57 protein-coding genes and 1 pseudogene (1 of these 58 only partly in view) are annotated in these 55,890 nt (G+C 63.3%); 26 read left to right on the top strand and 32 right to left on the bottom strand.

Annotation, left to right across the window (positions count from 1 at the left end; all coding sequences use genetic code 11):
* Together NKJ26_RS12110 and NKJ26_RS12105 are read left to right on the top strand one after the other, a co-directional pair.
* Positions 1-582 carry the end of a membrane-bound PQQ-dependent dehydrogenase, glucose/quinate/shikimate family gene (locus NKJ26_RS12110; protein WP_352695410.1) on the top strand. Its footprint begins 1,881 nt before the window's first position, so 582 of the gene's 2,463 nt are visible here — the last part of the coding sequence; its start codon lies beyond the left edge, outside the window; the stop codon is at positions 580-582.
* Between the two features lie 232 nt (positions 583-814).
* Positions 815-1,786, top strand: a complete 972-nt coding sequence (locus tag NKJ26_RS12105) for an SDR family oxidoreductase (RefSeq protein ID WP_352601082.1) — start codon at positions 815-817, stop codon at positions 1,784-1,786.
* 68 nt (positions 1,787-1,854) lie between these two features.
* Here NKJ26_RS12105 and NKJ26_RS12100 read toward each other — a convergent pair whose 3' ends face one another.
* Positions 1,855-2,361, bottom strand: a complete 507-nt coding sequence (locus tag NKJ26_RS12100; protein ID WP_352601084.1) for a YciE/YciF ferroxidase family protein — start codon at positions 2,359-2,361, stop codon at positions 1,855-1,857.
* Positions 2,362-2,610: 249 nt separating this feature from the next.
* On the opposite strand from NKJ26_RS12100, the gene NKJ26_RS12095 reads away from it, so the two are divergent.
* Positions 2,611-4,320, top strand: a complete 1,710-nt coding sequence (locus NKJ26_RS12095; RefSeq protein ID WP_352695409.1) for an HAD family hydrolase — start codon at positions 2,611-2,613, stop codon at positions 4,318-4,320.
* 40 nt (positions 4,321-4,360) lie between these two features.
* On the opposite strand, the gene NKJ26_RS12090 is transcribed toward NKJ26_RS12095, so the two are convergent.
* The 4 genes from NKJ26_RS12090 to NKJ26_RS12075 are packed head-to-tail and all read right to left on the bottom strand — an operon-like array spanning position 4,361 to position 8,773.
* The gene (locus NKJ26_RS12090; protein ID WP_352695408.1) at positions 4,361-4,822 is read right to left on the bottom strand and encodes a RidA family protein; all 462 of its coding nucleotides are present in this window, start codon (positions 4,820-4,822) and stop codon (positions 4,361-4,363) included.
* A gap of 27 nt (positions 4,823-4,849) precedes the next feature.
* Entirely contained in the window at positions 4,850-7,129 is a 2,280-nt protein-coding gene (locus tag NKJ26_RS12085; protein ID WP_352695407.1) for a xanthine dehydrogenase family protein molybdopterin-binding subunit, read from the bottom strand.
* A gap of 2 nt (positions 7,130-7,131) precedes the next feature.
* Complete coding sequence (locus tag NKJ26_RS12080; protein ID WP_352695406.1) at positions 7,132-8,154, bottom strand: FAD binding domain-containing protein; 1,023 nt, start codon at positions 8,152-8,154, stop codon at positions 7,132-7,134.
* 1 nt (position 8,155) lies between these two features.
* Positions 8,156-8,773 (bottom strand): (2Fe-2S)-binding protein, encoded by a 618-nt coding sequence (locus tag NKJ26_RS12075; protein ID WP_352695405.1) that lies wholly within the window; start codon positions 8,771-8,773, stop codon positions 8,156-8,158.
* Positions 8,774-8,940: 167 nt separating this feature from the next.
* Here NKJ26_RS12075 and NKJ26_RS12070 point away from each other — a divergent pair, with 167 nt between their 5' ends.
* The 4 genes from NKJ26_RS12070 to NKJ26_RS12055 all read left to right on the top strand — a co-directional run bounded on the left by NKJ26_RS12070 (position 8,941) and on the right by NKJ26_RS12055 (position 12,519).
* Entirely contained in the window at positions 8,941-9,108 is a 168-nt protein-coding gene (locus NKJ26_RS12070) for a hypothetical protein (protein ID WP_352695404.1), read from the top strand.
* A gap of 138 nt (positions 9,109-9,246) precedes the next feature.
* Positions 9,247-10,473: an HlyD family secretion protein gene (locus tag NKJ26_RS12065; protein ID WP_352695403.1), complete on the top strand. Its 1,227-nt coding sequence runs from the start codon at positions 9,247-9,249 to the stop codon at positions 10,471-10,473.
* 8 nt (positions 10,474-10,481) lie between these two features.
* The gene (locus NKJ26_RS12060) at positions 10,482-12,098 is read left to right on the top strand and encodes a DHA2 family efflux MFS transporter permease subunit (RefSeq protein WP_352695402.1); all 1,617 of its coding nucleotides are present in this window, start codon (positions 10,482-10,484) and stop codon (positions 12,096-12,098) included.
* Positions 12,076-12,519, top strand: coding sequence for a PPC domain-containing DNA-binding protein (locus NKJ26_RS12055; protein ID WP_352695401.1), 444 nt, complete (start codon positions 12,076-12,078; stop codon positions 12,517-12,519). The genes NKJ26_RS12060 and NKJ26_RS12055 overlap by 23 nt, the downstream gene beginning before the upstream one ends.
* A gap of 42 nt (positions 12,520-12,561) precedes the next feature.
* On the opposite strand, the gene NKJ26_RS12050 is transcribed toward NKJ26_RS12055, so the two are convergent.
* Entirely contained in the window at positions 12,562-13,827 is a 1,266-nt protein-coding gene (locus tag NKJ26_RS12050; protein ID WP_352695500.1) for a DUF763 domain-containing protein, read from the bottom strand.
* Between the two features lie 96 nt (positions 13,828-13,923).
* Positions 13,924-14,532: a cysteine hydrolase family protein gene (locus tag NKJ26_RS12045; protein ID WP_352601103.1), complete on the bottom strand. Its 609-nt coding sequence runs from the start codon at positions 14,530-14,532 to the stop codon at positions 13,924-13,926.
* Between the two features lie 178 nt (positions 14,533-14,710).
* Here NKJ26_RS12045 and NKJ26_RS12040 point away from each other — a divergent pair, with 178 nt between their 5' ends.
* Entirely contained in the window at positions 14,711-15,127 is a 417-nt protein-coding gene (locus tag NKJ26_RS12040; RefSeq protein ID WP_352601105.1) for an HD domain-containing protein, read from the top strand.
* A gap of 56 nt (positions 15,128-15,183) precedes the next feature.
* Here NKJ26_RS12040 and NKJ26_RS12035 read toward each other — a convergent pair whose 3' ends face one another.
* From NKJ26_RS12035 to NKJ26_RS12020, 4 genes are all read right to left on the bottom strand, one after another.
* Positions 15,184-15,594 carry a DUF427 domain-containing protein gene (locus NKJ26_RS12035; protein ID WP_352695400.1) on the bottom strand — a complete coding sequence of 137 codons (411 nt, stop codon included), beginning with the start codon at positions 15,592-15,594 and terminating at the stop codon, positions 15,184-15,186.
* A gap of 134 nt (positions 15,595-15,728) precedes the next feature.
* Positions 15,729-16,625 carry an alpha/beta fold hydrolase gene (locus tag NKJ26_RS12030; RefSeq protein WP_352601108.1) on the bottom strand — a complete coding sequence of 299 codons (897 nt, stop codon included), beginning with the start codon at positions 16,623-16,625 and terminating at the stop codon, positions 15,729-15,731.
* Positions 16,622-16,807 (bottom strand): hypothetical protein, encoded by a 186-nt coding sequence (locus tag NKJ26_RS12025; protein ID WP_352601110.1) that lies wholly within the window; start codon positions 16,805-16,807, stop codon positions 16,622-16,624. Before NKJ26_RS12025 ends, NKJ26_RS12030 begins: the two co-directional genes overlap by 4 nt.
* Before the next feature lie 91 nt (positions 16,808-16,898).
* Positions 16,899-17,093 (bottom strand): DUF2934 domain-containing protein, encoded by a 195-nt coding sequence (locus NKJ26_RS12020; RefSeq protein WP_027024310.1) that lies wholly within the window; start codon positions 17,091-17,093, stop codon positions 16,899-16,901.
* A 212-nt stretch (positions 17,094-17,305) separates the two neighbouring features.
* Between NKJ26_RS12020 and NKJ26_RS12015 the strand changes: the two genes are divergently transcribed.
* The gene (locus tag NKJ26_RS12015) at positions 17,306-17,659 is read left to right on the top strand and encodes a hypothetical protein (RefSeq protein WP_352695399.1); all 354 of its coding nucleotides are present in this window, start codon (positions 17,306-17,308) and stop codon (positions 17,657-17,659) included.
* 41 nt (positions 17,660-17,700) lie between these two features.
* Here the strand turns inward: NKJ26_RS12015 and NKJ26_RS12010 are convergent, their stop codons facing one another.
* The 5 genes from NKJ26_RS12010 to NKJ26_RS11990 all read right to left on the bottom strand — a co-directional run bounded on the left by NKJ26_RS12010 (position 17,701) and on the right by NKJ26_RS11990 (position 21,179).
* Complete coding sequence (locus NKJ26_RS12010; RefSeq protein ID WP_050577950.1) at positions 17,701-17,922, bottom strand: hypothetical protein; 222 nt, start codon at positions 17,920-17,922, stop codon at positions 17,701-17,703.
* 144 nt (positions 17,923-18,066) lie between these two features.
* Entirely contained in the window at positions 18,067-18,519 is a 453-nt protein-coding gene (locus tag NKJ26_RS12005) for a hypothetical protein (RefSeq protein ID WP_352695398.1), read from the bottom strand.
* A 112-nt stretch (positions 18,520-18,631) separates the two neighbouring features.
* Positions 18,632-19,975: a PQQ-dependent sugar dehydrogenase gene (locus tag NKJ26_RS12000; protein ID WP_502903105.1), complete on the bottom strand. Its 1,344-nt coding sequence runs from the start codon at positions 19,973-19,975 to the stop codon at positions 18,632-18,634.
* 2 nt (positions 19,976-19,977) lie between these two features.
* Positions 19,978-20,418, bottom strand: a complete 441-nt coding sequence (locus tag NKJ26_RS11995; RefSeq protein ID WP_352695396.1) for a DUF2231 domain-containing protein — start codon at positions 20,416-20,418, stop codon at positions 19,978-19,980.
* Positions 20,419-20,564: 146 nt separating this feature from the next.
* Positions 20,565-21,179, bottom strand: a complete 615-nt coding sequence (locus NKJ26_RS11990) for an alpha-ketoglutarate-dependent dioxygenase AlkB (protein ID WP_352601122.1) — start codon at positions 21,177-21,179, stop codon at positions 20,565-20,567.
* A gap of 168 nt (positions 21,180-21,347) precedes the next feature.
* On the opposite strand from NKJ26_RS11990, the gene NKJ26_RS11985 reads away from it, so the two are divergent.
* Together NKJ26_RS11985 and NKJ26_RS11980 are read left to right on the top strand one after the other, a co-directional pair.
* Positions 21,348-21,785: a GFA family protein gene (locus tag NKJ26_RS11985; RefSeq protein WP_352601124.1), complete on the top strand. Its 438-nt coding sequence runs from the start codon at positions 21,348-21,350 to the stop codon at positions 21,783-21,785.
* A gap of 116 nt (positions 21,786-21,901) precedes the next feature.
* Complete coding sequence (locus tag NKJ26_RS11980) at positions 21,902-22,123, top strand: KTSC domain-containing protein (protein ID WP_352695395.1); 222 nt, start codon at positions 21,902-21,904, stop codon at positions 22,121-22,123.
* A gap of 18 nt (positions 22,124-22,141) precedes the next feature.
* Here NKJ26_RS11980 and NKJ26_RS11975 read toward each other — a convergent pair whose 3' ends face one another.
* Entirely contained in the window at positions 22,142-23,050 is a 909-nt protein-coding gene (locus NKJ26_RS11975; RefSeq protein WP_352601128.1) for an isocitrate lyase/PEP mutase family protein, read from the bottom strand.
* A 280-nt stretch (positions 23,051-23,330) separates the two neighbouring features.
* Between NKJ26_RS11975 and NKJ26_RS11970 the strand changes: the two genes are divergently transcribed.
* A complete protein-coding gene (locus NKJ26_RS11970) occupies positions 23,331-23,504 on the top strand; it encodes a hypothetical protein (protein ID WP_352601130.1) in 174 nt (57 codons plus the stop codon).
* 43 nt (positions 23,505-23,547) lie between these two features.
* On the opposite strand, the gene NKJ26_RS11965 is transcribed toward NKJ26_RS11970, so the two are convergent.
* The 6 genes from NKJ26_RS11965 to NKJ26_RS11940 all read right to left on the bottom strand — a co-directional run bounded on the left by NKJ26_RS11965 (position 23,548) and on the right by NKJ26_RS11940 (position 30,973).
* Positions 23,548-24,723: an acetate/propionate family kinase gene (locus tag NKJ26_RS11965; protein ID WP_352695498.1), complete on the bottom strand. Its 1,176-nt coding sequence runs from the start codon at positions 24,721-24,723 to the stop codon at positions 23,548-23,550.
* Complete coding sequence (locus NKJ26_RS11960; RefSeq protein ID WP_352695394.1) at positions 24,723-27,131, bottom strand: phosphoketolase family protein; 2,409 nt, start codon at positions 27,129-27,131, stop codon at positions 24,723-24,725. Before NKJ26_RS11960 ends, NKJ26_RS11965 begins: the two co-directional genes overlap by 1 nt.
* A 185-nt stretch (positions 27,132-27,316) precedes the next feature.
* On the bottom strand, positions 27,317-27,781 hold the full coding sequence (locus NKJ26_RS11955; RefSeq protein ID WP_352601134.1) for a DUF2231 domain-containing protein: 465 nt from the start codon (positions 27,779-27,781) through the stop codon (positions 27,317-27,319).
* A gap of 179 nt (positions 27,782-27,960) precedes the next feature.
* Positions 27,961-29,196 carry an NAD(P)/FAD-dependent oxidoreductase gene (locus tag NKJ26_RS11950; protein WP_352695393.1) on the bottom strand — a complete coding sequence of 412 codons (1,236 nt, stop codon included), beginning with the start codon at positions 29,194-29,196 and terminating at the stop codon, positions 27,961-27,963.
* Positions 29,193-29,909, bottom strand: a complete 717-nt coding sequence (locus tag NKJ26_RS11945) for a class I SAM-dependent methyltransferase (RefSeq protein ID WP_352695392.1) — start codon at positions 29,907-29,909, stop codon at positions 29,193-29,195. The genes NKJ26_RS11950 and NKJ26_RS11945 overlap by 4 nt, the downstream gene beginning before the upstream one ends.
* On the bottom strand, positions 29,906-30,973 hold the full coding sequence (locus NKJ26_RS11940) for a type III polyketide synthase (RefSeq protein ID WP_352695391.1): 1,068 nt from the start codon (positions 30,971-30,973) through the stop codon (positions 29,906-29,908). Before NKJ26_RS11940 ends, NKJ26_RS11945 begins: the two co-directional genes overlap by 4 nt.
* 318 nt (positions 30,974-31,291) lie before the next feature.
* Here NKJ26_RS11940 and NKJ26_RS11935 point away from each other — a divergent pair, with 318 nt between their 5' ends.
* Entirely contained in the window at positions 31,292-33,280 is a 1,989-nt protein-coding gene (locus NKJ26_RS11935; protein ID WP_352695390.1) for a protein-L-isoaspartate(D-aspartate) O-methyltransferase, read from the top strand.
* 73 nt (positions 33,281-33,353) lie between these two features.
* Here NKJ26_RS11935 and NKJ26_RS11930 read toward each other — a convergent pair whose 3' ends face one another.
* From NKJ26_RS11930 to NKJ26_RS11890, 9 genes are all read right to left on the bottom strand, one after another.
* Complete coding sequence (locus NKJ26_RS11930) at positions 33,354-33,824, bottom strand: VOC family protein (RefSeq protein ID WP_352601142.1); 471 nt, start codon at positions 33,822-33,824, stop codon at positions 33,354-33,356.
* 316 nt (positions 33,825-34,140) lie between these two features.
* On the bottom strand, positions 34,141-34,632 hold the full coding sequence (locus NKJ26_RS11925; protein WP_352695389.1) for an invasion associated locus B family protein: 492 nt from the start codon (positions 34,630-34,632) through the stop codon (positions 34,141-34,143).
* Between the two features lie 149 nt (positions 34,633-34,781).
* A complete protein-coding gene (locus tag NKJ26_RS11920) occupies positions 34,782-35,249 on the bottom strand; it encodes a DUF4189 domain-containing protein (RefSeq protein ID WP_027024289.1) in 468 nt (155 codons plus the stop codon).
* 49 nt (positions 35,250-35,298) lie between these two features.
* On the bottom strand, positions 35,299-35,985 hold the full coding sequence (locus tag NKJ26_RS11915) for a hypothetical protein (protein WP_352695388.1): 687 nt from the start codon (positions 35,983-35,985) through the stop codon (positions 35,299-35,301).
* A gap of 13 nt (positions 35,986-35,998) precedes the next feature.
* Entirely contained in the window at positions 35,999-36,583 is a 585-nt protein-coding gene (locus NKJ26_RS11910; RefSeq protein ID WP_352695387.1) for an invasion associated locus B family protein, read from the bottom strand.
* A 7-nt stretch (positions 36,584-36,590) separates the two neighbouring features.
* The gene (locus NKJ26_RS11905; RefSeq protein WP_352695386.1) at positions 36,591-40,700 is read right to left on the bottom strand and encodes a YadA-like family protein; all 4,110 of its coding nucleotides are present in this window, start codon (positions 40,698-40,700) and stop codon (positions 36,591-36,593) included.
* A gap of 215 nt (positions 40,701-40,915) precedes the next feature.
* Positions 40,916-41,332, bottom strand: coding sequence for a helix-turn-helix transcriptional regulator (locus NKJ26_RS11900; protein WP_352695385.1), 417 nt, complete (start codon positions 41,330-41,332; stop codon positions 40,916-40,918).
* A gap of 722 nt (positions 41,333-42,054) precedes the next feature.
* A complete protein-coding gene (locus tag NKJ26_RS11895) occupies positions 42,055-42,255 on the bottom strand; it encodes a hypothetical protein (RefSeq protein WP_352695384.1) in 201 nt (66 codons plus the stop codon).
* A gap of 188 nt (positions 42,256-42,443) precedes the next feature.
* On the bottom strand, positions 42,444-42,659 hold the full coding sequence (locus tag NKJ26_RS11890; RefSeq protein WP_352695383.1) for a hypothetical protein: 216 nt from the start codon (positions 42,657-42,659) through the stop codon (positions 42,444-42,446).
* Between NKJ26_RS11890 and NKJ26_RS11885 the strand changes: the two genes are divergently transcribed.
* From NKJ26_RS11885 to NKJ26_RS33550, 13 genes and pseudogenes are all read left to right on the top strand, one after another.
* The gene (locus NKJ26_RS11885) at positions 42,658-44,121 is read left to right on the top strand and encodes a phospholipase D-like domain-containing protein (protein WP_352695382.1); all 1,464 of its coding nucleotides are present in this window, start codon (positions 42,658-42,660) and stop codon (positions 44,119-44,121) included. The genes NKJ26_RS11890 and NKJ26_RS11885 overlap by 2 nt on opposite strands.
* Before the next feature lie 97 nt (positions 44,122-44,218).
* The gene (locus NKJ26_RS11880; protein WP_352695381.1) at positions 44,219-45,019 is read left to right on the top strand and encodes an endonuclease/exonuclease/phosphatase family protein; all 801 of its coding nucleotides are present in this window, start codon (positions 44,219-44,221) and stop codon (positions 45,017-45,019) included.
* A gap of 102 nt (positions 45,020-45,121) precedes the next feature.
* On the top strand, positions 45,122-45,466 hold the full coding sequence (locus NKJ26_RS11875; protein WP_352695380.1) for a hypothetical protein: 345 nt from the start codon (positions 45,122-45,124) through the stop codon (positions 45,464-45,466).
* A 171-nt stretch (positions 45,467-45,637) separates the two neighbouring features.
* The gene (locus NKJ26_RS11870) at positions 45,638-46,240 is read left to right on the top strand and encodes an ANTAR domain-containing response regulator (protein WP_027024280.1); all 603 of its coding nucleotides are present in this window, start codon (positions 45,638-45,640) and stop codon (positions 46,238-46,240) included.
* Positions 46,237-47,475, top strand: a complete 1,239-nt coding sequence (locus tag NKJ26_RS11865; RefSeq protein ID WP_352695379.1) for a CmpA/NrtA family ABC transporter substrate-binding protein — start codon at positions 46,237-46,239, stop codon at positions 47,473-47,475. Before NKJ26_RS11870 ends, NKJ26_RS11865 begins: the two co-directional genes overlap by 4 nt.
* A 358-nt stretch (positions 47,476-47,833) precedes the next feature.
* Positions 47,834-49,150, top strand: coding sequence for a CmpA/NrtA family ABC transporter substrate-binding protein (locus tag NKJ26_RS11860; protein WP_352695378.1), 1,317 nt, complete (start codon positions 47,834-47,836; stop codon positions 49,148-49,150).
* A 69-nt stretch (positions 49,151-49,219) separates the two neighbouring features.
* On the top strand, positions 49,220-50,110 hold the full coding sequence (ntrB, locus tag NKJ26_RS11855; protein WP_352695377.1) for a nitrate ABC transporter permease: 891 nt from the start codon (positions 49,220-49,222) through the stop codon (positions 50,108-50,110).
* Between the two features lie 10 nt (positions 50,111-50,120).
* A complete protein-coding gene (locus NKJ26_RS11850; protein ID WP_352695376.1) occupies positions 50,121-50,918 on the top strand; it encodes an ABC transporter ATP-binding protein in 798 nt (265 codons plus the stop codon).
* Positions 50,919-51,320: 402 nt separating this feature from the next.
* Positions 51,321-51,518, top strand: a complete 198-nt coding sequence (locus tag NKJ26_RS11845) for a twin-arginine translocation signal domain-containing protein (RefSeq protein ID WP_352695375.1) — start codon at positions 51,321-51,323, stop codon at positions 51,516-51,518.
* 58 nt (positions 51,519-51,576) lie between these two features.
* A complete protein-coding gene (locus NKJ26_RS11840) occupies positions 51,577-52,878 on the top strand; it encodes an MFS transporter (RefSeq protein WP_352695374.1) in 1,302 nt (433 codons plus the stop codon).
* A gap of 20 nt (positions 52,879-52,898) precedes the next feature.
* Positions 52,899-55,349: a nitrite reductase large subunit NirB gene (nirB, locus tag NKJ26_RS11835; RefSeq protein ID WP_352695373.1), complete on the top strand. Its 2,451-nt coding sequence runs from the start codon at positions 52,899-52,901 to the stop codon at positions 55,347-55,349.
* 5 nt (positions 55,350-55,354) lie between these two features.
* Positions 55,355-55,684 (top strand): nitrite reductase small subunit NirD, encoded by a 330-nt coding sequence (gene nirD, locus NKJ26_RS11830; protein WP_352601189.1) that lies wholly within the window; start codon positions 55,355-55,357, stop codon positions 55,682-55,684.
* A gap of 4 nt (positions 55,685-55,688) precedes the next feature.
* A pseudogene (locus tag NKJ26_RS33550) lies at positions 55,689-55,805 on the top strand (hypothetical protein); the annotation flags it as partial.
* Positions 55,806-55,890: the final 85 nt, after the last annotated feature.

Genomic DNA, 55,890 nt, shown 5'->3' with positions numbered 1-55,890 from the left:
GCCAACTACAACGACATGCCCAACTACGACCAGCTCATCCCGCGCGACGAGGCAGACCACATGGGCTTCAGGTCGATCGATGAAGGAGGCGGTTCCAAGGATGCCAGGGACAAGGGTGACCCCCAGAAAGGCTCGCCTTATGCGATCGGCGTCAATGCCGGCTGGCGGCTGTCGACCGGCCTGCTGTGTTCGCAGCCACCCTACGGCCACATCCGCGCTATCGACCTCAAGTCCGGCAAGACGCTGTGGGACAAGCCGCTTGGCAGCGCGGTGAAGAACGGGCCTTTCGGCATCCCGTCATTGCTGCCGATCGACATCGGCACACCGAATAATGGCGGGCCGCTGGTGACCGCGGGCGGGCTGATTTTTATCGCGGCCGCCACGGACGATAAATTCCGCGCGATCGACATCAAGACCGGCAAGGTGGTTTGGGAAACGGACCTGCCGGCCGGCGGCCAGACCAACCCCATGACCTATGAAGCAGGCGGGCGACAATATGTCGTGATCGCGCCCGGCGGCCATCATTTCATGGAAACGAAGATCGGCGACGACATCATCGCTTACGCGCTGCCGAAAAGCTGATGTCGCGATGGCGCGCCAGGCCTCCATCCTGATCTTCGGCGCGGTCCGATCGGCGTAACGGCGGCGCTTGAACTGCGCGGGTGGCATCCCGCATCCTTTCGGGTGATCGGCCATCCGCCAATGCTTCAAGGCCATTTCTCGAGCGTGTCGCCCGATTGAAGGAATGACGCTGGCGGCCATAAACTTTTTGGCCGGATATGCGTTGTTCGTGCTCCACGTCGAGGAGACAGACATGCAGATGAAATCGGAAACAGCCGCCGAGGCCGCGAAGCAACGTCATATCCAGCGCAAGGTCGACGCCAAGGACAAATCGAAGCCCGATGGCGGAAACGGCGGCGCCATGCAGGCCGGAGCCCGCCAATATCCCGAGCCGCCTTTCCCGGAACAGCATCAGCCGAAGCCGGGGCACGAATGGGCGCTCGAACCGGCTCCACTCTACGAGGCGCCGTTCTATCTCGGCTCCAAGAAACTCGACGGCAAGGTCGCGGTAATCACGGGCGGCGATTCCGGTATCGGTCGCGCCGTGGCTATCCTGTTCGCGCGGGAGGGCGCCGATATCGCGATTGTTTATCTCGCCGAGACCAAGGATGCGCAGGAGACGAAGGCCATGGTCGAAGCCGAGGGACGGCGCTGCATCCTGATAAAAGCCGATGTCAGTGAACGCGACCATTGCCGCAAGGCGGTGGCGGAGACGATGGCCAAGTTCGGACAGATCGACGTGCTGGTCAACAATGCCGCCTTTCAGATCCATTCCAGCGACTTCAGCGATCTGACCGAGGAGCATTTCGACACGACGCTGAAGACCAACCTCTATGGCTATTTCCACATGGCGCAGGAAGCCGTGCCGCATATGAAGCCGGGCTCGGCAATCATCAACACCGGTTCCGTGACCGGTATAGACGGCTCAAAGCAGTTGGTGGACTATTCGATGACCAAGGGCGGCATTCATGCGTTCACGCGGGCTCTTTCGGGCAATCTGATCAGCAGGGGCATTCGGGTCAACGCTGTTGCGCCCGGTCCGGTGTGGACACCGCTCAACCCGTCGGACAAGGAAGCCGGCGCCGTCTCGAAATTCGGCGCGGACACGCCGATGAAGCGACCGGCGCAACCGGAAGAACTCGCGCCGGCCTATGTGTTCCTCGCCTCGCCGCAATGCTCGAGCTATATCACCGGCGAGATCCTGCCGGTGATCGGCGGTTACTGATGTAAAAATTGCCGGCGCAGCGTCGGTGGCCAGCCGCCGCGCTGGCCAGCCGACTGGAGGGAGCGGCCTTATTCGGCGGCTTGCAGGTTGACCTTGCTTTCCGCGATCTCAGTGAGCTTGCGGTCGGTCGCCTGCTCTTCCTTTAGATTCTTGACCAGCACGTTGGCGCAGTCGCTGCGGCCAAGCTGCTTGGCCCAGGCGATGAGCGTGCCGTAGCGGGTTATCTCGTAATGCTCGACGGCCTGCGCCGAGGCGATCAGCGCCGCATCGAGAACTTCCTTGTCGTCGACGTCGCCGCTCACCTCGTCGGCCTCCTCGAGAATGCCGTCGATTGCCGGGCAGTTGACCTCCTTGGCCTTGACGCCGTGCAACTCGAACACCTGCTCGACACGTTCGACATGGCCCCTGGTCTGGTCGAGATGTTTTTCGAAGCCGGCTTTCAATTGCGGATCGGTTGCTTTGTCGATCATCTTCGGCAGCGATTTCTCGATCTGCTTTTCGGCGTAGTAGATGTCGCGCAGCGTGTGCACGAAGAGATCGTCGAGTGTCTTGATGTCCTTCGAAAAGAAGCCCATGGCGTTACCTTTCCTGTGCTCATGGTGAATTTTGGCGGCGGCTGGCCGCCGCGGGCATGCGCCGGTAGCTGATCCCGGCTCACCTGCTCAACGTTCCCGGTACCGGAGGAGTTCCTGATTTGGGGAGCAAAACCGTCACCGGACCTTCAGAATGATGCGAGCCGCTCGGCTCCCGATCGGAGCCTTTGTCTCGATCACACGTTCTACCCCAGACGCTGGGCGAACGGGCACTGGAAGAAGGTCGGTAGAATGTATTTCATTGCGTTGGCGACGGACTACGACGGCACGCTTGCCCATGACGGGATCGTTGCCAGGAAAACGCTCACCGCCCTCGAGCGGTTCAAGAAAAGTGGCCGCAAGCTGGTTCTTGTCACCGGGCGCGAACTGCCCGACCTGAAACGCGTCTTTCCCGAAGTCAGCCTGTTCGACAAGGTCGTCGCCGAGAATGGAGCGCTGATCTACACGCCGGCAAGTGAAGAAGAACGGGTGATTTCCCCCTCACCCGAGCCTAAGTTCGTCGCCAGGCTGAAGAAGCACGGCGTCAAGCCGCTTTCGGTCGGGCGGTCGATCGTCGCGACCTGGGAGCCCCATCAGGTAGCGGTGCTGGAGATTATCAAGAAACTGGGGCTTGAGCTGGAAATCATCTTCAACAAGGGCGCGGTGATGATCCTGCCGAGCGGCACCAACAAGGCCACGGGACTGGCCGCCGCCCTCCAGGATCTTCGGCTTTCGACCCATAATGTGGTCGGTATCGGCGACGCCGAGAACGATCACGCCTTCCTCCAGGCCTGCGGCTGCAGTGTGGCTGTCGACAATGCGCTTCCAGCGGTCAAGACCACTGCGGATCTGGTGACCCATGGTGCCCGCGGAAAGGGCGTGGAAGAACTGATCGGCAAACTCATGAAGCGTGACCATGATCTCGTGCCGCGGCGCCGCGGTGGCATTGTGCTTGGGACGGCCGACGGCGATGATATCTATTTGTCGCCGACCGACACCGTGCTCATCGCCGGCAGTTCGGGCATCGGCAAATCCACCTTGGCCACCGCACTGACGGAGCGCTTCGTCGAGAGCCGGTTTCAGTTCTGCATCTTCGATCCAGAGGGCGACTATGACGGGCTCGAAGGCGCCATCCGGCTGGGCGACGGCGCGACCGTGCCGACAAAGGCGCAAGTGCTGGACCTGGTCGAGAACCCGGACAGCAATATCGTCATCAATGGGTTGGCGCTGCGCGTCAATGAACGGCCCGATTTCTTTGCCGACCTGCTGCCCGGCCTCAGCAGCTTCCGCCGCCGCACCGCAAGACCGCATTGGCTGGTCATCGACGAAGCGCATCATCTTCTCCCCAAGCGGCGCGACGATACGCGCGCGGTGCTGTCGCTGGAATTGCCGGGCACGATCCTGATCACCGTTCACCCCGAGGCGCTCTCGACCGATGCCTTGCGCCTGGCAACAGCCATTATTGCCCTTGGACCCAAAGCGAAGGAGGTCGTGAAAGTATTCTGCCACGAGACAGGGATTGAACCGCCGAAGGACATTCCCTCGCCCAAGGGCGAGCGCGTGTTGTTCTGGCGACCGGAAAAGCGGAAGAAGCCGGCCATGGTCAAGGTGGTCGAGCCGCGGCAATCGCTCAAGCGGCACAGCCGCAAATATGCCGAGGGGCAACTCGACGAAGCCGGCAGTTTCTATTTCCGCGGTCCCGACGACGCGATGAAGCTCAGGGCCCACAATCTGACGATATTCGCTCAGATTGCCGAAGGTATCGACGACAAGACCTGGGAGTTCCACTTGCGCGCCGGCGACTATTCGAAGTGGTTCCGCCAGCAGATCAGGGATAAGGACCTGGCGAGCGAAACCGCCGAGGCGGAAAAGGACGATACGCTCTCGGCCGAGGAGAGCCGCAAACGCGTGCTCGACGCTGTGCGCCGCCGCTACACAGCTCCCGCGACTGCACCGGAATGAGGTCGAGAGCCCTCGGCCGTCACTAGCGCGCGGAATTCTCTCAGTCCGGCAGCGCGGCAACCGCGACAATCTCGACGACGATGTCAGCTTGCGCGAGCGCTGCAACCCCGATCACCTCAGAGGGCGGCGGGTTGTTATAGCTACAGTGCTTCGGGCAATGCTCGGCAAAGAACGCGTCCAGCACGTCCAGGCGAAAATTGGGGGAACTCAGAACGCCGCCGTCGGGAAATGGCCCCTTGATGAAGAAGGTCAGCCGAATGAGATAGTCGAGTGCGCTGCCGAGTTCCTCCAGATCTGATTTGATGTTCGTTAGAATTGCGCGCCACTGCGCGGCCGCATCGCCGACGAAGCCACCTCCCTTTCTGCCCATCGGGTCATAGTCGTCGGCGGTCGCGGTGTTTCCGCAAAGGTAGACAAATCCATTTGCTCCGGTGACGACGGTGCCTTTTCCCCACGGCATCAACCGGCCGTTCTTGAATTTCTTATGGGTTACGAGATCCATGCTCCCGTCCTGCGCCACCCCTGATCGTCAGCCTATCAAATCGTCAATCCTGATCGGCAGGTCGCGAATGCGCTTGCCAGTGGCGTGATAGACGGCGCTCGCCACCGCGGCCGCGGTCCCGACATTGCCAAGTTCTCCAAGTCCTTTGACGCCGGCCGGATTGACGTCCGGATCGACCTCCGGGACCAGGATGACGTCGACCTGTTTGATGTCCGCATTGACCGGCACCAGATAGTCCTGCAGGTCTCGGTTGACATAGCGGGCATCGCGCCGATCGATTTCCGTCGCCTCGTGAAGAGCCTGGCCAACGCCCCAGATCATGCCGCCCATCAGTTGGCTGCGCGCGGTGCGCGTGTTCATGATGCGTCCGGCGGCAAAGGCACCGACGACGCGCGGCACCCGGATTTCGCGTGTGTAGCTGTTGACACGAACTTCGACGAATTCCGCGCCAAACGCATATTTCACCGAATCCTTGTCCTGATCGCCGCCGTGGAATTCCGGCTGTCCGGCATAGAGTTTCTTCAGTGCTTCCGGCGTTGAATCCTTTGGCGCGAATTCGGCGTATTCCTCTATCGCGCCGACCTGCATCGCCTTGAAGACATCCGACAGCCTGGCGGATTTGCCGCCGCTTGCAACGATTGTCTCCTGGTCCATTTCCAGCCTTGCATTGCCGGAGCCGGCCAATGGCCCGTCTCCGGCAATTGCCGCGGCGAAGAGCTTCTGGCGCACGGCGTCGCAAGCCTTCATAACCGCCGAGCAGACGCTCGCCGTCGAGATCGAGCCACCTGACACCGGCGCCGGCGGCAAGGCACTGTCGCCCATCTCCACGGTCACCTTGTCGATGTCGACGCCAAGTCTCTCGGCCGCCATCTGTCCTGCAACCGTGCGCACGCCGGTGCCAATCTCGTGCGAACCGCACTGGACGCGAACCTGGCCATCGTCGGTCAGGCGGACACGGGCCGCGCATGGCGCGCTGGCAGTTGGATAGATGGCGGTCGCGCAGCCCATGCCGACCAGCCAGTCGCCATCGCGCATCGAACCCACAGCGGCGTCCCGCTTCGACCAGCCAAAGGCCTCGGCGGCCTGGTCGTAACATTTGATGAGCGACCGGCTGGAGAATGGCTTGCCGCCGATCGGCTCCTTTTCAGGCTCGTTGATACGCCGGAATTCGACCGGATCCATGCCAAGCGCCACGGCCATTTCGTCCATGGCGTTTTCAAGCGCGTAGACATAGGGCGTTTCGGGCGGGGAGCGCATATAGCCCGGCGTGTTGCGATCCGCATGCACCAGCGAAACATGGGTGAGCACGGAACCGTAATTATACATGCGGCCGGTCGCCGAGGTGCCGCCGACGACATAGGCGTCGGGACGCGACGTTACCTCCCAGCCTTCATGCGCGAATGCGGTGGTGTGGCCATCCTTGTTCGCACCGATACGGATCCGATGGCGCGTTTCCGCCCGGTAGGTCTGGGTGTTGAAAGCCTGCATGCGGCTGACGACGCAGCGGACCGGCCGGCCGACGCGGCGGGCAGCAACCGCGACAATTGCCGTACGGGCGGTCATCGGTCCCTTGGAGCCGAACGCGCCGCCAATATAGGGGCTGACGATACGGACATTGGCCGGGTCGATCTTCAACTGCCGCGCGAGTTCGGTTTTCCAGCCGGTGACATTCTGGCTCGGCTCATGAACGGTGAGTTGATCGCCTTGCCACATGGCCGTGGTCGAAAACAGCTCGATCGGATTGTGGTGCTGCGTTGGCGTCGAGTATTTCTGGTCGATCTTCACCGCCGCGGATTGATAGGCGGCGTCGAAATCCCCGGCCTTGACGTCCTCCTTGAACAACGGGCTCTTGCCGGCCGCCGGCTCCATCTCCACGCCTTTCGAATCGAAGCCGGCGCTGGGCGTTTCGGCCGCATAATCGGCACGGATCAGCATAGCGGCTTCTTCGGCGGCCTCGAATGTTTCGGCCACCACCAGCGCAATGATCTGGCCGTCATGGAAGATGGTTTTGTCGTGCAGGGGACCGATCGAACTCGCCGCGGTATTGCCGAATTTGGGCTCGTCGATCTGGTCCATATCGCCGGCGCTGACGATGTCGATGACGCCCGGCACGGCACGGGCCTTATCGAGGTGAAGGGCGGAAATGCTGCCTTTGGCAACGGTGCTGGTGGCAAGCGCGCCGTAAGCGACATTGGCCACGGCAAGGTCGGCGGGATAGCCGGCCTGCCCGGTGACCTTCAGGCGCCCGTCGATCCGGGGGACAGGATTTCCCATGTTTTCTTTCGGCGCAGGAGCAGCTTGGTTCATCGTCAGACCTTCATGTCGCGTGTTTCGAGCAGGGCCCGCACCAGCGTACGCTTACCAAGCGGCACCTTGAACGCGTTGTGCTGGCGTGGACTGGCGTCGGCAAAAGCGGCTTCGGCCGCGGCCGCCGCGCTCTTGTCGTCAAGGACGTTGCCGCGCAGCGCGGCCTCCGCCGCCCTGGCGCGCCACGGCACTGTCGCGACGCCGCCCAGCGCGATGCGCGCTTGCCTGACCATCTCTCCGTCCATGTCCAGCGCAACCGCGGCCGAGGCCAGCGCGAACGCATACGATTCGCGATCGCGTATCTTCAGGTAACGCGAGCGACGGCTCCATGTGTCGAAAGGAACGGCGATTGCCACGATAACTTCATCGGCGGCGAGATCCGTTTCGATTTCGGGCGTGTCGCCCGGAAGCCGATGCAGTTTGGCGAACGGTACTCTGCGCGAACCGCGCCGTCCCTCCACCTCGACGACCGCATCGAGCGCGATCAGCGCCTGCGCGAAATCGCCGTGGTAAGTGGCGATGCAGGCGTCGCTGGTGCCAAGCACGGCATGTTGCCGGTTGACCCCTTCCATCGCGGCGCAGCCGGAACCGGGCTCGCGCTTGTTGCATGGCCAGGATATCTCGCGAAAATACTCGCACCGCGTTCTTTGCAGCACATTGCCTGCAAGGCTCGCCATGTTGCGAAGCTGGCCGCTGGCGGCGAGTTGCAGGCTCTCGGCAAGGAGCGGGCAACGGCGCCTGACCTCCTTGTTGTCGGCTGCTTCGCCCATGCGGACCAACGCGCCGAAGCGGATGGTATCATCGCTTATTCTGATCTGCCGCAGCGCCGGCTCGGCGAGATTGTTCAGGTCGAGCAACCGCTCCGGCTGCGCGACACCAAGTTTCATATAGTCGGCCAGATTGGTGCCGCCGGCGATGAATTGGGTGTTGGCCTGTGTCGGCTGGACATGTCTCGCGCCGGGTTCGGCCGCCGTGGCGATCGCCGCGGAAACGCTCGTCGGTCGCTCATAGAGGAAGGGATGCATCCTAGGCCCTCCTGATTTCGTCGCGCGCCTGGATGATCGCTGCGACGATGTTCGGATAGGCCGCGCACCGGCATAGATTGCCGCTCATATATTCGCGGATCTCGTCGTCCGACCCGGCATGGCCTTCGTTGACGCAACCGATGGCGGACATGATCTGGCCCGGCGTACAATAGCCGCACTGAAACGCATCATGGTCGACAAAGGCCTGCTGCATCGGATGCAAATCTCCACCAGCTGGAGCCAGGCCCTCCACGGTCGTGATCTCACGGCCCTGGTTCATGACGGCGAAACTCAGGCAGGAAAGCACCCGCTTCCCATCGACGAGCACGGTGCAGGCCCCGCACTGGCCGTGGTCGCATCCCTTCTTGGTGCCGGTCAGGCCGGCATGATCGCGCAAGGCGTCCAGCAGGCTCGTGCGGTTGTCGAGCGCAAACTTGTAGGCCTGCTTGTTGATACGCATCGAAATCGTCGAAAGATCGCGCGGCGCGGCCGCTTTAGCGGGTTCCGGCGGGGCGGCTTGCGTCGACGTGGTCGCGAGCGGCATGGCCGCTGCTGCCGAAACAGAGCCCGTCATGAAGGTGCGTCTGCTCAAGCTGTTGGGGATCGTGGAGTTGGACATGGCTGGCTTCCGGCTGGCTGGAGTCCCTAAGCGGGCCGAACCGCTAGCAGGATACAAAGTTCCGCGCCTCACAAGCCTGTGATCATTTCTTTACCGGCCGGGCCGGGTGCCGCCGGAACTTCGCCCGTCGGGCAATAGTTGTCTTCCGAGAACGCAAGGAGACGATCATGACCGATGATCGGCACGACGACGGCGATGATGGGCCGGTGTTCTCGGCCGAACAGGCACGGCAAGGTGAGATCATACTGCGAACCCGTACGCGCCGGATCATCTTCATAGCCGGCCTGGTCGGCATCGTGTTGCTGGCGCTGTTGGTGCGCATCGCGGTCGGATGAACCCCGGGCAAGGCTGCCGGAGTGACGTTACCTTTCATCCCGTGGTCCGAATTCGCATCAGGAACTTTTGCCAAGCCTTGCCGTTGACCCGCGTCCGCCGCCGCGGACAATCCCCTCATATTGCTGAGAGTTATTCCGTTGGATACGAAACCTCAGAAAACCGAGCCCGACACGATTCCCGCCGACGACGGTTTCGGGCGAACCCAAGAGCAGCAAACCGAAGAGCAGCGAACCCAGGAGCAGCGGGGCGGCAGCCAGTCAAATTCCGCACAACGGGAGCTGGGCGACGACAGGTCCCAGGATGGCGGACCGCAGGACAGCAAGCCGCAGAAGTCCAATCTGCTCGGCTTTCCCAGGCGCCATCCCTACTGGGCGGCTGCAATCGCCCTTGTGCTACTGCTCATCGTGGCGGGCGTGGTGATCTGGTGGTTGTACGCCCGCCAGTATGAATGGACGGACGACGCTTTCATCGATGCGCGCACGATTACCATCGGCGCCGAAATATCGGGACGTATCACCGACCTCGCGGTCACCGACAACCAGCCGGTCAAGGCGGGCAGCGTTCTCCTGCGTATAGACGACACCGACTATCAGGCGAACCTGAAGCAGGCCGATGCGGGGGTCACCGCAGCCCAGGCGGAGATTGTCAACGTCGCGGCGCAGATAGAAGCACAAAACGCAAAGGTCGACGCGGCGCAGAAACAGGCGGCGCAAGCCCAGGCGGCGCTCGACTTCGCCAGGGCGGAAGACCAGCGCAACCGCGAACTTCTCGCCAGGGGCACCGCAACGCAACAACAGGCGCAGCAGGCCGCTTCAACGCTGCGCCAGGACCAGGCTGCGCTCGATAACGCCCAGGCCAGCGTGGCTGGTGCAAAAAGCCAGATCGCTGTTTTGCAAGCACAGGGCAAAAGCGCCGAAGCCAAGCTCAATCAGGCCAGGGCGAGCCAGGAGCAGGCACGCACGATGCTCGCCCGCACGACCATCACCGCGCCGGTTGCCGGGCGGGCAACCAGCATCTCGGTCGCCAATGGCACCTATGCCCAGCCTGGCCAGGTGCTGATGATGTTTGTTCCGGACGAAGTCTGGGTGAAGGCCAATTTCAAGGAAACGCAGCTTGATCTGATGCGGCCGGGACAGCCCGTCGACATCGATATCGACGCTTATCCGGAAAAATCCTTCCATGGCCGCGTCGACAGCATTCAGGCAGGCAGTGGCACCGCCTTCAGTCTGCTGCCGGCCGAAAACGCCACCGGCAATTTCGTCAAGGTGGTGCAGCGCGTGCCGGTGAAGATCGTCTTCGACAAACCGCCCGGCGTGCTGCTGGGCCCGGGCCTGTCGGTGGTGCCGACGGTCAAGGTGCGGTGAGCGGCGAAATGGCCAGCGACCAGAGCGAAAGCCGGTCCGCTGCCGGCGAGCACAATCCGTGGCTGATCGCGATCATCGTCTCGATCGCCACCTTCATGCTGGTGCTGGACACCTCGATCGCCAACGTCGCGCTGCGCAACATCGCTGGCAGCCTGGCCGCCGGAATGGACGAAAGCACCTGGGTCATCACCACCTATCTGGTCGCGAATTCCGTTGTCATTCCGGTCAGCGGCTGGCTGGCGAGCGTGATCGGCCGCAAGCGCTACTACATGCTTTGCGTGGCGACCTTCACCATCGCATCGCTGCTGTGCGGACTGGCACCCAACCTGGAGATGCTCATCGTCTTCAGGATCCTGCAGGGCCTCGGGGGCGGCGGCATGGCACCAAGCGAGCAGTCGATCCTTGCCGACACGTTCCCGCCCGAAAAACGCTCCCAGGCATTTGCGCTCTACGGCATCGCCGTCATTGTCGCGCCGACGGTCGGACCGACCATCGGCGGCTGGTTGACGGACCATTTCTCCTGGCATTGGATCTTCTTCATCAACGTACCGTTCGGCGTCATGTCGATCGCCTTGGTGCAGTGGCTGCTCGTCGAGCCGGACGTGCTCGAACGCGAGCGTCGCGAGCGGCTGAAAGGCGGACTCAGAATAGACTTTGTCGGGTTCATCCTCGTCGCGACCGCGCTCGGCAGCCTGGAAATCTTCCTCGACCAAGGACAGCGCAACGACTGGTTCGCGTCGAGCTTCATCACGACTTTTGCGGTATTGTCAGCGATCTCGTTTCTGCTGCTCATCCCATGGGAGCTCAGCCACCGAGATCCGGTCGTCGACGTCCGCCTGCTGTTCACCCGCCAGTTCGGCACCTCGTTCCTGGTAATGATGGCGGTCGGCGCCGTGCTGTTCAGCACCACGCAGCTAATGCCGCAACTGCAACAGACCGCCTTCGAGTACACCGCGACCCTGTCAGGCCTCTCCATGATGCCGGGCGGCATCGCCATGCTGGTGCTGATGCCGGTTTCAGGATTCGCCGCGGGTCTCATCCAGCCCAAATATCTGATCATGGCGGGCATGTCCGTCGTCGCTGTCGCGCTCTGGCACATGACATCGCTGACCCCGGACGCCAGCTTCCGCTTCTTTGCCTTTGCGCGCGTCTTCCTGATGATCGGCCTGCCGTTCCTGTTCATCCCGATTTCAACAGCGGCCTATGTCGGTCTGGCGCCGCAGCAGACCAACCAGGCATCGGCGCTGATCAACGTTGCCCGCAACATAGGCGGCAGCATCGGCGTGTCGCTATCCAACACCGTGATCGCTCAAAATGCGCAACTCCATCAGTCAAACCTTGTCGGCCACACCGCGCAATCGTCCTCCATCTACCAGCAGGTGCTGCGTGAAGTGACCGATCACTTCGTCGCTCAAGGCTCGCCCATGGTCGAAGCCAAACAGCAGGCGATCGGCTGGGTCGGCCAGTTGATAGCGCGACAGGCGTCGCTGCTCGCCTATGTCGATGTCTTTCGCTATTGCGCCGTCGCAACGGCGCTGTTTGTGCCGATAGCGCTGCTGCTGCGATCGCCAAAATCACGCAGACGAGAAGAGGAGCAGGGCCATGAAATCACGGCTGGTCAATGAGGTCGACGGGCAGAGGACATTCGTCGTGGTACTCGATCCCGGCGAAGAAGCATTTACCACGCTCACGGCCTTCGCGGCCGACCAGAAGCTCGACGGTGCCTCCCTGACCGCGATCGGGGCTTTCGAAAGAGCGACCGTCGGCTGGTTTGACCTGAATGCGAAGACCTACCGCAGAATCCCGATCGACGAACAATGCGAAGTCCTGAGCGCGATCGGCGATATCGCGTTGGGCGACGATGGCCAGCCCAGTCTTCATATTCACGCGGTGTTCGGATTGAGCGACGGCAGTACCAGAGGTGGCCATCTGCTCGAAGGCATCGTCCGGCCGACGCTCGAGGTCACCCTGGTGGAGGCGCCTGGCCGTCTGCGCCGCAGCAGACGTCCGGAGCTTGGCATTGCGTTGATCGATCTGGACGCTTGAACTGGAAGCGCGTCCGGCAGAGTTCACTGCAGCCCGATCCTGTCACGCTTTCTTGTTCTGCCCGGTGGACACCGTGCCCGGCGCTGGTTCCCATCCGAACACGCTGCGGCCGCCAAGAAGATGCGACTGGCCGAATTCTCCGGCGACAATTTCCTTCAGGCTGGGGCCGGTGACGTACCGTTCGACTTGCCGCGACTGATCGTCAAGCCGCCGCAACGCGCCGATTTCCTCGTCGCGGCCGAGCTTGGCCTTTTGCACCGCCGACTTCAGCACCCCGATCGTCTCGTCGTAGACTTTCAAGGGCACGGGGAATGGATGCCTGTCCTTGCCGCCATGGGCGAGCGAAAACCGGCCTGGGTCCGAGAAGCGGCACGGCGCGCCATGCACCACTTCCGCCACCAGGGCCAGCGCACGCACTGTGCGCGCGCCTACGCCGGGAACGAGAAGAAGCTCGGCAAAATCGGTGGGTCCGCGTTCGGCGGCCGCGGCCATATTGCCGTGCAGACGACGCATGACCACATCGCTTTCGCGGACATCGTGGTGAGCCGGCATGACCAGGTGCGGCAGCAGCGGCTGCTCGGGAGCCGATACCACCATCCCACGATCCAGCGCAGCGAATTCCCGCAGGATATGATCCGGCCCAAGGTCCTGCAGCAGATCCAACTGTCCCTGGCGCGACGCCTCGGCGCGCCGGTCCGTCAGGTTGACGATCTTCCCCTGGTTAGCGCCCTCGATCGCCGCATGCGGCTGGTCGATGAAGCTCTTCAGGCCTTCGGACAGCCAATGATAGCGGCGCGCCACCTTGCTGTCGCCGTTCATGCCTTGCTGCACCACGACCCAGTCACCGTCATCGGTGACGATGAAGCCATGCAGATAGAGGTCGAAACCGTCCTGAACGGCGGCGCTGTCCACCTTGGCGACAAGCCGGCTGGCGGTTGCCAGGCCCGTTCCGTCGAAGCCGACCCTTTCGCCGATGGCTGCAAGCTCGTGCGGGGTTTTGCGCGAATGCGCGCCGCGGCCGCCGCAGACATGAATGCCGAGTTCGCCGGAGAGCGGTGTGAGACCTCGTTTCAAGGCGCCGACGACGCTCGTCGTGATGCCGGAGGAATGCCAGTCCATGCCCATCACGGCACCAAAGGACTGGAACCAGAACGGATGCGCCAGCCGCCGCAGCAACTCGTTGCGCCCGTAGTGATGAATGATCGCCTCGCACATCACGGCGCCAAGACGCGTCATGCGATCGCCGAGCCATTTCGGCACGCGTCCCCCATGAAGTGGAAGATCAGCACTTCCCGATCGCTGCGCCACGTTCGCCTGTTCCATCACTGCCGTTCGTTCGACATATAGGTATCCCAGGCCGCGCGAAGAAGCTTCCGCAGCTTTGGCCGCTCACGCCCGGCGGCATCAAGTCCAGCTCGAGAGAACGGTCTCCATCTCGACCGTCTCGACCTGCTGTGCGAAGCGCTGGTGATAGACGGTGAGCAGAGCATCGTGTGTCGCGTCGGAAGAGCTGCACAGCGCGTCCGTGACGAGAACCACGCGGTAGCCGAAATCGATGGCGCCAAGCACGGTGGCCAGAACGCAGACATCGGTTTCGCCGCCGGTGATGACAAGCGTATCGACGTCACGCTCTGCTAGAAAGGCTTGGAGGCGGCCTTCGAACCAGGGCGAGTAGATATGCTTGTCGATGACCACCGCTGGGGGACAGTAGCCGGCCAATGCCGGCAACAGGTCGACCATTGCGGGGTCGATGTTCTCGATCGTCATCGAAGCCCAGCGCTCGTAGTAGCGCTTCCATGCGCCGACACCTTGCCCCGGCTTCCGGGCAGGCAGGAAGCGCGTGAATACGGTTTGCGGCGCTCGGCGTTCGACCAGCTTCTCGATCCGGGGAAGGACGCGGGTGACCCAGGGTGTCGCCCATTCCGACGGTTCGGCAAACAATTGCTGCATATCCACACAGATGTGCATGCATCGATGACCCAGGGGACCATATGCCAGGCCAGGCATCGACATCAGCACCTCCCTGCCGGGCCGTTTTCTTCCACGGCTTCTTCCGTTCATCAAAGACTGGGGAACGCCGCCTGCAGGGACTCGTTCCTGAAAAAGGCTCCGGAACCGGTACAGGTGGTCGGCCGTTTCGCTGGAGGAAGGGAGCCACTCGTATGCGACCGTCAAAGAAACCGGGGACGCAATGAGCATTTTCTATCGGGCGGCCAAGATTGCGGAGGAGGTTCACGCGGCGCAGCGCGACAAAACCGGGCTGCCCTACATCGAGCATTGCCGCCGCGTCGCCGATGCTGTCGAAACGATGGATCAGAAGGTCGTTGCCTATTTACACGACGTCCTGGAAAACGGCGAAAGCTGGAGCCGGGTCAAGCTCGAGGCCATTTTCGGACCGGCAATCGCTTCCGCCGTCGACGCCATGTCGCGCAGGGATGGCGAGGATTATCTCGCGTTCGTGCGGCGCGCGGCATCGAACCCGCTGGCGCTGCCGGTAAAGCGCGCGGATCTGGAAGACAACATCTGGCAGTCGCGGCAGGTCGGAGCATCACCAGCCAGATACGAGGAGGCCCTGCGCATTCTCGATGAGGAGTTCTCCGGCCGGTAGGCGTGTTTGGCGCGGCCAAGCAAGGGGCCAGAACGTCCAATCGTGCGCAGACAAGTTCATTCAATCAGATGTGGCGTATGCCGCTTGTCCTCTGCCGGGTCGACATCGATGCGAGCCTTCTGCGGATCGAAAGCGCCATGGCGTGCGATGGCCCGTGCCGCCGTGCCCGGCGTCTCGTAGGCCCACATGAAGTCGTCGGCGGAACCACCAACCGCATGGACACGCCAGTAGCTTGCCGTCCCTTTCAGCGGAGACGTGCTTGTAGTGTTTGTCTTTTCGAAAAGCTCGAAATAGATGTCTTCGAAGGGGATGTAGAACACCGGCTCGTATCCCTCTTCCCGAAGTATTTTCGCCCGGTCCGTGGCGGCGACTATGGCGTCGGAAAACCTTACCGTCACCGTGCCCGCAAAGGGCTCGATGACCAGTTGACCAGGGCGGGTTGCTGAAGTTGCGACTGAAGCCTGCATCTGAATTCTCCCTGCCTATCCGCATTGGTATGACGGCGTTCCGGTCCGTCAGCCCGTGAAGACGAAATGCGCGGCGGTGGATTGAGGTTCCGGCATTCCGCGACGAAGGTCGTGGTGACGGCCATAGGCGGGGATTATTGCCTGCCGAAGCTGTCGAGAAAGCCTGCCAACGCTCGCGAAACCTCTTCTGGAGCTTCACGCGTGGGGAAGTGCCCGATAGCATCGAGCACCAGCCGCCTATAGGGCGCGGTGAAGTGGTCTTCCAATCCTTCCGACGATTTGACCGCCACGACACGGTCGTCGCCGCCGTGGAGCGTCAACGTCGGCACCGTGATGATCTTGACCGCCGTTTGCCGGCGGGCGAGCTCGGCATAGCGCGGATCGGGCTCGGCTTCTTCCCAACGAACGCGATAGGAGTGCAGCGTCACATCGGCCCAGTCGGGGTTTTCGAACGACGTCGCCACTTCGTCGAAAATGGCATCGTTGAACCAGCCCAGCGGGCTCCAGGTGTCCCATTGAAATCTGGCGAATTCCTTGCCGTTTTCGCGCACGAACTCGGCACCCCGCGCGGTCGCCATGAACCATTGATACCAAAATGCTCTCGCCTGTTCAGGAGCCGGTGTCGCCGGCTTGCCCGGTTGCCAGCCGAGCGACAAGGCGGCGCAGCATTTGATGCGATCCGGAAAAACCGACGCCAGCAGATAGGAGATCCGGGCCCCCCAATCGTGCCCGACGACTGCAAAGCGGCTCAGCCCAAGCGCGTCGGCGAAGTCCAGCACATCTTGCGCCATCGCGGCGATCTCGCCGGAGCGCATAGTCTTTTTCGACAGGAACGATGTCCGCCCAAAGCCTCGCAGCCAAGGGGAAAACGTCCGAAAGCCTGCTTCATGCAGTGCGGGCGCGATGCCATCGTAAGCGGTCGCGTCATCGGGCCAGCCATGCAGCAGGACAACCGGCGCACCGTCCGCTGGCCCATCGCTGAGATAGGCAACGCGCAGCAAAGGCGTATCGCAATATGAGACGGGTTTCATTTGTTCTCCGGAACGCTTCCAGGCTGATCGCCACCAGTCGTCGAGTTGGGTCTGACGTCCTGCTCGACCGGCGGGCTCTTGCTGATCGTATCGGTGTTGGCTTTCGTCGGCTCCGTGCTGCCATCACAGGCGCTGAGCGCAAAAACAGCGACGACGAGCAAAAGCGAAAAGACGCCCTTCATCGAAACCTCCGCTGGCTGATATTCGACAAACGAGGTTCCGACAGTTTGGTTGCCCGGCTGCTGCCCAGGTGCCGACGTCACCCTCCACGCTTCAATCCTTCGACCCTGTCGAGCCGGAGCTGACCGTCGGGTCAGGCACGACGGGTCCGCGTTCGGCCTCCGACCCTTCTGCCTCGATCTCCTGCACGGCTTGGTCCCAATTTTCCTGCTCGCGTCCGGCCGGACGGCCCTGGCGCTCCCAGATTTCATAGGCTCGCCGCTTGATCCGCTCTTCCCTGGGCTCCATGAACTCCATCCTCCGATCTGTCAGTCTCAATTCCGGTCGATATTTTTTGTTCCTCTTTTGTCGCGAAAAGGCAGCTGCGAGCGCCGCGAACTCGGCAAACCGGGTGTGGGCAAGACGGGTGTGGATTGCGTGAACAACCCACTTGGCCGTTGCCGCAGTCATTTTCTTCGTGACACGCGGAGGCGGCAGGATCTATGTATTAGCTATCTCTGTTGCGCGCGCGGCACCGGCTCTTTGGTCACCGGCGCGCAATGCCTGATCGCCCGTCGCATCGCGGGCTTTGCTTCGAGACCAAGGTGACGCCCATGCGGGAATTGCCGAAAGACGTTGATGCCGATGTCGTGATCGAGATCGGCAGGCTGCTGGACGACAGCCCGCTTTTCGTTCCGGTCCGGGTTCATCAGCTTGCAATCAGCGTGAGGCAAAAGGTGAGGACCGTTTTGTCGGATCTCTCGATCGAGGAACTGATCGTGGAAATGGCCTCCGCACGCCGGTTGGCGATGGCCTTTGATCTGCCTGGATCGGAGAATGTGGTGCAAATCCCGACGCTCCGCCCGCGCCGCTAGATGTGAGCGGTTCACCGTTTCACGCGTGGAGCGATCTCAGTTCAGGTTGCGGCGGCGTTCCCATCGTCGAAGAATTGGATGCCCCGGACGGTCGCCATCTTGGTGATCAAGCCGGTAAGGTCGGCATCCGATCGTTTCGTGCCAGTGCGTTCGCGCAGCGTGGCTATGGTCGCGCGCATCGAAGGAAAGGGGTTCTCCTGAATCTCATCGAGAATGGTGTCCACTGACGCGGCAACATTTGACGGTTCCGGATCTACGTTCATGGCCTTTCGTCCGTCTGGGCCCTGATGGCGCGGACTGCAACCATCTCATAGAGATATTGGTCGCAGAGGTCCGACTTCAACACCCGCCCAATCGCTTTCCGGGAGAGGTCCGTCATTAAAATCTGATGGGCTTTCGTTCGCAGCTCAGCGCGCCGAGGCGCGAAGCGCGGACATGAAGAGCACCAGCAGCGCCAGCGCATTGAGACCCGCCGCGACTGCGTGCGAATACTCCCATTGACGACGGAGCAATTCCCAGTTTTCGGGCAAGACGGTCCAGTTCCGGGTCATTTGGTTGACCGGATAGGTGAGAGTCCAGAAAGCAAGCTGCGTGGCAGCAATGCTGACGAAGGCAAGAACGACCAGACCGAAAGGCCCGCCCGTTCGGTAAAGCAGGACTGCCAGGGCCGCAGTGGAGAGCAATGCTCCCAGCACCACGATGCCGAACAGGCTCCAGCCGTCATAGGCACGTTGCGCGGCCAGATAGCCCGGCCCGTCAAGTTTCATCTTGTTGAACATGGCGAAGAGGTGCGCGCCGGACGGGATGAAGGCCAGTGCAACGAAAATGAAGCTGATCACTCTCAGAGCGTGGATCGCCATATCTGTCTCCTCCGAGACAGCAGCTAGGGCGATCGGGCAAGGTTGGGAAGATCATGGGGATCGCGGAGCAGGATGGGTCCGCCCGCGACCATGCGATTTCGAATGAAAGCACCTACTGGCTCGCGGACGTTACACGCCAGACCGTGTTTCCGACATCATCCGCGATCAGCAGGCCTCCTGATTTGTCGACGGCGAGCCCTACCGGCCGGCCGCGAGCCTGGTCGTCATTGTCGAGAAAACCGGTCACGACATCCTGCGGCTTGCCGTCCGGCCGGCCATCCTTGAAGGGCACGAAGACGACCTTGTAGCCGTTGAAGCTCTTGCGGTTCCAACTGCCGTGTTCACCGACAAAGGCGCCGCCGCGATAGGCTTCGGGCAGATTGGCAGCCGTGTAGAACGCCATGCCCAACGGCGCGACGTGGGAACCCAACGCATAGTCCGGAGGAATCGCCTTGGCGACCAGGTCGGGCCGCCGCGGCATCACGCGCGGATCGACATGCTGGCCATAATAGCTGTACGGCCAGCCATAGAACCCGCCATCCCTGACCGAAGTCATGTAGTCTGGGACCAGATTGGGGCCAAGCTCATCACGCTCGTTGACGACAGCCCAAAGCGCTCCGCTTTGCGGTTCCCAACTCAGCCCGTTGGGATTGCGCAGTCCGCTTGCGAAAATTCGCGATCGGCCCGTTGTCCGGTCGACCTCCCAGATGGCAGCCCGGTCCTTTTCCGCCTGGATGCCATTTTCGGTGATGTTGCTGTTGGAGCCGACACCGACATAAAGCAGCGATCCATCCGGACTGGCGACAAGGCTCTTGGTCCAGTGGTGGTCGATGGGGCCGCCGGGCAGCGGCGTCAGCACGGTGCCCGGCGCGGTGATCTTGGTCTCGCCCGGGGTGTAGGGATAGCGGACGATGGCATCGGTATTGGCGACATAGAAATCGTTGCCGACAAGAGCCACGCCGAAGGGCGAATTGAGATGATCGAGGAAAACATCCTGGACGTCGGGCACACCGTCGCCGTTGCTGTCACGCAGCAAGGTGATGCGGTTGCTTCCTTCGGTCCCGCCGCCTGATGTCGCCATGGACTCGATCCAGCCCATGACAAGGTCTTTCGGACGCTTGATCGCGGCACCGGGCGGAGCCACGGACTCGACCACGAGAATGTCTCCATTCGGCAAAGTGTAGAGCGAGCGTGGATGTCTCAGCCCCTTGGCAAAGACCTGGATCTGCAATCCCTGCGCCACAGTCGGCTTCTCATCCTGTTTCCAGCCGACGACCGAAGCGATATTCACGGGTGGCATCAGGTATTGTATCTGTTCGGGGAGTGTCGGGTTCGGCCCGATCTGGCCGCTTGGATCCGGATCATTGTCACTGCACGCCGGCAACGCCAGCAGCGATCCGCATACCAGCCCCAGGCCCGCGGCGCGCCGGATTCGCCTGGCGGAAAACTGTGCCATCTTCATTCGACCGCCTCCACTCTGGTGCGATGGCCGGCCCACCTCATCAACCCCATTACCAGCAGGACGATCACGGTTACCGCCGAAAGGGTGAGCCCTGTCGGTACGACGGATGTCCAGGCATCGCGGCTGTGCACCAGCGAATTGAAAAATGACAAGACGAGCACGACCAAGCTGCCGAGGAGATAGGGCCATGCGGGTCCGCGCTCACGTGAAAGTCGGCCGGAGAAGAAATCGATCACGGCGGCGATCACCGCAAGCACTCCCATCACCAGGCCGGCGAACAGCAGCCAGGCGGAAAAATTGGTCCACATCATCTCCGCGGTTCGCCAGTAGTTCAGGTCGGTCAGCAAGGTACCGATGAAACAGGTATTGGCGACAATCATCAGCGTCTGGCGGAGCGGGCGCCTAGTGATCACTGGTATTGATTGCGAACTGACCATCAACACTCTCCACCTTGCTCAAAGCCGGACTTGTGCTTCAAACCAGCGTGAACTTGAGATGTTCCCTGCGAACGCTTCGTGTTCAAGGACTCGTGATAGTCGGCCAGCATCGCCGGCGGCTTTCAAAATTCCGGGAGGCGCGATGCTCAGCGACTTTGAGACCGCAAGGTCCGCAAGGTGATCGAATAGCGGTGCTCGGCAAGCGGCGGGATGCTGTGCTCCCATTCCATGCGCGACGGACCGGTCATGAGATAGACGGACCTTGGCGCGACGGTGATGGTCTGGCGATCCCATTTGGCGCCATTCTTGCGTCTCAGCCGGAAGCTGCAGGACGCAAGCAGCGAAACGCCCGCGACGTCTTCGAAATGAGGTTTGTCGCGGTGCCAGCCAATTCCCGCGCCAGGTCGGTACTCATTGATCAATACCTGCGCGAAGGCGTCGGCGGACCGGTGCGCGAAGGCCGCGACTTTCTCGCGCAGAGGCAGCAGAAAGTCAGGTATCGGAGGCGCTTTCACGATTTCGCGCCGGTCATAATCGTAGCGCAGGCCAAAGCCGACGACGCGCCGGTTCGCCAGATGGCCGTGAAAATCGAACGCCTGAAAAGGCAAGCATTCGAGATGCCGGACGAGCTCCGCTTCTTCTTGCGGCGTGATCAACTCGGGCCGATAGAAAAAGCCTTCCGGCAGATCGTGCGAAACGCCAAAGAGATCGTGCTGGAGCGCGAGGCTGCCGGCCTGCGTGTTCGTTTTGCTCGGGGACATCATGGCTAGATGGCGAACGTCCGGCCCTGGGACAAGAGCGGAACCGTTCTGTCCATCCCAGCTGGATTCCGGCCGGCGGAACGTAGCGGCGACACAACAGTTAAGACCGGGAAGCGGCGGGCTCTGCGCAGAACGACCGCCGCCGGCACAACCAGGGGGAGTTGCCCGATGCCGCGACTTGAGACCGGCGCCTGCTTTTGCGGGAAAATTGTCGCCGCAATGGACGGCGAGCCTTTTTGGATATGCTACGACCACGATGACGATTGCCGCCGGGCCATTGGAAGCCCGCTCACCGTCTGGGTTGGTTATCGGCCGGAGCAATTCCGGCTTTTGCGGGGAACACCGAAGGCCTTTTCCAGGACACAAGGCGTCACCCGGACGTTCTGTCCGGACTGCGGGAGCTCGATAGGCTACCGCGACGAAGGCCTGCCGGACGAGCTCTATCTGACGATCGGCTTTTTCGACAGGCCGGAGGCTTTCCCGCCTCAGGCCCATGCCTATTGGGCGCTCAGACTGCCATGGGTGGATTTCGACGACGGCCTGCCGCGCATCGATCGGTACTCAAGGGAGCGCGACGCGCAATTCGGCAATCCACGCGACAGGTAACGGCGGAACCTGGTGGCCTGGCGCGGAACCCGACCATTTCCAGCGGGTTTATCCCCGTGACCAGCGAGGTTTATTCCCTCCCAGCGGGATTATCCCCGTGACCATCGGGTGCCAAAGTGCCGTCGACCGTGATCCGCGAAACCAACTACGATCCGACCACCAGGATCCTTTCCGTCTGGTTCGTGCCAAGCGGCATTCGCTATGACTATGAGGATGTCGCTCCGGCGACCTATGCCGCGTTCAGAAGGGCCAGCTCAAAAGGCCGTTTCTTCAACGAATTCATTCGCGACCATCACAAATACCGGCGGCTGGACGAAAAGCAAAAGGCCGGCGGATAACGTGATCTTGCCTGCCGGTCATTGTCCCGACAGCTTTTGCTTGAGCTTCGCTATCATGCCGTCCTGGGATCGCCTCATGAAACGGTTCTCGATCGCCGCCCATTCCGACATGCGCACGATCTCCTCAAAGCCCTTGAGGTCGACGCTCTTTTCCGGTGACAGCGGTCTGCCCTCCCGCAAATCGTCAAGCGCCTGCTGCATGGCATGGACGGCGGAAAACAAAATCGTCGTCGGATACAGGACCATGTCGTAGCCCATCGCATGCAGGTCGGACGGCGATTGCCATGGCGTCTTGCCGCCGCGCTCCAGGATACTCGTCGCCAGCGGAACGTCCTTGAACGCCTCTCCCACCTGAGCCAGTTCCTCGACGCTTGTCGGCCCCTCGACGTAGACGCCGTCGGCGCCGGCGTCGAGGTACCGTTTTGCGCGCTCGATCGCGTCATCGAGACCATGCGGTTCTCGTGCATCCGTGCGGGCGAGCAGGAAGAAATCCGGATCGACGCGAGCAGCGACTGCGGCGCGGATCTTTTCTTCCATGATTTCAGCCGCAACGATCTCCTTGCCGGCCATGTGACCGCAGCGTTTGGGCGGCTTCTGGTCTTCGATGAACAAGGCCGAGGCGCCGATCGCCTCGTAGCCCCTGACGGTGCGCGTCACGTTCTTGACGTCGCCATAGCCGTCGTCGCCATCGACAAGCACCGGCAAGTCGGAAGCCTCGATGATCTCGCGCGCCCTGGTGTGCTTTTCGCCGTACTGCTCGAGATCGATATCCGGCACGGCATGCATGGCGGCAACCATGGCGAAGCCGCCGATCTGATAGGCCGGGAAGCCAGCGCGTTCGATCAGCCGCGCCGACAGCGCATCTCCCGCCGAAGGCAGCACAAGCGGCGCATGGTGATCGATCGTCGATTTCCAGGACTGGGCCATCTTCAAACCTCTGGTCGGAAACGCGAGCACGGGCATGAGGTTCCGACAGGCAGCACGGACGCTTCCATACGAAAAACCCTGCTATTGTTGTCCAGCGGGTTTTTGGCATGGCGCAAACGCGCACGACGACGAATTGTCCACCTGCCGGGACGGAACCCTGCCATGCACCTTGCCGTTGGTGTCCGATCGAAGCGGAGACTCGCGGCCAACGGCAACGTCCAAGGAGTCCAGGCGGCAATGGCCGTCAAACCTTGGAATAGACGCAAGGAATTTAAAAGCCATGACGACCAAGGATCAGAAGGACCAGAAAACCGAAAGCAAGGACGAGAAGGCGTTGCGACTGGCGGAGACCACTGACGTCTCACCGAAACAGGCCAAGGATCTCATGCAAAAGCATGGCAAGGACAGCCCCAAGGTCGACAAGGAAGCCAGGAACTTCAAGGCCGAAGGATAATCATGCCGGGCTGACGGGCCTTCTGGTCGAGCCTGCTGGCTCTTCAAGCTTCGATCAACGCCAGGCTATGGCGGGCGACGACGATCTCCTCGTCGGTGCCTATCACCCGCACGTCCACCTTGCTCTCCGCACTGCTTATGATTTCGGCATGGGCAACATTGGCCCCCTCGTCGAGCTCGATGCCAAGCCAGGCCAGCTTGCCGGATATCGCCGTGCGGATGGACGATGACCGCTCGCCGATGCCGGCGGTGAAGACGAGGCATTCGAGACCGCCCATCGTGTTGGCTAGCGCGGCGGCTTCCCTGGCGGCGCGGAAGGCGAAAAGCTCGATCGCCTCATGGGCGCGCGGATCGCCGCTCGCTTCCAATGCCCGCATGTCACCCGAAATGCCGGATACGCCGAGCAGCCCGGACTTCTCGTAGAGCATGGCCTGCAGATCGTCGGCTGCAACGCCCTTTTCGAGCAGGAAGTACAACAGCACGCCGGGATCGATCGCGCCGCAGCGCGTACCCATGACGAGGCCATCCAGCGCGGAGAAGCCCATCGTCGTATCGACGCTTCTGCCTTGCCGCAGTGCGCAAAGGCTGGCGCCGTTGCCCAGATGGGCGATGACCGTCCGTTTCGCCGCGAGGGCTGGCGAGATCTCGCGGAGCCGCCCAGCGATATATTCGTAGGAGAGACCGTGAAATCCGTAACGGCGTACCCCTTCCGCTTCATATTTGCTCGGCAGCGCGAAGCGCCGCACGAGCGGGTCGATCGTTTGGTGGAAAGCGGTGTCGAAACATCCGACCTGTGGCAACTCAGGTCGCAAGGCGGCTATAGCGCGGACCGGCGCGAGGCTGCGAGGCTGGTGCAGCGGCGCCAGCGGCGTCAGCCCGTCGATGGCGTCGATGACGGCGGGCGTCAGACGCACAGGCTCGGTGAATTCGCTCCCGCCATGCACGATGCGATGGCCTGCACAGACCAGTTTTCTGCCGCCGACTTCGCTGTCCACCCAATTCAGCAGCTCGCCAATGACAGCATCGTGCGCATCACCCGCGGTGAACTGCCGATCGCACTGCACCGTTCCGTCAGCCGCTTTTGCGGTGAGCCTGGGGGCGTCGCCCAGATCCAGCATCCCGCGCGAAACGAGCCGCAGGCCATTGGACCGGGCAAGATCGTAAAGCGCGAACTTGACGCTGGACGAGCCGGCATTCAGCGCCAGGACCGACCGAGGCATCATCGATCGGCCTTCGCGACGCCCGCGGCCGGCCAGCTCCATTTCTGGATCTCGGGCATGTCCTCACCGTGCTCGCGCACATAAGCCTTGTGCTTCGCCAGCCCGCGGTGAAGCTCGTTTACCAGGCTTTTGGCCCTTTCCGCCAGCCCCGGCACACGCGCGATCGCGGCCAGCGCGAGGTGATAGCGATCGAGCTCGTTGAGCACCACCATGTCAAACGGCGTCGTGGTGGTGCCCTCTTCGCGGAATCCATGCACATGCATGTTGTCGTGGTTGGCGCGTCGGTAGGTCAGGCGGTGAATGAGGTAGGGATAGCCATGATAGGCGAAGATCACGGGCCTCGTTTCCGTGAACAGCGCGTCGAAAGCCGGATCGGTGAGGCCGTGCGGATGCTCGGTGTTCGACTGCAACGTCATCAGGTCGACGACATTGACGACGCGGACCTTCAGGTCCGGAAGAGCCACGCGCAGAATGTCGGCCGCAGCCAGCGTCTCCAGCGTCGGCACGTCGCCGGCGCAGGCCAGCACCACATCCGGCTCCTCGCCTCCCGAAACCGTACCGGCCCATTCCCAGATGCCCGCGCCTGCCTTGCAGTGTGCTTCGGCTTCCTCGACGGACAGCCATTGCGGTGACGGCTGCTTGCCGGCGGTGATGACGTTGATCCGGTTGTAGGTCCTCAGGCAATGGTCTGTGATCCACAGCAGCGTGTTGGCATCCGGCGGGAAGTAGAGCCTGACCGTGTCGGCCTTCTTGTTGGCGACCAAGTCGGCAAAGCCCGGATCCTGATGACTGAAGCCATTGTGATCCTGCCGCCAGACATGAGACGTCAGGAGATAGTTCAGCGAGGCGATTGGTTTGCGCCAGGCGAGCTCACCGGAAGTCTTCAGCCATTTGGCGTGCTGGTTGACCATCGAATCGACGATGTGGATGAATGCCTCATAGCATGAGAACAGCCCGTGGCGCCCGGTGAGCAGATAGCCTTCCAGCCAGCCCTGGCAGAGATGTTCGCTCAAGACTTCCATGACGCGGCCGTCGCGGGAAAGATGGACGTCGTACGGTTCGAGATGCTCCATCCAGACCCGATCCGTGACCTCGAACACATCGTCAAGGCGGTTGGAGGATGTCTCGTCCGGTCCCATCAGCCGGAAATTCCGCGCCTCGGCGTTGAGGCGAAACACCTCGCGAAGATAGCTTCCGCAAATTCGCGTCGCTTCGGCAATGACGCCTCCCGGACGGGGCACTTCGAGTGCCAGGCTTTTCCAGTCCGGCAGCACCAACTCGCGCTTCATCAGCCCGCCATTCGCGTATGGAGTTGCGCCCATCCGCTTTGTGCCTGTCGGGGCGAGTTCTGCGAATTCCGGCAGCAGATGTCCGTCTTTGTCGAACAGTTTTTCCGGCTCGTAGCTTCGCATCCAGTTCTCGAGGATCTTGCGGTGCTCGTCATTGCCGCGGGCGTTCGATACCGGCACCTGATGCGCGCGCCAGAAGCCCTCGACCTTCTTTCCATCGACCTCCTTCGGCCCAGTCCAACCCTTTGGGCTGCGCAAGACGATCATCGGCCATAGCGGACGTTCGCCGAGCCATCCCGGCTTGCGGACCCGTTCCTGGATGGAGCGGATGCGGTCCAGCACCGCATCAAGCGTGCCGGCCATCGCCTGGTGCATGGCAACCGGCTCGTGACCTTCGACGAAGAACGGCTGATAGCCGTAGCCGGCGAAGAGGCTTCGCAATTCCTCGTCGTCCATGCGTCCGAGGATCGTCGGGTTGGCGATCTTGTAACCGTTGAGATGCAGGATAGGCAGGACGGCACCGTCCGTCGCTGGATTCAGGAATTTGTTGGAATGCCATGCCGCGGCGAGCGGACCGGTCTCCGCTTCGCCGTCGCCGATCACGCAGGCAACCACCAGATCCGGATTGTCGAACGCCGCGCCGAAGGCATGGACCAAGGCATATCCGAGCTCCCCACCCTCATGAATGGAACCGGGCGTTTCAGGCGCCGCATGGCTCGGTACGCCGCCGGGGAAGGAAAACTGCCGAAACAGTTTTCTCAAGCCGTCTTCATCTCGGCCGATATCGGGGTAGATTTCGCTGTAGGTGCCCTCGAGCCAGGTATTGGCGACCATTGCGGGGCCGCCATGGCCGGGACCGCAGATAAACAAAACATCGAGATCGCGCTCGCGAATAATCCGGTTCAGATGCAGATAGAGGAAATTGAGGCCCGGCGTCGTGCCCCAATGGCCGAGCAGTCGCGGCTTCACGTGCTCGGGCTTCAGCGGTTCACGCAGCAGCGGATTGTCGAGCAGGTAGATCTGGCCGACCGAGACATAGTTCGCGGCCCGCCAGTAGCGATCCATGAGGGCGATCCGTTCGAGGCCGATCCCCTGCGTCGCGGCAGCCTTGTCGTTCATCGAGAATCTCCAGCATCGGTTCGCTGGTGATAACTGGAGCGACCTAGCGGCCGAGCAACCCCTGGCTGAACCGCTACGTCGTGATCGATACGGCGGACGGTGCTCGCGGTTGGCACCGGCTCAGACTATGCGGCCGCGGTGATGAGCCGTATCGTCGAACAGGTCTACACGAGCGTCATTGCGGTTCAGCGCAGCTCGTCCGAACCGTCAGCGACGCCCACGCGATGCCGATAGACCATTTCCCATCCTTTCCAGCCCGTAAACAGCAGGATGAGAACCACGATCAATGACAGGACCAGGCCGGTGGGCACGACGGCTGCTTCCCCGTGCATGTATCGGGAGTACCAGTTGTAGAGTTCGATCAGGACGACGAGCACATTGCCTCCGGCATGAAGCCATGCCGTATTGAGATTGCGAATTTGAACATCGCCCAGGACATCCGTCAGGCCGGCAAGGGCGGCCAGTGCCGCCATTATCAAACCCGCCCCGAGAAGCCAAAGTGTGCCGGTAACCCATCCCGGATTGGCGGTTTGCCAGAAAATCAGGTCGCAAACCAACGTGGCAGCAAAAAACGCGATCGGGAACGGAATCAACATGGGATGAATTGGATGGCCGGCGATGCTTGCAGTGCTGTGCGGGTTGTGGGTCATCGTAATGCCTCCAACCGACGTGGCGCCGTCGCGTCCACGTCGGACCGCGGTGCATGTCTAAGACGGCGTGCAGCGAGGACATAAACTCCTCTGCCACGGGCAAAACGTTGCTTTCGATGGAATGTTCCACAAGCTGGTCGGACGATGCCGCGAACGGAGGCGAAGCGCCGCAGTGCCGATCATCCAAGACCGGGGATCGTCCTCGTCTTGCCGCTGATATGCGCGCCCAGCGTCAGCGCTTGCGGGAAATTCCGGACGGCGGCCCCCACCAATGCGGGGCCGCCCGGGCCGAGGGCCATTCGGGCTATGGCCGTGGCTGCGTAGACCCGCGTCAAAAACAATCCTCTCCACGCCGCTTGGTACCGTCTGCCGGCAGCCTCGCGGCCTGCCCGGCCGCTTGGCGCGCCTGCGAGTTCCGTGGCCAGCAGCCAACTGGACTGAAGCGCCATCGAGATGCCTTCGGCGATGATCGGATGAGACTCCCCTGCGGCATTGCCGACGCGGAAGATATCCTTTTCATAGCAGGTGCGGATGCCGGGCCGGATAGGGCCGGCTGCAAGCCACGGACCGTCGAGGCGGGCTTCACCAAGAGCATCGCTCACGCCTCGGCAGGAAGCCATGATATGGCGAAAGACCGCGTCAGCGGCCGATAGACGGCCATCAGGCCCGGAGCCAAGCTTGCTGCGCAGCCGCGCGAGCATGTCGCGCCTTATGCAGCACGAGATCGACATGCGACCGTGATCGGCGAGGACCATGCCACCATAACCGCCGGGAAATAGCAGCAGAGGCATCAGATCAGGCGAGAGTGAGGACCCGGTGAAGTGCGCCTTGAAGCCGAGCAGGTCCGATGGGTGGCTGGCCTTTTCGAATTGGCTTGGCAGCGGTCCCGGTTCCCAGGAACCATGCGCGGCGACGATCACCGGAGCCCGCAAGCTTGTCGCCTCGCCCCGGAAATGCTCGTCTCTCGCCTGAATTCGCACCGCTTGCATATCGCCATCATGGTCGATGACGACAGCGCGGCAAGGCTGGAAGATCTCGGCGCCCGCCGATTGCGCCGCCCGCAGCAACAGAAAGTCCAGCATGTCCCGGCCCAGCGCGCGGCCAAAGCCGTCTTTTGCTTTGGGCCCATATCTTGCCCCCGGCATCGGCGCCTCGACGCGGATCTGGCCGGAAAAGAGGCCGACACGGCGGATTTCGGGGCCGGCATCGGCGCGCCAGGCCTCGCCGATCTCCAGCCGGTCGAGAAGCGCCAGATTGCTCGCCGAGATGAATTCGCCGCACACCTTGCGGCGTGGAAACGCGTTCTTTTCGACAATCGCCACGGCCCATCCGCGCCGGGCCAGCAGCAGCGCGAGCGAAGCGCCCGCCGGGCCGGCGCCGATGACGATCGCGTCGTGGGTGGACGGTCGCCTCATGGGTCGTCTCGAGCCGGCCCGGCGCCGACGAAGACGTGCGAAAAGGGACCGGCGCGCCGCTCTTCGAGCGGCCTGCCGCCGGCCGCGAGCCAGAGGTCGGAAAGCTCCCTGCCACGAAAGCCGGCGCGCACACTCTGGGCCGCGTCATGCCGCGTGACGTCGTTGGCGCCGATCGCCGGAAGAAGCCGCGCCGCGGCGAGCGCCGACATTGCCCTCAGCGGTTCGGCCGCCAAGAGCAATGGTGCTTTCGGCGCCAGCAGAGAAAACAGACGCACGAGTTGGGCGTCGTCGAAATGATGCAGGAACAGATTGACGGTGATCACGTCATAGAGTTCGCCGTCCGCCGTTTCCGCCCAGTCGAAGACGTCGGCCGTGATGCTTTCGAGCTTCCATCCCAGCCTGTCGAAATCCGCGCGGAGGCCGGGGGTCGCGAGGCCGACGCGATCGAGCATCGTCAGCTCGACGCCATGCCAGTGCCTTGCCATTCGCCGCGCGAGCTTGAGCATGAAAGTGCCGTCGCCGGCGCCGATCTCCAGCATGCGGCGCGGCGGCTTTGGCACGAATTTCCTGAGCAGCGACGCCATGATCGGCGCCTGAAACATCAACACGTTGATACGACGCAGGTCGCGGCGCGAGGCGAGCGCCCGCGGATCGTCGGCCGCAAGCCCGTCAAGGATTTCCGGAACGAGGCTGCGGTGGCTGAGCGCGTTCATGACACCGTCCGAAAAAGCATGGTTTCGGCCGTCAGTCCGGGTCCGAACGACATGCCGCAGCCGAGCAGCCCGGACGGCGCCTTCAGCATCTCCGCCATCACGAACATGACCGTCGCCGACGACATGTTGCCGTATCGGCGCAGCACCTCGCGGGACGAAATGAGCGCGGCGGGCTCGAGTTTCAGCGCCCTCTCGACGGCATCGAGAACCGAACGTCCGCCCGGGTGGACGGCCCACAGGTCGATCGCATCCGGTGGCCGGCCGCCGAGAATGGCGCCCTGGTTGCGCTGCAACACGTCTTGGATCGCCGCCGGCACCTGGCCGGAAAGAACCATGTCGAAGCCGTTGTCGCGAATATCCCAGGTCATCAGCTGCCGCCGCTCGTTGGCTACAATGCAATGAAAGCTGTCGAGTTCAATGCCGGGCGGCTCGGCAGTGACGAGCGCTGCCGTGCAGCCATCGCCCCACAGGCAGAAGGACAGCAGCTTTTCCAGCTCGGTGGTTTCCTTGAGATGCAAGGTGCAGATTTCGATATTGACCAGCAGGACCTTGGCCTGCGGATCCGACCTGACGATATGGCGGGCAAGCTTGAGGCCGTTGATCGCCGCGTAGCAGCCCATGAAACCGATCATCGTGCGTTCGACGCCTTCCGGCAGACCGCAGCGCTGAATCAGGTCCAAGTCGATGCCGGGGGCGGAAAAGCCGGTGCAGGTGGTTGCGATCAAATGGGTGATACGCGATGCCTCGTTGCCGAGGCGCAGTCCGTCGACGCCCTTCTGCGCCAGGACCGGTGCGGCTTCGCCAAACATCGCCATTCTCGCGGCCGTTCCAGGAAATGCGCCGCGAATGAAGGTTCCAGCAAGGTCGGCTGCGGGACCTTCGGGGTCGAGCGCGGGCGCAAAACAGGAAAAACGGCTCTCGATGCCACCAAGGCCGGCCATGCGTTCGAAGATCCTCCGGCGATCGGCGGCGAGCATGGAAGCCGCGAACCGAAGATAGAACTGGTGAACCTCATGGTCCGGAACCGCTGTCGCGATCCGCTTGATATAGGCGTTAGCAGGCATTTCCGTTCTCCCTGGGCGCCGTGCGCACCGTGACACTGCCGGCCGGAGGGTCTTTGCTCGATGGACACCAGTGTTGGACGCCTGGTTCGAGCCTCGTCTGTTCCACTAACGCTTCAGAAAACTGGTTTCATCCCGGACCTGTTCCAACCCGGATTGCAGGCCAATCGAGCAATGCGGAGCGAACAGGGAACCTTGGGACCGTCCGGCGGTTAGAGACTTGAACCGGGGAGCCGTTCGACGGAGCGGATACGGCCGGCCCGATGTCATTGCATGACACCTCTGGGAATTGCGGACAAGCAGCCGCCAAGGGAGCTGACAATGCTCGATCTCTCTCGTGCTCGCGACCGAATGGTCAACGTTCATGTCGGCCGACGCGGCATCCACAACCGTGAGATCCTGCAGGCCATGCGCGAAGTTCCGCGCGAGGCTTTCGTGGATCCCGGCTTCGAGGAATTCGCTTACGAAGACAGCCCCCTGCCGATCGCCGACGGTCAGACCATATCCCAGCCCTACATCGTCGCGCTCATGATCGAGATGGCGAATGTCAAACCTGGCGACCACGTGCTCGAGATCGGCACCGGCTCCGGCTACGCGGCCGCGGTGATGAGCCGGATCGTCGAACAGGTCTACACCATCGAGCGTCATCCGGGCCTTGCCCAAACGGCGAAGCGGCGGTTCGAAAAACTTGGCTATAGGAACATCGAGGTCCGGACAGGCGACGGCACCAAGGGCTGGCCGGAGGCAGCGCCCTATGACGCCATCGTGGTGACGGCTAGCGGCCCCGGCGCGCCGCTGGCCCTCCAGGAACAACTCGATGTCGGCGGCAGGCTCATCGTTCCGGTCGGCGAGGATCTGGATTCGCAACGTCTGCTCAAGGTCACGCGCACGGGTGCGGCGACCTACAACGAGGAGGATTTCGGCGGCGTGCGGTTCGTCCCTCTCATCGGCGAGCAGGGCTGGCCCGAAAGCGGCGAACCCGCCGTCAGTCGTCCGCTGCGGCATCCGTATCCGCTCAGCCTGCCTGACATGATCGCGGCGGCGGCCGAACGGCTTCCGGATTTCGACGACCCGGCCTTCGGCGAGTTGTTCGATCGGTTCGCCGACCGCCGCGTGGTCCTGCTCGGCGAGGCGAGCCATGGCACGTCGGAGTTCTACAGGGCGCGCGCGGCGATCACCCGTCACCTCATCGAGAAGCACGGCTTCACCATCGTTGCGGTCGAGGCGGACTGGCCCGATGCCGCCGCGATCGACCGCTACATTCGCCACCGGGCACACAGGGCCGGCGCCGAGGCGCCCTTCCAGCGGTTCCCGACCTGGATGTGGCGCAACACGGATGTCGCGGCCTTCACCGACTGGATGCGACGCCACAATGGCAAGCTCGAGCCGTCGGCCCAGGCCGGATTCTACGGCCTCGACATCTACAATATGAGGGGGTCGATAGCCGCGGTCCTCGACTATCTCGACCGGGTCGATCCGCAAGCCGCAAGGATAGCGCGCGAGCGCTATGGCTGCCTGACTCCGTGGCAACACGAACCGTCCACCTACGGGCGCGCGGTGCTCACCGCCGGCTATAGAAAATGCGAGAAAGCGGTGCTCGAGCAGTGCCGGGACCTGCTCGCCAGGCAACTTGATTACGCGCGACAGGACGGTGCCGACTTTCTCGACGCCAGCCAGAACGCCCGCCTGATCACCTCCGCCGAACAGTATTACCGGATCATGTACTATGGCGGCGCGGAATCCTGGAACCTGCGCGACACCCACATGTTCGAGACGCTGGAACATCTGCTGGATGCCGGCGGACCCAATTCAAAAGCGGTCGTGTGGGCGCACAATTCGCATATCGGAGATGCCCGCTTCACCGAGATGGGCGTCGTCAGGGACGAACTGAACATCGGTCAGCTCTGCCGGGAGCGTTTCGGCGACGGCGCGGCGCTGATCGGTCTCGGCACGCATTCCGGCACCGTGGCCGCCGCCTCCGACTGGGACGGGGACATGGAGGTGAAACAGGTGCGCGCCTCTCATGCCGACAGCTACGAGCGGCTTTGCCACGATTGCGGCGTTCCGCGTTTCCTGCTCGACCTCGGGCGCGACGCGGCATTGCGCGAGCGGCTGCTGGAGCGCCGGCTTGAGCGCTTCATCGGCGTGATCTACCGGCCGGAAACCGAGCTGGGCAGCCACTATGCCGACGCGTCCCTGCCCCAGCAATTCGACGCGTTCGTATGGTTCGACAAAACCACCGCGGTGACGCCTCTCGGGCCGCAACACGCGAGAGCCGGCGTTCCCGACACCTATCCTTTCGGACTTTAAAGCATTTCGGAGGCTGCATGCGGCGTGATCCCCGCGGGATCGCGCCGCATTGCGGCTTCCGTCCCGGTCGGGCTCAGCCTTTCGCGGCGGCCTCCAGGCCGGCGATGTCGAACTTCACCATCTTGAGCATCGCTTCGGACACGCGCCTAGCCTTGTCACGGTCGGGATCGTTCATGAGTTCGCCGAGCCGCTTCGGCGTGATCTGCCAGGACAAGCCCCAGCGATCCTTCAACCAGCCGCATTGCTCCACCGAGCCGCCATCTTTCAGAGCATCCCACAGGCGATCGATTTCAGCCTGGGTTTCGCATTCGATCATGATCGAGAAACTGTGGTTGAACGGGTCGAGGGGGCCGGCCTCGATGGCCATGTAGCGTTGGTCGCCGAGCGTGAAGCCCGCGATCCTGACGCTGCCGGCAGGTCCGCTGGGGCTGTCGGCGGGCAGGCTCGAAATCCAGCCGATCGACGAACCGGGGACCAAGGACGTGTAGAGGCCGATAGCGGCCTCCATGTCCTTCTCGAACCACAGGTGCTGCGTGACTTTCATGCCAATGCTCCTTCCTTTTGCGTGCCATCAGGGGGCGCCGGGCGCGTGAATGCGGCCTCGCAGGGCCAGGCGCATGTCCCAAGGACGTCGCAGCCATCTTGCTCCCGACAGGCCGGCCCGATTTCTTCACGCCCGGTTTGCCGGACCGCCAAACCCCGCCAGCTGACTCCAACGGGACTTTTTGCCACGACGCCGGCCCGTGGCCGGGTCACCCAGCGGGGCTTGCAAAGCTTGGCCACGGCTCCGCCGGCGGGCGCGAACTAGCGGATCAGCGGCCTGCCATCGGGACCGCCGCTTTCGCCTTATTGCGCGCGCCTTATTGAGCGCTCAGCGACGCGACGCGGTCGAGGGCGGCGCCGAGGCCTTTTAGGGAGACGGGGAAGTTGAGCTTGGTCTCGGCGTCGGTGGTGACGTTGAGCGTCAATACGCCGCCCGCCTTCAGCTTCTGCGCCAGCGCCCGGTCGATCGGAAACTGCGCCACGCATCCGTTCGGCAAGCAGGTGCGGAACCGCAGCTGGCCCAGCGGCGGCCTGTCGTCGATCTGGATCGTCACGCCTGGGTCGAACAGGATGCCGAATGGCAGAAGCAGGGTTCCGGTCAAGCCACCCTTCGGCCCCGTGCGCAGCTCCAGCGCCAGCAGCCTCTGGCCGTTCTTCTGCGTCTGGTCCTGCGAAACCGAGCAGGACCGTGCATTGTCGCGGATGGTGCAGGCCAGGCTCCAGTCCTGATAGGTCTCCTGGAGCGACGACGCGCCGTTTGGAAGCGTGGCCGCCAACTGCTGTTGCGCCGAGGCAGCGGACGCGGACAAGACCGCCGCGCAGATTGCGGCCGCCTTCAGAAAAACAAATCTGTCAAACAACGATTGCGACTTTCTCTTTCGGGTTCACGCGAATGACCCCGAAAACCGGATGCGATTTTCGGGGCCGGAGGGCACGGTCATCTGCCTTATGCGGGCGGCTATGTACAGACCCACTCGCGGATCTTGCATTGGGTTCCCGCCGCCTCGCAGGCATGCAGAGCGAGATCCTCCGCGTCCTTGCGGGTCTCGGCGGAGTTCGCGCCCCAGGGCGTCAGCCGGTCGGTCTGTTTCTTCTCGGCCACGGCCAGCGCGCCGCAGTGCTTGTAGGGAAAGCCCGTCTCGTCGTCGTCGGTCCAATGGCGGTGGTTGCGGAACACGGTGACGATTGTGCAGCCCTTGCCGCCGGCGTTCTCGCAATATTTCATCGCGGCATCCTTCGCCTCCTGGCGCTTGTCGGCGCCCCAGAAGAAGCCGTGCTTGGTATCGAGGCTGGAATAGGCGATCGCCCCCCAGATGCCCTTTTCCTCTTTCGGCTCCGGCTCCGGCGGTGCCACAAGGTCGGCCGAGACAACCTGCCCGCTCCACAGCAAGGCCATGCACAAAACTGCCAGACGTCGCGATTTCATGGTCTGCAATCCTTTCCGGGAGCCCTCGCCCATTCGCCTATCCCGTGTCTTACTTCGCCGCCGACGCGATCGAGATCACCACGCAGCTATTGCCTGTCGGCAGGAGAAGCGCTTCACCCGAATTGCCGCCGAGCTCGTACACTTCGACCTGCCCGAGATGGTCGGTGATCTTGCTGCCTTGCGGAAGAACGGACGGGATCTCCGAACACGGGCTGGCGAACGGCGCCACCCGCACCATCGCGCCTTCGCAACCCGACGCGGTGGGCGATGCGAAAACCACGCCTGCGGCCGGTCCGCTGTATTTTTCCGTCGCATAGTCCATACCGACAAGGGCCTGCACCGCGTGCTTGTCGGCGGCCTGGTCGTTCCACAAGGATTTGACGCTGTATTTCGCGCCCGTCGTCAGGATCTGTCCGAGCACCGGAAAGATTGTCGAGCAGGCCTGCACGCCGGCCTGCTTGACGTGTTCGAGGAAAGGCGAGTCCGGCAATGCGGGCGGCGCCGTCCCGGCCTGCGCGGCCGTCGAGGTGCCGACGAGACCGGCGATCGCGGCATAGTTCGCGGCAGCGAAGCCGATGCCCATCATGGCCAGCCCCAGCAGCGAGAAGCCGAGGACGCGCGGCCACCGCCGCGCTGGCTCGGCGGTCCTCGTGCGATCGGGCTCGACGATCCTCTTGCGGTCCGGCTCGACGCTCGGGCCACGCGTTGGGGAGATGAAAGGGTCTTGCTGGCTCACGGTGCTGCCTCGGTCATTTGATTGGCGCAAGGGCCTCGGACAGCCCCTTGAGCGTTGCGGTCACGGTAATGGTCTGGCCGTCGGCGGTCGGGTAGGAGATCGCCGGCGTTGCATTCTGCGCTATCTGCTGGCGCATGACGGGCCCCACCGGCAGCATGCCGACGCAGACCATTTCGTTGCAGCCATTCAAGTGAACGTCGATCGGGTCGCGCCCGTCGAATTTCACCGACACCAGGCCGTCGCTTTTCGCGTCCGGCGCGGTGCGCAGGATCATGTAGGGTTTGCCGTCCTCCGTGGCCGCGAGCGACCAGCTGAAGGCCATCTTGCCGGCCCCGTCCTCGATCACCTGCGTGACGTTGCAGATCTTCTTGCGCGCCTTGAGGTTCTCGTCGCAGATCAGCGTCCAGTTCTCGAAGGGCCGGATGGTGCGCTGGTACTGGCCCAGCTTCACCTCCGGCGGCACCGCCACGTCGGACGGCTTGATCCTGTAAGAGGTCATTTGCGCGGCGGCCGGCCCGGCGACCAAAAACAGGCCGCCGGCAAGCGCCAGGCAGGTCAGAAGGAAAAGCCGGGCATGATGGCTGGTTGCCCCGTTCATTCCCGCCTCAGTTCAACGTAAGGCTCAGGCCGGCGCCGACGCCGACATTTCCGCCCGCCGCCGTGCCCGAGACATTGCCGCGGATGCGGCCGTCCTCGCTGGTGTAGCCCGCGCCGAAGGCGAACGCGCTCGCATCCCGCCAGAAGCCGCCGCCGGCCGCCACGCTCAACTTTCCGGGACGGTCGTCGTAGCGCAGCGAGGCTGCGGCAAGGCCAATGGCCGCCGCTTGCCGTGCTTCGTCGCGAATGCCGCTGATGTCCGAATTGAGCTGGCCGAGTTTCTTGTCGGTGTAGTCGTTGGCTTGCTGGAGCGTCGTGCCCGCTACCTGATCGGTATAGGTCTTCGAATCTGCCAGCGTGAGCGACAGCCCGTCATTGAGTTGCTTCACGTTGACCGCATCGTTGTTCGCAACGCCCGGCCCGACATTGTGGATGACCACCGGCGCGCTCGGGTCGCCGCCGGCGAGAGTTATCGAGTTGGACTTGGTCCCGCCGTTCTTGTCGTACTGGACCGCAAACTCGTTCAGATCGCCGATATTCCCCTGCACCGCTTCGATAGCCTGGTTGGTCGCGTAGAGCTGGCTGCCGTTTATGGCGTCCGTGGAAGTGGAATTGATCTGGCCCGCGGCAACATTGGTGATGGTGCGCTCATTGCCGACGGTGCCGACGCTCACGGTGCTCGTCGGATTTGTTCCGGCGAACGCATAGCTGACGCCGTTGATCGTGGTGCCGGTGGTTGCGACCGCCGCCGCCGTCGTCGAACCCGCGCCAAGCGCGACGCTGCCCGGCTCGTTGGCCGTGGCGCCGGCGCCAAGCGCCATCGCCTGGGCGCCGTTCGCGGTCGAGCCCGTGCCGAAAGCAATGCTGTCGGCCTGATTGACCGTCGCGTTCTGGCCGATCGCGATGCCTCCCGGCGCCGTCTGCTGCACGACGGCGCCGTTGCCCATGCCGATGCCGTTGTCGCCGTTGACGGTCGTGCGCGGGCCGATCGCAACCGAATCGTTGCCGACCGCAAGCGAGTCGGAGGCAGTCGAATTGGCGTGGAAGTACTGGGTCCCGGTCACCGCGAAGGAGGTCAGCGCACCTTTCAACTGGCGAAGCGTCACCGCGTCCTGGTCTTCCGTGCCGTCGGCCACATTGGTGATCTGGCGATAGGAGCCGGAGGTTCCCACCGAGACGGCGCCGAGCAGGGTCATGTCGCTGGTATTGAAGGGAACGAGGCCGGTGCCGGCGAGGATCGATCCCGATGAGGGCGCTACCGCACGATCCGAAACAGAACCGGAACCGAGCGCCACGCCGCCGTCGATGCTGACATTGCTGTCGCGGCCGAGCGCCAGCGCGCTGTCGCCGGTGGCGGTCGCCTGGTAGCCGACGGCGGTGGAGCCTACGCCTTGCGCGAAGGAATCGGTCTGCGCCAGACCGGCCTCGTTGGTGCGGGCGTAGCGAATGCCGATGCCATTGGCGTCGGTGTAGGTGGTCGAGGTGTCGCCGGCGAGGTTGGTGATCGTGGCGCCGAGATTGGTTACGGAACCGCCGATCGTGCTGAGCGTGGTGCCGATGGCGTCGACGGCCTGGTTGGTGGCGAAAAGCTGCGAGCCGTTGATTGCATCAGTCGAGGACTCGCTGATCCGCCCAGCGGCGACGTTGGTGATGGTGCGCTCGGCGCCGACCGCACCGACGCTGACCGTCGAGAGCGGATTGGTGCCCTGGAAGGCGTATGTCGTGCCGTTGATCACGGTGTTGGGCGTGCCGACCGCCACGGCAGTCACCGAGCCCGAGCCGAGCGCGACGTCGCCTGCATTGCCGGCACTGGAGAGGGCGCCCAGCGCGAGCGCATTCTGGGCGCCGGCATTCGCACCCGCGCCGAGAGCCGCGGCCTGAAAGCCGGTGGCAAACGCATTCTGGCCGATCGCCGTGCTGGACGTGGCTGTCGCGTTGGCATTAGCGCCGATGGCGGTGCTGTATTGGCCCGAGGCGTTGGATATGTAGCCCATCGCCGTTGCGTCGAGAGCCGATGCGACGGCGCCGCTGCCGATGGCGGAGGCGTTGACGTCGGAGGCGCTCGAATTCACACCGGCCGCGATGGCGTTCGTCCCGGTCGCGGTCGCGACGGGTCCGATCGCGACGGAGTCCGTACCCGTCGCCGAGGAATCCGCCAGAACCGAGTTGGCGTGGAAATACTTGATGCCGCCGCCGACATTGATGTTGGTGATCGCCGCGCCGATGGCGTCGACCGCTTGGTTGGTGGCGAAAAGTTGCGAGCCGTTGATGGCGTCGGTCGAGGACCCGCTGATCCGCCCCGCCGCCAGGTTGGTCAGCGTGCGTTCGGCGCCGGGAGCGCCGATGCTGACGGTCGAGAGCGGATTGGCGCCCTGGAAGGCGTAGGTCGTGCCGTTGACCACCCCGCTCGCCGTACCGACTGCGGTCGTAGTCACCGAGCCCGAGCCGAGCGCCACGTCGCCGGAGCTCGCCGCCGCCGTCGCGCCATCGCCGAGCGCGACATTGCCCGCAAGGCCTGCGGCACCGGCCGTGGAACCGTTGCCCAGCGCCACCGAGCCTTGCCCAATGGCCTTGTTGTTGTTGCCGATGGCGACGGCGCCGTTGGCCATATTGGCTCCGGTGGCGGTTGCCGTGCCGTCGCTGTTGGCGATGTTGTTGGCGCCGCCGGTGAAGGCGCCGGTGCCGCTCGCATAGCTGGGATCGCCGATCGATACCGCGCCATCGCCGTAGGCGACGTTGTCGGCGCCGATTGCGACGGCTTTGCCTCCGCTTGCATTCGCCCTGGTGCCGATGGCGACGGCGTCGGCGGAGCTCGCAGTGGTCTGGAGACCGACTGCGATGGCGTTGGTTGCGGACGCCGACACATCCGTGCCGATGCCGATGGCGCTCTGTGCGCTGGCCCCGGCTCCAACGGTGCGCGCGCCGAGATAGATGGAGTTCAACCCGGACGCGCTCGCCGAAATGCCGATAGCGACGGCATTCGTGGCGCTGGTTACGGCGCCGATGCCGAGCGCGGTGCTACCGATTCCGCTAGCCGTGGCGCTGACGCCGGCGGCGAGAGAATTATCTCCTATCGCTTTCGCGCCAGATCCGAATGAGGAGGAGTTTGTGCCGCTGGCAACGGCCGTGTTGCCAACCGCCGTGCTGGCGGCGCCACTCGCAACCGTGGTGGTGCCCATCGCTGTGGCGGCCGTTCCCGTTGCCTTGCTTGCGCGTCCCATCGCAATGGTGTCAACTTGAGATGCCGTCACATCCGTGCCGATGGCGATGGCGCTCTGGGCCAGCGCTCCCGTTCCGGCGGCGGTGCGTGAGCCGAGATAGACGGCGTTTATCGCGGTTGCGGTCGACTGGAAACCGACAGCGACGGCATTCTGGCTGTTTGCGTTGGCGTTGGTACCTTGGGCAATGGTGTCCAGCCCCGACGAGACTGCTTGCACCCCGAACGCGATGGCGCGTCCCCCGGTGGCTTGGGACGCCCAGCCTCCGGCGAACGACTGGCCGCCACTGGCCAAGGAGCTGACGCCGAGCGCCGTGGAGTTACTTCCCGAAGCAACGGCGAAGGTGCCCAAGGCGCTGGCGCCCGCGTTAATGGCCTGAGCGTCGACGCCGAGCGCCACCGTATTGACGTTGTTCGAGATCGTGCCGGAGCCGATCGCCACTGCGCCGCCGGTGCCCGAGGCATTCGAATTCAGGCCGATGGCGACACTGTATTGCGCCGACGACTTGGACTGGAAGCCGAGCGCTATTGCCCAGGCATTGCTGGCGGCGGAGCCATTTCCGATCGCTATAGCTTCACCGGCGGTCGCGGACCCGCCGCCGGCCTGATATTGCGCCTGTGCCGGCGTGGCGAGGCCGAGCGCGGCGAGCGCCGCCAGGCCGCCGACGATGCTGGCCGGGCTGGCGGAGGAGGCCAAGGCCGAACGCACGCTGCCGCCGACGCCCAGCGTTCCCAGACCCATATTCTTGCGGCCAAGGCCGAGCACGCGATGGGCCATGCGCAGCACCGCCATCAGGCGGCGGCGTCCCGAACGCGAGCCGGCACCCGCGATCCAGTGTGCGGCGAAATTCACCGCGTGATGACGAACCAACGAGCCAGTCGAAATGCGATTGTCGGTCATGATCCCTCTCTGCCCCCGCCTGCCAGCCTAATGTCTGACAATTCGAACCAATCTCAGGAAGCCATGATTCTGGCCCGCAGTATTTCAGGATATTGCTGCGTCGTGAGAAAAGAGCGGCACAGGGATGGTGGAGGTTAATGACTCGTTACTTTAGTAATCGCTTTAATAAGAGATCATCCGCCAAAATTCGAGTACTTACGAATTTAGCGGCTAGGTTAAGCTTCGCGCCTAAGCTTTCTGGACCGCGCCTGCAATGGCGTCACACCGCGATATTTCTTCATCACCGTAGTAAAATGGCTCTGGCTTGAAAACCCGCAGAGATGCGCGATATCGGCGATCGTCAGGTGTTTGTCGAGAAGCAGTCTTTCGGCGAAGTCCAGCCGCAGATCGAGGACATACTGGTGCGGCGGCGCCCCGAACGTCTTGGAGAAAGCCCGCACGAAGTGGGAAGGCGAAAGCTCGCAAACCGCGGCCATCTCGGCAAGCGCCAGCTTGCGCGAAAAATTCTCGTCGAGGAACGCCTGCACCTTGCGCGCGCCGCGGACGGAAAGCCCGCCCTTCACGTTCAGCGCCGGCTGCCGCGCTTCCTTGGCCCCGGCAGCCCATTCCGGGGCACCTTCATCGCGCCGCATTACCTGGCCTCCTGACATTTCCCAGATGGAGGTCAACTTCATGCCGCACCCGCCGTTCCCTCGAAAAACAATATGTGATTGATAGGACTGGATTTACGCCGGCTCTCTCTCATTCCGGAGGATCAGCGCAAGCATGAAACGGGCATGAACGATCGGCGCCGGTGATCCCGGTCGGCTCGGCAGCGATCGTCTGGATTATATCGAGAGCCAGCGAGCCGGCTGTGCCTAACGCGGGCGGTTGCGCTGGCGCCGGCAAAATACCTGGGGAATGCACCTTTGCGAGAAGCTTCCGCGATCCAGGAGCGGAGAGATACGTAGCACTTCCGCGCGCCCTTCTCGGGCTTGCACTTTCCGGAATAATGTCGAACACAGGTCGGGATACCCGTCCCTGATAGGCGCCCCGGGAATCGCCGCCTTCCCAGGCCTCCGCATGTTTCATAGGGCCCCGCCTCAGCCGCCTTGCCGCCGCTCGAACGCCCCTGACCCACCAACCCCAAGATCAAACTAACGCAGGGGCCAGGGCTAGGGAAGAACTTCCATGCGCAAAGAAAAAGCTTTGTTCAGGAAAAAAAGAAAAAAAGCAGTCGTCTAGCGGCGTTCGGCGACATGTTTTTTCCACCGATGGCCCGGGAATACCGTACCTCGCTTCAGCTTTCGATTCGCCTCGTCATTCTGCCGGGCGATCAGGGGCGGCGCTGACTTCGACGGCTGAATATCGCCAGCTAATTATCCTCGCGGCGCGCTTCGTATAGATCCCAGGCAAGTTCGACAAAGCCGAGAAGAACATCCTCCTCGTTCCATCCGGCCGCGACCGCCGCCTCGACGATTTCGCGCACGAGCGGCAGCAGCCGGCGCTGGCATTCCGCCGCCATGTCGACAGCGGCCTCATCCGCGGGAGGCCCGTCGAAGTCGAACTTCACCATTGGAGGCTCCCCCCTCGCCCGCAATCGAAACGTTACATCGTAATCTTTTTTTTGCTCCCGCTGATATACAGTAAGTCCGGCTCGGGGCATAGCAAGTCTTCAGCGGTCGAAGCCAACGGAAGGTGACGTCGCGTCAGACTGTCTCCATGCTTCGCCAAGGATCGAAAACGGGTCAAGGTACACCAATTCTATCGTGATTGGAGCGATTCAAGCTCCGGCCCAAGATCACAGGTCTTGGAGCCAAGCCGCCTGTGTTGCCGCCGCCAGTAGAATTTCTCTTCCATGATGGCTGCGGCGATGTCGCGATCACACGGCTGCCGCCACAATATGCCTGCCAAGATCAATTCCAGCACATGATCGGCCGCATTGCCTTCTGTATCGGCTCGCTGGATAGTTCCGGTCATGTTGGAGATCCTGGCGACTCACTGGCCGCGCATCCTCGCCATCATCTCGGTGGTGATGGCGACCGCCGGCATCGCTCACGCCGTCATGACCAAGGAGGACGTCCGCGCCGCCACCGGCTGGGTCGGCGTGATGGTGCTGTCGCCGATCCTCGGTTCGCTGATCTACGCGGTCGCCGGCATAAACCGCATTCGCCGCGCCACGATCAGCGCGCAGCGCCCGCTTGCCGGCGACGCGGCATCCGCAAGGCATGACCGCGACATCGCCGCCGAAGAGGCCCTGATCGTCGAGCGCTACGGACTGCGGTTCACGGGCCTGCGCACGCTGGGCGACAGGGTGGCGCGGCGCGCGCTCAATCCGGGAAACGCGATCGAGGTGCTGGAGACGGGCGACGAGGCCTATGCCGCCATGTGCGCGGCGATCGACGGCGCCGAGCACAGCGTCCTGCTCGAGACCTACATTTTCGACAACGACGCCGTCGGCCTGCTCGTCGTCGAATCGCTGGCCGGCGCCGTCCGGCGCGGCGTCACCGTTCGCGTGCTGATCGATGCCGTGGGCGCCCGTTATTCCGTGCCCAGCATCCTTGGCCATCTGCGCAAGGCCAACATCCCCGTCGCCCTCTTCAACGGCAACATCGTCATGGGCCTGCGGCTGCCCTACGCCAATCTCAGGACCCACAGGAAGATCCTGGTCGTCGACGGCACGGTCGCCTTTACCGGCGGCATGAACATCCGCAAGGGTTTTTCGGCCGAGTTCGCCGGCTCCAACAGCGCCAGGGACACGCATTTCCAGGTCACCGGCCCGGTTGTCGCCGACCTCTTCTCGGTCGCCGCCGAGGACTGGCGCTTCGCCACCAACGAAGCGCTGAAGGGCGAAGCCTGGCGCATAACGCCGCTGTCGCCGCCGGCCGGCCAGCAAATGCTTGTGCGGGCGGTCGCGTCCGGCCCCGACGCCAGCAATGAAACCAACCACAAGCTGCTGATCGGCGCGTTCTCGGTCGCCCGCAAATCGATCCGCCTGATGTCGCCTTATTTCCTGCCGGACCGCGAACTGATCAGCGCGCTGGTCACCGCGGCCAGGCGCGGCGTCGAGATCGACATCGTAGTGCCGGCGGTGAACAATCTCTTCCTCGTTGATCGCGCCATGACCGCGCAGTTCGACCAGGTCCTCAAGCATTATTGCCGCGTCTGGCGCACGAAGGGGCCTTTCGACCATTCGAAGCTACTGTCGATCGACGGCGTCTGGGCCTATGTCGGCTCTTCCAATCTCGACGCCCGCTCGCTGCGGCTGAATTTCGAGATCGACCTCGAAATCCTCGATGCCGGCTTTGCCGGCGAGATCGAGGCGCGGATCGGGTCGGCGATCGGAACGGCCGTACCAGTCACGCTGGAAACATTGCGGGCCCGGCCGTTCGTCATCCGGCTGTTCGATCGCATCCTGTGGCTGGGTTCGCCCTATCTCTGACAGAACGACGTGTTTGCCCGGCCGCTGGTCATGGAATATCCGCCGAAAGACTCTATTTGAGGTGCATGGTGAGAACAGCAGGGATGGCGGGCAGACGATGCGGATGAACGGACGCAGCTTGCCGGCGACCGTGCTTCTGTCCATCCGCGACAGGCGCATGCGCAAGGCCAATGCCGCCTCGCCGACAAAGGCGGGCGCCACCGGAACGCTGGTCGCTTCCTACAACGTCCACAAATGCATCGGCGTCGACCGCAAGTTCGATCCCGACCGCACCAGCCGCGTCATCCGCGAAATCGATCCGGATGTCATCGCCTTGCAGGAGGCGGACAACCGTTTCGGCGATCGCACCGGGCTTCTGGACCTGTCCCGCCTGGAAGTGGAAACCGGCCTGGTGCCCGTGCCGATTTCAGCCACCGGCAAGGGCCACGGCTGGCACGGCAATGTCCTTCTGTTCAAGAAAGGCGTCGTTCGCGACGTGCATCAGATCAGGCTTCCCGGCCTGGAGCCGCGCGGCGCGGTGGTGGCGGAGCTCGATCTCGACGGAAACCAGACCTTGCGCGTCATCGCGGCGCATCTCGGCTTGCTGCGCCGGTCGCGGTCGCAGCAGGCGCAAGTCGTGCTGGACCTCATGAACAGCCCCGACGAGAAGCCGACGCTGCTGCTCGGCGATCTCAACGAATGGCGGCTCGGCAACCGCTCCGCCCTGAACACGCTGCACCTGACGTTTGGTCCGCTGCCACCGGCTGTCCCCACCTTCCCGTCGAACCTGCCGCTGCTGGCGCTGGACCGCATCATGGCCAACCGGCACGGCATGATCGAGGCGGTGGAAGCGCATGACACCCCGCTTTCACGCGTGGCCTCCGACCACCTGCCGCTGACTGCCTTCGTTCGTCTTTAGGCAGTAGTACTGACGCCCAGGTTGCGCAAAGCTTATGGATTGGTATTGGAACGCCAGCTCGTTCCGCGAGTTGATAACGGTTGAACCGTAGGAGGACGAGAGATGATACGATTGATCCTGGCTTGTGCATTGGCCTTGGCCGCGACAGCATCGGTCATTGCGCCAACGCAAGCCGCCAGCCTGACCATCCAGTCCGATGACGATGACCAATATTTGCCGGACGACCAGTCCGACAATGGCGAGATTATCGTCCGCCGCCATCACTACCGGCAAAATTACGACCAGTATGGCGATTACCAGAATGGCGATGTGCAGTATGGCGATGACTATAGCGGCGAACATCCTCGCTACCACCGGTACCATCGCTACCAGCGCTGCCACGTCGAACTGGTCAGGCACTGGCGCCACCATCACAGGGTGATCGAACAGGTCCGCGTCTGTACCTGACCCGAGCCCGGAGCAGTTCCAGGAAAGTGGCAAACGGTTTGGAGCGGTTCGGCGTTTCCGCGAGACAGTGAACCGCTCCGGCGTTGCGGCAATGATGCGGGTCCACGGTCGTTTTGATGGAAGTGGCTATGCCGCATTGCACAATTTCGCGGCGTTGCCCACAATGCGGGCATGGTCCGATCCTCCCTAGCCGTTCTGGTGATCGATGAAAATCGCATCCGCGCCTCGATAATCGAGGCCGGTTTGCGTGAGGCCGGCCATCAGCGGGTCACCGTCGTCCATGACGTGACCGGCATAGCGCGGCGCATCGCCGAGATCGAACCCGACGTCATCGTCATCGATCTGGAAAACCCCAACCGCGACATGCTGGAAAACATGTTCCAGCTGTCACGCGCGGTGAAGCGGCCGATCGCCATGTTCGTCGACCGCTCGGACCAGGCCTCGATCGAGGCGGCGGTCGATGCCGGCGTCTCGGCCTATGTCGTCGACGGCCTGCGGCAGGAGCGCGTGAAGCCGATCCTCGACATGGCCGTCAGCCGCTTCAACGCCTTCTCGCGCATGGCGCGAGAACTGGAAGAGGCGCGCAGCGAACTGGAGAGCCGCAAGGTGGTCGACCGCGCCAAGGGCATCCTGATGAAATCGCGCGGCCTGACGGAAGAGGCCGCCTACAATTTGCTGCGTAAGACGGCGATGAACCAGAACCGCAAGATCGGCGACATCGCCCAGAGCCTGGTGACCGCGGCCGGCCTGCTCGGGCCAGCGGAGGACGAATGAGCATGAGGCACCAGATCACCGCCGGCTTCATGCCGCTTTTCGACAGTGCCGTGCTGGTCGCGGCCGGCGAACTGGGCTTTGCCGCCCGCGAAGGCGTCGATCTCATGCTGCACCGCGAGACGTCCTGGGCCAATATCCGCGACCGCATCGCCATCGGCCACTTCCATCTGGCGCACATGCTGGGGCCGATGCCGCTCGCCTGCAATCTCGGGCTGACACCGCTGGCTTCCGAGACCATCGTGCCGTTCTCGCTGGGGCTCGGCGGCAATTGCGTAACCATCTCCAACGCCGTCTGGGCCGGCATGGCGGCGCATGGCGCCGAACCCGATCTCGATCCGGCGCGCGCCGGCGCGGCACTGGGCGCCTTCATTCGCGAGCGGGCCACCGCCGGCAACGATCCGCTGCGTTTCGCGGTCGTGCATCCTCATTCCGGGCACAATTACGAACTGCGCTACTGGCTTGCCGCCTGCGGCATCGATCCGACGCGCGAGATCGAGATCGTCATCGTGCCGCCGCCCTTCATGGCCGATGCGCTGGCCGCCGGCCGCATCGACGGCTACTGCGTCGGCGAGCCCTGGAACAGCGCCTCCGTCGCCGCCGGCACCGGCCACATCGTCACCGTCAAGGCCCGCCTGTGGCGCAACAGCCCGGAGAAGGTGATCGGCGTACGCAAGGCCTGGGCCGACGAGAACCCCGATGCGCTGGCGGCGCTCTTGCGCGCGCTGCACCATTCGGCGCGCTGGTGCCAGGATCCGGCGAACCACGGCGAACTGGCCGATGTGATGGCGCAGCCCGGCTTCCTCGGCCTGCCGCCCGCCGTCCAGATGCCGATCCTGACCGGCCATCTCCGGCTGGGCGGTGGAGCGGAGCTGGATATCGACGATTTCTTCCTGCCCTTCGATAAGGCCGCGAACTTTCCCTGGAAGAGCCATGCGCTGTGGTTCTACACCCAGATGGTGCGCTGGGGACATGTGACGCACACGCCGGATAATCTCGCCATCGCGCGCGACTGCTACCGGCCCGACCTCTACCGCTCGGCGCTGAAGCCGCTCGGCGTGGCGCTGCCGGGTGCCAATTCGAAGGTCGAGGGCGCGTTGGCGACTGCCACACCTGTCGGCTCCGCCGGCGCCAGTCTGGTGCTCGGTCCCGATGGCTTCTTCGATGGCCAGACCTTCGATCCCGACGAGATCGACGCCTACATTGCCGGGCAGAAATCGGCCCGCGCCAAGGCCTGATCATTTCCGCGCCAGTCTTGTGCGTTGCACAATAATTGTGCGTGCGCTTGCGCTAATGAACAATCTTTGGCTTGCTCGCCCTGCGGGCTCGTGCGTGGATAATTATATCAACCTATTGATTTAATTAAAGTTTATCATCAATTCCGAAACTGGCACGGTTCCTGCATTGCAATAGGCAGACTCTTCTCGGAGTCACGGAACAGGCGTCCAATGGCGGGCGCTACAGGCAAAGCTGCCGCTCAGGTCAACGCGCGATCCCGGATGGACGGACGCGCGCGGCCTGGACGGCGGCTTTTTTGTTTTGATCGAACACGCAATCGACGGCGCTGTCCCAAGCAGTGCCCAACGGGAGACGACGATGACGAAACGCATCAAGACTGAAGCCCCTCTCGAGGGCATGACCCGCCGCAATTTTCTGATGGCAAGTGCTGCCGCGGCGGCAACCCTGGCGGCCGCGCGTGCGCTGCTGCCCTCTGGCGCCTATGCGGCTACTACCGCCCCGGAAGTCACCGGCGCCAAGCTCGGCTTCATCGCGCTGACCGACGCGGCCCCGCTGATGATCGCCAAGGAGAAGGGGCTGTTCGCGAAATTCGGCATGCCCGATGTCGAGGTGCTCAAGCAGGCTTCCTGGGGCGCGACGCGTGACAATCTGATGCTAGGCGGCGCCGCCAACGGCATCGACGGCGCCCACATCCTGACGCCGCTGCCTTATCTCATGCACACCGGCAAGGTGACGCAGAACAATCAGCCGCTGCCGATGGCGATCGTGGCGCGGCTCAACTACGACTGCCAGGGCATTTCGGTCGCGCAGGAATATGCCGCCACCGGCGTTGGCCTCGACGCCTCGAAGCTGAAGGACGCCTTCGCCGCCAAGAAGGCGGCCGGCAAGGAAATCAAGGCCGCCATGACGTTCCCCGGCGGCACGCATGATCTGTGGCTGCGCTATTGGCTCGCCGCCGGCGGCATCGATCCCGACAAGGACGTCTCCACCATCGTCGTGCCGCCGCCGCAAATGGTGGCCAACATGAAGGTCGGCAACATGGACGTGTTCTGTGTTGGCGAGCCGTGGAACGAGCAGCTCGTCCACCAAGGCGTCGGCTTCACCGCCGCCACCACGGGCGAGCTGTGGAAGGGCCATCCGGAAAAGGCGCTCGGCCTGCGCGCCGAGTTCATCGAAAAATATCCGAATGCCACCAAGGCGATCCTGATGGCCGTCATGGAAGCCCAGCAATGGTGCGAGGCCAAGGAGAACAAGGACGAGATGGCCGCCATCATCGGCAAGCGGCAATGGATGAACGTGCCGGTCGCCGACATCATCGGCCGCCTCAAGGGCGACATCAACTACGGCAACGGCCGCGTCGCCAACGGCACCGATCTCTACATGAAGTTCTGGAAGGGCGGCGTCTCCTACCCGTTCAAGAGCCATGACACCTGGTTCCTCGCCGAGAACGTCCGCTGGGGCAAGTTCGCGCCTACCACCGACATCAAGGCACTGGTCGGCCAAGTCAACCGCGAGGATCTGTGGCGCGAGGCGGCCAAGGATCTCGGCGTGGCGGCGACCGATATTCCGGCGTCCTCGTCGCGCGGTGTCGAAACCTTCTTCGACGGCAAGGTCTTCGATCCGGAGAATCCGTCGGCCTATCTCGACAGCCTGAAGATCAAGGCCTCGGCATAGCCGGCGCAAGCGGCAACGGCGCCTCGGGCGCCGTTGCGAAAGGCCTATCCCCACGGAGTTTTCCCAGGCATGTCTATCCAGACAATCAAGGACACAAAGGTGAAAGCGCGTCCCGCCAAACCAGCGGAGGTCATCGCCTTCACCGCCAAGGCGCGGCGCCGCTTCGACCCGGTCGCGATCGCCGGCAAGGTGGCCAGCGCGCTGGTGCCGCCGGTTATCGTCATCGCGCTGATGCTGGTCGTCTGGCAGATCGCCTGCTCGTCGCCCACATCGAGCCTGCCGCCGCCGAGCCAGGTCTGGAACGAGGCCTACGACCTAATCGCGCATCCCTTCTTCGACAATGGCCCGCAGGATATCGGGCTGGCCTGGCGGGTGCTGATCTCGCTGCAGCGCGTCGCCATCGGCTTCGGCATGGCGGCAATCGTCGGCGTCGCGCTCGGCGCGCTGGTCGGCCAGTCGATCTGGGCGATGCGCGGCCTCGATCCGGTGTTCCAGATCCTGCGCACCGTGCCGCCGCTGGCCTGGCTGCCGCTGTCGCTGGCGGCGTTCCGCGATTCCAGCCCGTCGGCGCTGTTCGTGATCTTCATCACCTCGATCTGGCCGATCATCATCAACACCGCCGTCGGCGTGCGCAACATCCCCGAGGATTATCGCAATGTTTCGCGCATCCTGCGGCTCAACCAGTTCGAGTTCTTCGTCAAGATCATGGTGCCGGCCGCCGCCCCCTACATCTTCACCGGCTTGAGGATCGGTATCGGCCTGTCCTGGCTCGCCATCGTCGCCGCCGAAATGCTGACCGGCGGCGTCGGCATCGGCTTCTTCATCTGGGACGCGTGGAACTCGTCACGGCTGCCCGACATCATCGTCGCGCTCGCCTATATCGGCATCACCGGCTTCTGCCTCGACCGGCTGGTCGCGGGCGTCGGCGCCTTCGTCACCCGCGGCACCACGGCAAAGTGAGGAGAGCGCCATGACGGCCTATCTGAAACTCGACCATATCGACAAATCCTTCGCCCGAGGCGGCCAGGTCAGCGAGGTGCTGAAAGATATCAGGCTGACCATCGACAAGGGCGAATTCGTCTCCATCATCGGCCATTCCGGTTGCGGCAAGTCGACCTTGCTCAACCTGATCGCCGGACTGACCAAGGTCTCCGCCGGCGCCGTGCTGCTCGAGGACAAGGAAGTCGACAGCCCCGGCCCCGAACGCGCCGTGGTGTTCCAGAACCACTCGCTGCTGCCCTGGCTGACCGTCTACGAAAACATCAACCTGGCGGTGTCGAAAGTCTTCGGCCGCACCAAAAGCAAGGCCGAGCGGCATGACTGGATCATGCGCAACCTCGACCTCGTGCAGATGGCGCATGCCAAGGACAAGCGGCCGGCCGAGATATCGGGCGGCATGAAGCAGCGCGTCGGCATCGCCCGCGCGCTCGCCATGGAACCGAAGATCCTGCTGCTCGACGAGCCGTTCGGCGCGCTCGACGCGCTGACCCGCGCGCATCTGCAGGACGCGGTGATGGACATCCATTCCAGGCTCGGCTCGACGACGGTCATGATCACCCATGACGTCGACGAGGCGGTGCTTCTGTCCGACCGCATCGTGATGATGACCAATGGTCCGGCGGCGACCATCGGCGAGGTGCTTCCCGTGCCGTTGGCCCGGCCGCGCCGGCGCGTCGAACTCTCTTCCGACCGCACCTTCCTGCGCTGCCGCGAGGCGGTGCTGAAGTTCCTCTACGAACGCCACCGCTTCGTCGAAGCCGCGGAGTAGCGACATGAGCGAAAAACCCGTCATCATCGGCGATTGGCAATCTGCATCGGCAACGGGCAATCTACCGCATTGCACAAATATTATGCTGCCGTGCAAGGCATTCTGACTAATCTTTGATCCGCTGCCGGGCTGGGCCAAAAGTCGCGCGGCCGCGATTCACATTGATTTCATTCGATAATTCAGAGCGCTGTCGAATTGGCACGCTTCCTGCTTTTCAGAATGTAGGCCCGCAAGGGCCAAGTGACACGGCGTCCAATGGCGGGCGCCACAGGCAAAGCTGCCGCTCAGGTCAATGCGCGATCCCGGATAGACGGACGCGCGGCCTGGCCGGCAGCTTTTTTGTTTTGACCGAACACGCAATCGAGGGCGCTGATCCCAAGCAGCGCCCAACCGGAGACGACGATGACGAAACGGATCGGAACTGGCGCGTCCCTATCGGACTTCACGCGCCGCGATTTTCTGGCCAGCAGCGCGCTGACGGCGGCGCTGTTCGCCGCCACGCTCCTCCTCTTTCCGGCAGGCGCCAAGACCGACGGCAAGAGTCTCGAAGTGACCGCGCAAGGGTCGGTTTCAACCGTTTCGCCGATGCCGCGCCGCTGACAGTCGCGGACGAACAGACAAGCGCGGTGCCTCCCACGCCGCAAACCGGAGCCTGAGAATGACCGCAAATTTCCCAGCCGCGCCCAGCCAGGACAATGCTCCCAAGCAGGCGCTCATAATGTCCACCATCGCCTTCACCGTCTGCTTCGCGGTGTGGACGATCTTTTCAATCATCGGCATCCGCATAAAGCAGGAGCTTGGGCTGAACGAGACGGAATTCGGCCTGCTCGTCGGCACGCCAATTCTCACCGGCTCGCTCGTACGCATGTTGCTCGGCATCTGGACGGACCGCTTTGGCGGACGGCTGGTCTACACCGCGACCATGCTTGCGGCAGCGGTCGCTACCTTCCTGCTCGCTTATGCGCATACCTACGGGCAGATGCTGATCGCCGCGCTCGGCGTCGGGCTCGCCGGCGGCTCCTTCGCCGTCGGCGTCGCCTATGTTTCGCGCTTCTTCCCCGCCGGCAGGCAAGGAACGGCTCTCGGCATATTCGGTGTCGGCAATGTCGGAGCCGCGGTCACCAAGTTCCTGGCTCCGTTCGTGCTCCTCTCCTGGGGCTGGCAGTCGGTCGCGCAGATCTGGGCGGCCGCGTTGATCATCATGGCCGTCGTTTTCTGGTTCACGACCGGCGACGATCCAGTCATTCGTGAGCGCCGCGCCGGCAAGGCAGCACCCGCGAGAAGCTTCTGGCAGGAATTCGCGCCGCTGAAGAACCTGCAGGTCTGGCGCTTCGCCTTCTACTACTTCTTTGCCTTCGGGGCGTTCGTCGCTTTGTCACTGTGGTTGCCGCGCTATCTGATCGGTGTCTATGGGTTCGGCATCGCGACCGCCGGCATGATCGGCGCAGCCTATTCGATCCCGGCAAGTGTCTTCCGCGCTTATGGTGGCGTGCTTTCCGACCGGATCGGCGCTCGCACCGTGCTCTATTGGACTTTCGCGGTGTCGATCGTCGCCACGCTGGTCCTGTCGCTGCCCCCCACGGATTACGTCGTGCACGGCATCACCGGGCCGATCGCCTTCCACTTCGCTATCGGGCCGGTTGCCTTCATTGCCGTCGCCAGCGCACTCGGCTTCTTCATGAGCCTTGGCAAGGCTGCCGTCTACAAGCACATTCCGGCCTATTATCCGGGCAGCGTTGGCGCCGTCGGCGGAGTCGTCGGCATGATCGGCGGGCTCGGCGGTTTCGTACTGCCGATCGCCTTCGGCGCGCTCAACGACCTCACGGGCGTCTGGTCGAGCTGCTTCATGCTGCTCTTCGTCATCGTCGCCGCCTGCTTTGCCTGGATGCATTTCAGCATCCGGCGGATGGAGCGCGCGGCATCTGCCGAAGCTCCAGCCCTTTCATACGCGGCTGAGTGACACCGGAGCGGATCAGGAACATGACCGAAAAACTCGTCATCATCGGCAACGGCATGGCCCCCGGGCGCATGCTGGAGCATCTCTTGGAAAAGGCGCCAGACCGCTACCAGGTCACCATCTTCAACGCCGAGCCCAGGGTGAACTACGACCGCATCATGCTGTCGCCGGTTCTCTCCGGTGAAAAGGCCTATGAGGAGATCATCATCCATGGCGATGGCTGGTACATCAAGCACGGCATCACCCTCTACAAGGGCCACAAGATTGTCGCCATCGACCGGACGGCGAAGACCGTCACCTCCGATCATGGCGTGACGGAACCTTACGACAAGCTGGTCATCGCCACCGGATCGGTGCCGTTCATTATTCCGGTGCCCGGCCATGACCTGCCGGGCGTGCTGACCTACCGCGACCTCGACGATGTACAGGCCATGATGCTCGCCGCGCAGTCGCGCTCCAAGGCCGTCGTCATCGGCGGCGGCCTGCTCGGGCTCGAGGCGGCGGCGGGGCTGAATTCGCAAGGCATGGACGTAACCGTGCTGCATGTCATGCCGACCTTGATGGAGCGCCAGCTCGACCCGGCCGCCGGCTACCTCCTGCAGCGTGCCGTCGAGCAGCGCGGCATCAAGGTCGTCACCAAGGCCAACACCCAGGCCATCACGGGCAACGGCAAGGTCGAGCAGGTGGAACTCGCCGACGGCACCATCATCCCGGCGACGCTGGTGGTGATGGCGGTCGGCATCCGGCCGAATGCCGCGCTGGCCAAGGAAGCCGGCATCGCCGTCAATCGCGGCATCGTCGTCGACGCCGGCATGCGCAGCAACGATCCCGATATCTACGCGCTCGGCGAGTGCGCCGAGGTCAACGGCCAGGTCTATGGCCTGGTCGCGCCCCTCTACGAGATGGCCCGCGTTGCCGCCAGCCAGCTTGCCGGCGACGAGGCGGCGGCCTTCGTCCACATGGACACGCCGACCAAGCTCAAGGTCACCGGCATCGACCTGTTCTCGCTCGGCGATTTCGCCGAGGGCGAAGACCGCCAGGAGATCGTGCTGCGCGACGCCGCCGCCGGCGTCTACAAGCGCCTCGTGCTCAAGGATGACCGTATCATCGGCACCGTGCTCTATGGCGAGACGGCAGACGGCGCCTGGTTCAACGACCTCAAGAAGAAGCAGACCGACATATCGGAGATGCGCGACACGTTGATCTTCGGCCAATCCTACCAGGGGGGTGCCCCGCTGGACCCTATGGCGGCCGTTGCAGCCTTGCCGGATGATGCGGAAATCTGCGGCTGCAACGGCGTATGCAAGGGAAAGATCACCAGTGCGATCACGGCCAAGGGCCTGAACTCGCTCGACGACGTGCGCGCCCACACCAAGGCGTCGGCCTCCTGCGGTTCCTGCACCGGGCTGGTCGAGAAGCTGATGGTGCTGACCATCGGCGACAACTACAACCCGGCGGCCGTCCAGCCGATGTGCGGCTGCACCACGCTCGGCCATGACGAAGTACGCCGGCTGATCAAGGCCAAGGGTTTGAAGACTATTCCGGCCGTCATGCAGGAGCTGGAATGGACGACCTCCTGCGGCTGCGCCAAATGCCGGCCGGCGCTGAACTACTATCTCGTCTGCGACTGGCCGGATGAGTACGCCGACGACTACCAGTCGCGCTTCATCAACGAGCGCGTCCACGCCAACATCCAGAAGGACGGCACCTATTCGGTGGTGCCGCGCATGTGGGGCGGCGTCACCAACGCCGCCGAACTGCGCGCCATCGCCGATGTCGTCGACAAGTTCGAAATCCCGATGGTCAAGGTCACCGGCGGCCAGCGCATCGACATGCTCGGCATCCGCAAGGAAGACCTGCCGGCGGTGTGGGCCGATCTCGGCCAGGCCGGCTTCGTCTCCGGCCATGCCTATGCCAAGGGCCTGCGCACCGTGAAGACCTGCGTCGGCTCCGACTGGTGCCGCTTCGGCACGCAGGATTCGACCGGCCTCGGCATCCGCATCGAGAAATTCATGTGGGGCTCGTGGACGCCGGCCAAGGTCAAGATGGCGGTGTCTGGCTGCCCGAGGAACTGCGCCGAGGCGACCTGCAAGGATGTCGGCGTCATCTGCGTCGACAGTGGATACGAGATCCATTTCGCCGGCGCCGCCGGCCTCGACATCAAAGGCACCGAGGTGCTCGGCATGGTCAAGACCGAAGACGAGGCGCTGGAGCACATCGTGGCGCTGACGCAGATGTACCGCGAGCAGGCCCGCTATCTCGAGCGCATCTACAAATGGGCCAAGCGCGTGGGGATATCCGAGATCAAGCGCCAGATCATGGACGATGGCGAGAAGCGCAAGGCCTATTACGAACGCTTCATCTTCGGCCAGAAATTCGCCCAGGTCGACCCTTGGTCGGAACGCGTATCCGGCAAGGACAAGCACGAATTCCAGCCGATGGCTTCGGTAGGTTTTGCAGAGGCGGCGGAATGATGAAGATGAACTGGGTATCGATCGGCACGCTCTCCGACATCCCCCGCCGTGGCGCGCGCTGCGTCTCCACGCCCGAAGGCAAAGTCGCCGTCTTCCGCACTCAGGACGACCAGGTCTATGCCATCGACGACCATTGCCCGCACAAGGGCGGCCCGCTCAGCCAGGGCATCGTCCATGGCGCGGCGGTGACGTGCCCCTTGCACAATTGGGTGATCTCGCTTGAGACCGGCAAGGCGCTCGGCGCCGACGAGGGCGCGGTGCGCACTATTCCCGTGAAGGTCGAGGGCGAGCGCCTGTTCATCGCGCTGGAAGCGCTGGCCAGCCGCGCGGCCTGAAATCATGGAGATTGAGGAAGCGCGCGAGGTGAGGACCACCTGCCCCTATTGCGGGGTAGGCTGCGGCGTGCTGGCGAAGGTGGCCCCGGCCGCGGGCCGGAAACGGCCGCGGGGCCCCCCCCCACCCACGCCATTGAGGCCGGGGGGGGCGCCCGGGAGGGCAAGGGAGGGACCCCACCAGCCACGGCGCCGCGTGTGGGGGGGGG

Source organism: Mesorhizobium sp. M0152, assembly GCF_040322415.1.
In the GTDB taxonomy this organism is placed as follows: domain Bacteria; phylum Pseudomonadota; class Alphaproteobacteria; order Rhizobiales; family Rhizobiaceae; genus Mesorhizobium.
The sequence above is the reverse complement of the archived record's forward strand: the minus strand, read 5'-3'. Positions and strand labels throughout refer to the sequence as shown.

Coding starts and splice junctions, on each gene's coding strand:
- NKJ26_RS12105 (WP_352601082.1), top strand. CDS start 815: ATGCAGATGAAATCGGAAACAGCCGCCGAGGCCGCGAAGCAACGTCAT.
- NKJ26_RS12100 (WP_352601084.1), bottom strand. CDS start 2,361: ATGGGCTTCTTTTCGAAGGACATCAAGACACTCGACGATCTCTTCGTG.
- NKJ26_RS12095 (WP_352695409.1), top strand. CDS start 2,611: ATGTATTTCATTGCGTTGGCGACGGACTACGACGGCACGCTTGCCCAT.
- NKJ26_RS12090 (WP_352695408.1), bottom strand. CDS start 4,822: ATGGATCTCGTAACCCATAAGAAATTCAAGAACGGCCGGTTGATGCCG.
- NKJ26_RS12085 (WP_352695407.1), bottom strand. CDS start 7,129: ATGAACCAAGCTGCTCCTGCGCCGAAAGAAAACATGGGAAATCCTGTC.
- NKJ26_RS12080 (WP_352695406.1), bottom strand. CDS start 8,154: ATGCATCCCTTCCTCTATGAGCGACCGACGAGCGTTTCCGCGGCGATC.
- NKJ26_RS12075 (WP_352695405.1), bottom strand. CDS start 8,773: ATGTCCAACTCCACGATCCCCAACAGCTTGAGCAGACGCACCTTCATG.
- NKJ26_RS12070 (WP_352695404.1), top strand. CDS start 8,941: ATGACCGATGATCGGCACGACGACGGCGATGATGGGCCGGTGTTCTCG.
- NKJ26_RS12060 (WP_352695402.1), top strand. CDS start 10,482: ATGGCCAGCGACCAGAGCGAAAGCCGGTCCGCTGCCGGCGAGCACAAT.
- NKJ26_RS12055 (WP_352695401.1), top strand. CDS start 12,076: ATGAAATCACGGCTGGTCAATGAGGTCGACGGGCAGAGGACATTCGTC.
- NKJ26_RS12045 (WP_352601103.1), bottom strand. CDS start 14,532: ATGTCGATGCCTGGCCTGGCATATGGTCCCCTGGGTCATCGATGCATG.
- NKJ26_RS12040 (WP_352601105.1), top strand. CDS start 14,711: ATGAGCATTTTCTATCGGGCGGCCAAGATTGCGGAGGAGGTTCACGCG.
- NKJ26_RS12035 (WP_352695400.1), bottom strand. CDS start 15,594: ATGCAGGCTTCAGTCGCAACTTCAGCAACCCGCCCTGGTCAACTGGTC.
- NKJ26_RS12030 (WP_352601108.1), bottom strand. CDS start 16,625: ATGAAACCCGTCTCATATTGCGATACGCCTTTGCTGCGCGTTGCCTAT.
- NKJ26_RS12025 (WP_352601110.1), bottom strand. CDS start 16,807: ATGAAGGGCGTCTTTTCGCTTTTGCTCGTCGTCGCTGTTTTTGCGCTC.
- NKJ26_RS12020 (WP_027024310.1), bottom strand. CDS start 17,093: ATGGAGCCCAGGGAAGAGCGGATCAAGCGGCGAGCCTATGAAATCTGG.
- NKJ26_RS12010 (WP_050577950.1), bottom strand. CDS start 17,922: ATGAACGTAGATCCGGAACCGTCAAATGTTGCCGCGTCAGTGGACACC.
- NKJ26_RS12005 (WP_352695398.1), bottom strand. CDS start 18,519: ATGGCGATCCACGCTCTGAGAGTGATCAGCTTCATTTTCGTTGCACTG.
- NKJ26_RS12000 (WP_502903105.1), bottom strand. CDS start 19,975: ATGGCACAGTTTTCCGCCAGGCGAATCCGGCGCGCCGCGGGCCTGGGG.
- NKJ26_RS11995 (WP_352695396.1), bottom strand. CDS start 20,418: ATGGTCAGTTCGCAATCAATACCAGTGATCACTAGGCGCCCGCTCCGC.
- NKJ26_RS11990 (WP_352601122.1), bottom strand. CDS start 21,179: ATGTCCCCGAGCAAAACGAACACGCAGGCCGGCAGCCTCGCGCTCCAG.
- NKJ26_RS11985 (WP_352601124.1), top strand. CDS start 21,348: ATGCCGCGACTTGAGACCGGCGCCTGCTTTTGCGGGAAAATTGTCGCC.
- NKJ26_RS11975 (WP_352601128.1), bottom strand. CDS start 23,050: ATGGCCCAGTCCTGGAAATCGACGATCGATCACCATGCGCCGCTTGTG.
- NKJ26_RS11970 (WP_352601130.1), top strand. CDS start 23,331: ATGACGACCAAGGATCAGAAGGACCAGAAAACCGAAAGCAAGGACGAG.
- NKJ26_RS11965 (WP_352695498.1), bottom strand. CDS start 24,723: ATGCCTCGGTCGGTCCTGGCGCTGAATGCCGGCTCGTCCAGCGTCAAG.
- NKJ26_RS11960 (WP_352695394.1), bottom strand. CDS start 27,131: ATGAACGACAAGGCTGCCGCGACGCAGGGGATCGGCCTCGAACGGATC.
- NKJ26_RS11955 (WP_352601134.1), bottom strand. CDS start 27,781: ATGACCCACAACCCGCACAGCACTGCAAGCATCGCCGGCCATCCAATT.
- NKJ26_RS11950 (WP_352695393.1), bottom strand. CDS start 29,196: ATGAGGCGACCGTCCACCCACGACGCGATCGTCATCGGCGCCGGCCCG.
- NKJ26_RS11945 (WP_352695392.1), bottom strand. CDS start 29,909: ATGAACGCGCTCAGCCACCGCAGCCTCGTTCCGGAAATCCTTGACGGG.
- NKJ26_RS11940 (WP_352695391.1), bottom strand. CDS start 30,973: ATGCCTGCTAACGCCTATATCAAGCGGATCGCGACAGCGGTTCCGGAC.
- NKJ26_RS11935 (WP_352695390.1), top strand. CDS start 31,292: ATGCTCGATCTCTCTCGTGCTCGCGACCGAATGGTCAACGTTCATGTC.
- NKJ26_RS11930 (WP_352601142.1), bottom strand. CDS start 33,824: ATGAAAGTCACGCAGCACCTGTGGTTCGAGAAGGACATGGAGGCCGCT.
- NKJ26_RS11920 (WP_027024289.1), bottom strand. CDS start 35,249: ATGAAATCGCGACGTCTGGCAGTTTTGTGCATGGCCTTGCTGTGGAGC.
- NKJ26_RS11910 (WP_352695387.1), bottom strand. CDS start 36,583: ATGAACGGGGCAACCAGCCATCATGCCCGGCTTTTCCTTCTGACCTGC.
- NKJ26_RS11905 (WP_352695386.1), bottom strand. CDS start 40,700: ATGACCGACAATCGCATTTCGACTGGCTCGTTGGTTCGTCATCACGCG.
- NKJ26_RS11900 (WP_352695385.1), bottom strand. CDS start 41,332: ATGCGGCGCGATGAAGGTGCCCCGGAATGGGCTGCCGGGGCCAAGGAA.
- NKJ26_RS11895 (WP_352695384.1), bottom strand. CDS start 42,255: ATGGTGAAGTTCGACTTCGACGGGCCTCCCGCGGATGAGGCCGCTGTC.
- NKJ26_RS11885 (WP_352695382.1), top strand. CDS start 42,658: ATGTTGGAGATCCTGGCGACTCACTGGCCGCGCATCCTCGCCATCATC.
- NKJ26_RS11890 (WP_352695383.1), bottom strand. CDS start 42,659: ATGACCGGAACTATCCAGCGAGCCGATACAGAAGGCAATGCGGCCGAT.
- NKJ26_RS11880 (WP_352695381.1), top strand. CDS start 44,219: ATGCGGATGAACGGACGCAGCTTGCCGGCGACCGTGCTTCTGTCCATC.
- NKJ26_RS11875 (WP_352695380.1), top strand. CDS start 45,122: ATGATACGATTGATCCTGGCTTGTGCATTGGCCTTGGCCGCGACAGCA.
- NKJ26_RS11870 (WP_027024280.1), top strand. CDS start 45,638: ATGGTCCGATCCTCCCTAGCCGTTCTGGTGATCGATGAAAATCGCATC.
- NKJ26_RS11865 (WP_352695379.1), top strand. CDS start 46,237: ATGAGCATGAGGCACCAGATCACCGCCGGCTTCATGCCGCTTTTCGAC.
- NKJ26_RS11860 (WP_352695378.1), top strand. CDS start 47,834: ATGACGAAACGCATCAAGACTGAAGCCCCTCTCGAGGGCATGACCCGC.
- ntrB (WP_352695377.1), top strand. CDS start 49,220: ATGTCTATCCAGACAATCAAGGACACAAAGGTGAAAGCGCGTCCCGCC.
- NKJ26_RS11850 (WP_352695376.1), top strand. CDS start 50,121: ATGACGGCCTATCTGAAACTCGACCATATCGACAAATCCTTCGCCCGA.
- NKJ26_RS11845 (WP_352695375.1), top strand. CDS start 51,321: ATGACGAAACGGATCGGAACTGGCGCGTCCCTATCGGACTTCACGCGC.
- NKJ26_RS11840 (WP_352695374.1), top strand. CDS start 51,577: ATGACCGCAAATTTCCCAGCCGCGCCCAGCCAGGACAATGCTCCCAAG.
- nirB (WP_352695373.1), top strand. CDS start 52,899: ATGACCGAAAAACTCGTCATCATCGGCAACGGCATGGCCCCCGGGCGC.
- nirD (WP_352601189.1), top strand. CDS start 55,355: ATGAACTGGGTATCGATCGGCACGCTCTCCGACATCCCCCGCCGTGGC.